Below are 54,356 nucleotides of genomic sequence, written 5' to 3'. Positions count from 1 at the left end.
TTTGGATGAAAGGTTTTATATAACATTTAACTACAACACTACCTTTAACTCTAAGCTTACACAGCATACTGGTTATATGAAGTTGAATTTTATGTGGTAGGGGTGGTAGAGAGTCTTGCAGCTTGATTGTTTGAGCCGCCAATCCTTACAAATTTATAAGCTTGTAGGGACGGCTAGAATGCTGGTAAAACACTGCCCTTGTAGGTTTGGAGAATAAAATCACGCACTTTTTGGGTTTGTAAAGTGGCTTTGAGCTTCTTGGTATTGTCATCATTACTATTCTCTTGACGGACTACAAGGACATTGGCATAAGGAGATAGGCCATCTTCTAATAAAATCGCATCATCTGTGAAAAGTCCTGCTTGCAGGGCATAGTTACCATTGATAACCGCTGCATCGTAGTCTTGAAACACACGCACCAAAAGCGCACCATCAACTGGCACAATCTTGAAATTCTTTGGGTTGTTGATAATCTCAGATTCTGTACTCTTGAGGTTGGTTACATCTTTAAGAGTGATAAGGCCGTTGTTATGCAATAAGATAAGTGAGCGCGCGAGATTTGTCGTATCGTTTGGAATAGCTATAGTAGCGTTGTGCGGCAGGCTGTCTGTGCTCTTGTGCTTCTTGGAATAAAGCCCTATAGGCTCTATGTGTATTTGGGCTATTGGTGTAAGGGTGTAGCCTCTGTCTTTGTTGATGGAATCTAAATACGGCTTGTGCTGGACAAAGTTTGCATCCAGACTCTTATCATGCAGGCTGATATTTGGCGTGACATAATCGCTAAATTCAACAATCTTAAGGCTTACTCCTTCTTTTTGCAAATCCTCTTTGATAAATTCTAGAATCTGAGCATGCGGGATAGGTGTAGCGCCTATAACAATTTCAGATTTTGTTTGCGTTTTTTCTTTTTTCTCTCCGCAGGCACTTAAGCCCAGTGCGACAATCGCGCTTAAAGCAAGCAATCCTAAACTTTCCAATGCTTTCATACATACTCCTTTTATTTCTAACTCGCGGAAGTGGAATGCGCTTCACGCGGATTCCAAGATGAGATCAAATCTTAACTTTGAGATTGACTGGCAAAATCTCGCCCTTGTATTTTTGCAAAATAAACTCTGCAATCTCATCACTCATAAGCACTTCTTTGAGTTTTTGGATACGTTCATCATTTTCTAGTTCTTTGCGCGTTACAAAGACATTGACATACTCAGATTTTGAGTCTTCGTGGAAAAACGCACTTTTGATACTAAAGCCTGCTTGTAATGCGTAGTTTGCATTGATCACAGCCGCATCGACATTTGGTAGCAAACTTGGTAAGCCCGCAGCCTCTACTGGTCTAAAGCGTAGATTTTTGGGGTTTTTTACAATGTCGTATTCAATCGTGCTTGCAAGATTCTTAGGGTCTTTTAATTCAATCACACCAAAATCATGGAGTAAAATGAGCGCTCGCGCGAGATTTGAGCTATCACCTGGTAAGGCAATATCTGCACCCTCTGGAATCTCATCCACACTCTTGTATTTTTTAGAATAAAAGCCAAGCGGCACGACATAAATTGGCTCTAGCGCGACAAGATTAAAGCCTCTTTGTGCATTTTGCGCCTCCATAAAGGGCTTATGCTGATAAAGGTTGGCATCATTACTGCCATCATTTAGCGCAATATCGGGCGTTGTGTAGTCTGTGAAAACCTGCACCTTCATCTCCACACCTTTTTGCGCTAAAAGTGGCTTGGCAAATTCTAAAATCTCACTTGCTGGCACAGGTGTCGCACCTACTACAAGTAATGGCATTTTGCTAGAATCTGTGGATTCTAAACTTTTGTTTTTCTCTTCTCCGCAGGCACTTAAGCCCAGCGCGATAATCGCGCTTAAAAGCCCAAAGCCTAGTTTTTGTAGAATTTTCATTTTTGCTCCTTTTTGAAAGTGAAATTTAACGATTTGCACGCAGGATTTTCACGATAAAGTCCCCGCTGCTTTGGATAAGCTGGACTAAAATCATCGTCACAATCACTGCATATAGCAACACATCGGGTTTAAAAGACTGGAATCCTATGCGATAAGCCAAATCTCCTAATCCACCACCGCCTACAATTCCTGCCATTGCAGAATACCCAACAAGGCTAATAGAGGTTATCACAATGGCATTTGCAAGGGCTGGCTTGCATTCACAAAGCATCATTTTGATAATCGTAAAATTGCTTGCTCCCATACTCTGTGTAGCTTCAATCAAATCCTTTGGCACTTCAAGTAATGCCCCCTCAAAAAGGCGCGCGATAAAAGGAATGGCTGCGATGCTAAGCGCGATAATGGCAGCTGTAGAGCCTGTGCTCATACCAATAAGCGCGCCAGAAAAAGGCAGTAGCACGAGGATTAGCACCATAAAAGGAAAAGAGCGCACCATATTTACAATCCATCCAAGGATTTTATTAAAAAGTGGTGCGGGCTTGATAGAATCTTGGCGCGTGATAGTAAGTAAAACCCCAAGTGGCAAGCCAAAAAGTACTGCAAAAATGACTGAGAACTGCACCATATAAAGCGTTTCAAGCAAACCTTTTGAAAGCAAATAGCCCAAATCATTGCCAAATACAGAATGCAAAATCGCTTCAAACTCCCTATCTGCGGAGCGCAAAAAATCTTTTATCATTGTTTAGTCCTTCTTTTGCTTGGTATGTAGATTGCGTATGGCTTGAGAGTTTTTGGTGAGATTGAGAGATTCTAAGGCAAGAGATTCTATTCTCACGCCTTGAGATTGTAGCCACTCAAGGCTTTTACTGATAGAATCTGTATCTGTTTGTAAAAACTTGATTACCAAATGTCCTATGTCTTGTTTGTTAAATTCTTCAATACTACCGCTTAAAATATTCACATCTACGCCAAATTTCCTAATCATTTGACTAATAAGCGGACTTTGTGCATTAGGTCCTGTAAAAATCACACGATAGGTATTCTCGCTCACACCAATATGCGCGATAAGCTTATTCTCATCAAGTGGCAAAAACGAAATAAGCTCCCTTGTGATGGCTTGCTTTGGATTGGCAAACACTTCTTCGACCTTCCCACGCTCCACAATCTCGCCATTACTAATCACGCAAACTTTATTGCAAATCTGTTGCACCACCTCAATTTGATGCGTGATAAGCACGATTGTAAGAGAAAGCTTTGCTTGGATATCTTTAAGTAGCGAAAGGATTGAGCGCGTGGTTTTAGTATCAAGCGCACTTGTAGCTTCATCACAAAGCAATACTTTTGGATGGTTGGCTAATGCTCTGGCAATGGCTACGCGTTGCTTTTGCCCGCCACTTAGCTGGCTTGGATAAAAATGCGCCTTTTCACTCAAGCCCACAAGTTCTAAAAGTTCATTTACGCGCGCTTTTATTTTCTCTTTCTTCCATTTGGCAATCTCAAGTGCAAAGGCGACATTCCCAAACACATCGCGCGCACTTAGGAGGTTAAAATGCTGAAAAATCATGCCTATCTTTTGTCGTTGCTTTTGGAGCTGCTTTTGAGAAAGTGCAAGCATATCGATTCCATCAATTTCTACATGCCCACTGCTTGGCTCTTCAAGGCGATTGATAAGCCTAATAAGTGTGCTTTTCCCCGCACCAGAATAGCCGATAATCCCCATAATATCGCCTTCTTGCACTTCCAAATCAATGCCTTTGATCGCACAAAAGCCATTAGGATAGGTTTTGCTTACTTGTTGTAGTGAGATAATGGGAAACTCCTTAAGTGATTTTGGGTCGATAGCTTTGGATTAGCAACTCTGTGGGCTTGTGATTGCAGACAATGGCGGGATTCTAGTCAAAAGGTTTGGAAAATACAATACGGGTCTGATGTGCTTTTTAAGCAATTCTGGGTTAGAATCCGCGGATTTAAACTGCTAAGAAGGGGTGCTAATGGAATTTGGGGTTGTCTTTGGTGGGGCGAGTTATGAACATGAGATAAGTATTGTCAGTGCGATTGCACTACAAAAAGTATTGGGAGATGGTACTTGTTTCATATTCTTAGATGGTGAGCATCGCTTTTACCTGATAGATCCCAAGAATATGAAGGCATCATTCTTCGCGAAAGGTTTGTATAAGGATGTAGAACTCACTCTTGGTATTGGTGGGTTTTATCAATCAAAAGGGTTTTTTCAAAAAAAGCAGATTCTTAAAATCCACACAATCTATAACCTCATACATGGTGCTCAGGGTGAAGATGGGACTTTGAGCGCACTTTTTGATTTCTACAAGATACATTACATTGGACCACGGATGGAGGCTTGTGTCTTAAGCTTTGACAAGGCTTTGACCAAGATTTATGCCAAAAAGCGCGGAGTGAAAGTCTTGGACTATCAGATTCTGAGCTTGTATAGCCGGGATTCGCTTGCGATAGAATTTCCTATCATCTGCAAGCCTGCAAGACTTGGCAGCTCTATTGGTGTGAGTGTAGTTACACAATCTCAAGATCTTGATTATGCGCTAGATTGTGCTCTTGAATACGATTCTAAGGTGCTTGTAGAGCCATTTTTAGGAGATATGAAAGAGTACAACCTTGCTGGCTGTAAGGTTGGAGATGAGTGGCTCTTCTCAATCGTGGAGGAGCCGCAGAAAAGAGGCGATGAGATTTTGGATTTTGGTAACAAATATTTGGATTTTTCACGCACTAGCTATCTTCATAAAGCCCAAATTTCTCCTGAGCTGGAATCTGCATTGCAAGAAAACTTCAAAATGATTTATGAGGATATGTTTGAAGGTGCGATTGTGCGCTGTGATTTCTTTGTCCAATCTCAGGGTGAGATATATCTTAATGAGATCAATCCTATTCCTGGTTCTGGAGCCAACTATCTGTTTGAGGACTTTATTTCTATCTTAAAAACTCTTGCACAAAACCTTCCGACGAAAAAACCAATAAGACCCAGCTATCGCTATATAGAGCAAATCTCACGTGCTAAAGGCAAGTAGAATATGGCCCAAAAGCTTATCTTGTATAAAGATGTGCAGTTCCCATTACATTATGAATTTCTCAATCTCAATATTTCTCATCCGCAAGGTGTGATTTGCTTCTTACATGGATGGGGAAGCAACAAAGAGCTTATGAAGCTTTCTTTTGGACAAAGCTTTAGAGATTTTATTCATCTGTATGTAGATATGCCCGGCTTTGGGGGAAGTGCTTGTGATAGAAGCCTTAGCACAAATGATTATGCGGAGATTCTTAGGCTATTTTTTGGCGCACTGAAAAATACAAATAAGATTTTGGATTCAATAGAGTGGATTATGCTAGGGCATAGCTTTGGGGGCAAAGTAGCGACACTTTTGGCGGACAAAAGACTTATTTTGCTAAGTTCTGCTGGGATTCTTGAAAAGAAGTCATTGCGAGTTAGATGCAAAATTGCTCTGGCTAAAGTTTTTAAAAAACTTGGTTTGAGCGCAAATATTTTGCGTTCAAAGGATGCATCGGGATTGAATAATGGTATGTATGAGACATTCAAAAATGTCGTAAATGAGGACTTTAGAAAACATTTTGCAGCATGTAATGCGCAGGCATTTATCTTTTGGGGAGAGCAAGATAGTGCTACTACACTACAAAGCGGCAAAGAAATCGCTGCGCTTATGAAAAGAAGTTATTTCTTTGTAATGCAGGGTGATCATTATTTTTTTATGAAGCAAGCAAAAATCATAGAGGAGGAATTTATGAAAAACATCCAAACGAAATGTTTTTTGGTCTTTGGCAAGGTGCAAGGTGTGGGATATAGAAAATATGCTAAATACAAAGCAGATGAGCTAGGAATCTTTGGCAGTGCGCAGAATCTTGATGATGGCAGTGTGGAAATCTATGCCCAAGCAGAGCAAGATGCACTCACAAAATACAAGATGTTTCTTGAAATAGGCCCACACAAAGCTAGGGTAGAGAATGTCAAAGAAAAAAACTTGCAAGATGGTATGAGAATCTTTCAAGATTTTGTGATTATAAAGTGAGCGTGAAATGGACCAAGAATTGATTGGCTTGATTGGTAATTTTTTGCTGAATCTCGAATTTGCATACTACCTTATCACTTTGTTGCAGTGGTATAACTATAGTTTTTATCGAGTTATCTTTATGCACCATAAGTTTATGTGGCATATTTGGTATTTTGTATTGCCTTTATGTGTTTTTTTTGCACTACATACAATGCATTTGGAACAGTATTGCATTCTCCTTGCGATTGTGTTTTTTATCGCTCTTGTATTGTGGAGGAGCAAGCAGGATAAACCTTTGAGATTCACAAAAAGAGTACAAAGGTTTTTTGGTCTTTGTGTTATTTTTGGGTTCTTGGATATATTTTTAAGCATCGCCTTTAAGGTTGATAATCTTTTGCTCCATGCTTTTACATTGGTGTTTGCTGTATTGGTCTCTAATATCTATGAAGCAACATTGATGAAGCAATACACAAAAATCGCTCAAGATAAACTCCAGATTATGACCAGACTGCGGATTATAACTATCACTGCAAGTTTTGGTAAAACGAGCATCAAAAACTATCTCACACAGATTCTCAGCAAGCATTTTCATGTCTATGCTACCCCCAGAAGTGTGAATACATTGCGTGGTATTGTGGCTGATATCAATGAGAATCTTGATTATTCCACTGAGATTTATATCACTGAGGCTGGAGCAAGACTAAAGGGTGATATTGATGAGATTGTGCAGTTTCTGCATCCCCAGTATGTTGTCATTGGCGAGATTGGCGAGCAGCATATAGAGTATTTCAAAAATATCCAAAACATCACAAATACGAAGTTTGAGATTCTCAATTCACTGCGTTTAAAAAGGGCTTTTGTCTTTAAAGAGAATGCCTTGCCACAAGACCTAGAGCCTGAGAAAAAATCTTGCATGCGTTTTTATCCTATGGAGTATAGAAATATCCAAGCTACATTAGATGGCACAAATTTTTCGCTGAAAATCAATGACAAATGGCAGGATTTTGAAACAAAGATTCTGGGTGAGTTTAATGTCTATAACATTGCTGTGGCTGTGAGTGTGGCGCTGGAATTTGGCATGAAGGTAGAAGAGATTGTGCAAGCTGTCAATAGACTTGAGCAGGTCCCACACAGACTACAAAAAATCACAGCAAACCAAAAACTGATTTTGGATGACAGCTTTAATGGGAATCTCAAGGGCATGCTTGAGGCTATCCGTCTTGCTTCGCTGTATGATGGACGCAAGGTTATTGTGACACCGGGCATTGTAGAAGGAAGCGATGAGGCAAACAAGCAGCTTGCAAAGAGAATCGATGAAGTCTTTGATATTGCTATTATCACGGGTGCGCTTAATGCTAGGGTTTTCCGCGAAAATATCAAGAATGCACAAAAGATATTTTTGCAAACCAAAGATTCTCTAGAAAGTATGCTGAAAGCTTGCACTCTCTCTGATGACCTTGTGTTGTTTAGCAATGATGCACCAAGCTTTATCTAAACCTATGAGAGGTAGTAATGGATAGAATCTATTCTCCTTGGCGCAGTGGCTATTTTGATTCGAAAATGTGTGGATGTGTATTTTGCGAGATTTCACAAAATGCACAAGATGATGAAAAAAATCGTGTTATATACCGAGATGGAGTTTGCTTTGGCGTGATGAATCTCTATCCTTATACACCGGGGCATTTTATGCTTATCCCACACAAGCATTGTGATTGTCCAAGTCTCTTAGACACAAAAGAATGGCAGCATATCCATATGCTGAGCCAGAAAGCCTTTGATGTTTTGTATGAATATGGTGCTAGCGGCATAAACATGGGCATGAATATCAAACAAGCAGGTGGTGCTGGCTTGCCAGAGCATATCCATTTGCATTTTGTTCCACGCTATTTAGGTGATACAAATTTCCTTACAAGCATCGCTGATGCGCGCACATACGGAATAGATTTTGATAGTGTATTTTTGAAGATAAAAACACTTTGCACAAAGCATTTTACGAGAGGATAGAGATATGAATCGACTTCTTTTTGTGGCAATTTTTATGCTGACTTGCTGTGTAGCTAATGAAAAATATATAAATATGCTCTTTAGCAACAACTATACAGATGTGCGTAGAGCTGTCTCTCTTGGTATAGATGTGGAAACTCGCTTGCGCGGAAGCACGCCACTATATGATGCCGCCAGAAAAGGAAACCTTGATGTTGTCGGCTTGCTTATCCAGCGCGGAGCAGATGTCAATGCAGTATCTCATGGCGAGACTGCACTGCTCAAAGTCGTGGCACTTGGAAATGTCAAAATGGCACGCGAACTTATCAAAAAAGGTGCAGAAGTAAATGTGAAAGATGAGCATTTGGGCAATACACCATTGCATTATGCTGTGATGAAAAAAAATCAACCAATGATTGACCTCTTATTGGCAAATGGGGCTGATATGTATGCGGCAAATCATCGTGGAGAAACTCCTGCGCAAACTGTGTTGGCCAAACAAAACATGCCAGCTGTTAGCATCGAAAATGATGATGTGGTTTTGAACGCAAGCTCCTTTAATCTTGCAAAAGGAAGTGTAGGGATTAGCATCACAAACAAAACGGATCAGTTTATTGTGGTAACACACTTGGCACTTTATGTTGATGGTGACCTTATCACAGAATCTAATACTAACAAAAAGCTAGCCCCACAAGTAAGCGCTATGACAGGCAGTCTCACGATCCCAAAAGAAACCTATGAAGGTGCCAAGATCAAAAAATCTGGCAAGGCAAATGTCAAATATGGCTTTGCTGTGGAATATAGTGTCGATGGAGATATGAGAAGTTTGTATAAGAGTACAAAAGCACAATTTAAACTCTGGTAAGGACTTAATTTATACCTCAAGCTTATAGCCTACTCCCCGAACAGAGATTATATATCGTGGATTTTTGGGATTTTCTTCTATTTTAGAACGAAGCCTACCAATAATGACATCAATACTTTTATTTGAGCTCTCTGGATTGATAGATTCTGATTCTATAGCTATGGCTTCGCGCGAGAAAACATGTCCTTTTTTGCTAATAAGCAATGTGAGGATTTCATATTCTGCACGGGTAAGATCTAGCCTTTTGTCTTTGAAGAATATCTCTCGGCTGTGCTTGTCGATTCTAAATACGTTATTTTGTTCTCTGCCTAGTTCTTTTGGATTTCTCTTGCTGTAACGACGCAAAAGAGAGTGGATTCTGGCAACCAACTCTTTTGGATCATAAGGTTTTGGCAAGTAATCATCAGCACCGTATTCTTCTAGAGCTTTGACTTTATCATTAACATCGCCTCTAGCAGATGAAATTATGATAGGGATATTTTTCTGTTTTGTTATCCGTTTGCAAACTTCCAAACCATCGAGATTTGGCAAGGTCAAATCTAAAAGCAAGACATCAAAATGCTTGGCATTTACAGCACTCATACCTGTGTAGGGCTCATCATAATTTGTAACATTCATATTGTGCTTTTTGAGGTAATCACTTAGGATTTCGGCTAACTCAACATCATCTTCTATCATCAATACTTCTAGTGTTTGATTTTCTTCCATAAGATACTCCTTGATTAGAGATTGCCAATATTATAGAAAAAGTAATTTAGAACTCATTTAAAAGTATAAATTTTGCGGCTATGCAATAAGCTTGAGCACTTCGTCTTTTGAGATAATTTGCTCATCATATTTGACCACTATGATTTCTTCTGTGATGTTGATATACCACTCAATTACACCTTCTCTATCATTTAAAGATGAGAAATTTTCTAAATTGTAAGAACGCATTGGCAGATAAAGGTTTTTGTCGTGGATGGGATTGTCTAACTTCCAAACCATAAGCAAAATCCAAAATGCACATATACCTACAATACTTATAGATAAAACATACAATCCCAAATATTCATACATTATCCCCCCACACATTGCTCCAAATGCTGAGCCAACAAATCCTAGTGTCGTAAAGAAGCCAAGCACTGCGCCTTTTTGGTGTGCTTTGGGATAGCGGCTTGCGAGTGTTTGCATAATGGGCTCATGAATGGAAAATCCTACAAAAAATACGAATGCCCCGAATACAAAAAATATAAGATTTTGTACATATATTGCATAAGCAAACAAAACATAGGCCAATGCAAACATTACCACTCCAACTAACAATACTTGTTTGTAGTAGCCTTTTTTCTGCGCAAGAATTGATGCGGGAGCAAGCGCTAGAAGCCCTAAAATAGATCCAGGAGCATAAATTTTCCAAAGTTGTGATTCTTCTAGGCTAAAAACTTGCTCTAATACTATGCCCATAACCACAAAACTCAAAATCATGAAAAATTTCTGCAAAAACACGCTGCAATTAAGAATCTGTAAATTCTTGTTTGCAAAAACTACGCCAAGGCGATTTTCTTGGTAGGAATATTTGACTTTTGGACTTGATTTGGCCTTAAAAATGAGAATAAGCAATGCAATAAAATTCAATCCTGCAGTCAAGAAAAAAATAGAATTTAGCCCCATATTTGCCGCAAATATGGGTCCTAAAATCATCGCGAAAATAAAGCTTATAAAAATACCCACACCCATAATGGCCATGGCTTTAGTACGTTCTTCTTCACACACTAAATCAGCAATTTGCGCGCTTATAATCCCACTAATTGCCCCTGCGCCTTGTATAAAACGACCGATGATAAGCATGCTAATAGAAGTGGAAAATGCACAGATCAATGAACCTATGATAAAAATTATAAGCCCGACTATAATGACGGCCTTTCTATCACTCTTGTCACTCCAAATTCCAAAAGGAGTCTGAAAAACAATCTGTGTAATAGCATATCCTCCAGCAGCTACTCCAGCTAGAAATACACTTGTCTGGAAGCTAGAAGCGTAAAGTCCAATAGCTGGCAAAGCAATAAAAAGCCCAAAAAATCGGAATGACGAAACCAAAGTAAGAACAAATATATCCCTAAACATTCAAGTCCTTGTGGTCTTAAAAAATATGGTGTTGTTTTAGTCTGCTTGGATGGATTCTTCGTCTTCGTAGATTCTGATTGAAAGGATTTTATCGCCTTGTTTGAGGGAATCTAAGGTTTTAAGGCTTTCTCGTTTGTTTGGCTGTATGCGGCCAAAAACTGTATGCTCTCCATTGAGATGGGGTTGCTCAGCAAAGCAGATAAAAAATTGGCTTCCACCTGTATCGCGTCCAGCATGTGCCATTGAAAGTGTGCCTTTTTGGTGCTTGTGTGGATTATCTTGGAGCTCACATTTGATTCTATATCCTGGGCCACCTGTGCCATTGCCTATAGGACAGCCACCTTGTGCTACAAATCCAGCAATAACACGATGGAAGTTTAATCCATCATAAAATCCGTTCTCTGCAAGGGTGGCGAAGTTTGTTACAGTCTGTGGTGCATCTTGTGGAAACAATTTGATGAGTATTTTTCCTTTAGAAGTTGTAATCAATGCATAGTTGAATCTTGATAGCTCATCTTCTTTGATCTCAAAGGTCTTTAGATTCTCCATAAATCTCCTTGGATTGCTTTAGGTAGTGTAAAAGGCCGGTATTTTACCGATATAACAAATTATTTAAGCTTAAGAGTCTGTAAGAGGAAAAAATGCCAAAATTTGGTGGTCGTATTCTTATCATGCTGCTATTGTGTGCAAGTATGTGGGGTGATGTAGCTTTAGAGGAAGTGGATTCAGCTTCTATAGAGAAATTTATAAATCAGCCTGCTAAGACATCCATCCAACAAAGTTTGGACTCTTTATTTACTTCCAATATAAGAAAACCTGTTGATCCTGAAAAATACAAAAACTCCAGCAAGCAAGCCTTTTATGAAAATTTCCTTGCAAGCCAATATATGCTTTCCGAAAAATTGCCCAATTGGATTTATGCAAATGCGATTATTGAGGTGTATTTCAATGATGGGTCACAAAGACTAGGTTTTGGCACTCTATTACAAAATGGGTTTTTCCTTACTGCTTCGCATATTGTCTATGACAAGAAACTTACTCCAAAAGCTGTGTTTGCGAGAATGCAAGATTCCAGCATGCGGTTTATTATTTGCACACACAAACTCCATCTCAAAGCTGTTGATGTCATGGAGGGTTTAGCGCTTCTAGAGACTATTGCCTACACCGATGATTATTGCCAACAAAGAGAGAAAAGCTATTATCACGACAGGATAGAAAAGCGATATTTTGTTGATGTGTTTGCAGCGCCAAATCGCATAAATACCCCTTCCAAGGGAGAGACGCGATTTATCTCCAATAAAGAATCTCTACAAAAAGTGTTTTATGCATATGTGGATGAAGACTATTACTTCGTGCCAAAAAACATAGAATTGCCAACAAAGCAAGCAGATTTTGATGATCGGGCACATTATGGTGTGCATGGAGCAGAAATGCGCACAAAAAAAGATGAAGTGCTTCTTTATGACAGCTTTGCTTATGGGCGAGCATTTTTTGACAACAAAGGTGGGTTTTTAGGGATTTTGAGCTCTCAAGACCTCAAACCCATATTTATAACCAAGCGTAAAATACAGCAATTCCTCTGTGTATTGCAATCCCACAAAGTGTTAGAAAATAAGGAATTTTCAAAGGCTTGCAAAATTATGCATTTTTAATTCAACGCTTCTGGGTTTCTTGGAACAATATTTTGTTTTGCAGGATATGGAGTTGCGTGCGTAGGAACTGCTCTTTAGCTGTTGGCGGATACATTTTATCCCACTCTTTAATTTGCTTGAGTTCCTCTTCTGGAATGGAGATATTATAAGTTCTGATCATATACAAATAACTTCTTGCAATATAGCCCAAAGAATAATGTGCTGGATAGAATCTCGCGTTTTTAAAATCCGTATAAACCTTGCAATTACCATACTGTGTGTAAGGTAAATCATCTGTTGATGTCGCATAAGAATAAGAGCTTCTGTCATTGTTTATTTCACTAATGACTGGAACGATATTTTGGATATCAGATTCCATGCGCACAAATCTTGCATCTTTTTGACATGCCTTGCGTCCGCCTTTATTCCAGCATCTCAATTTCTTGCCAAAAACAGCAGCTGGCATGATATGCTCCCAATCTATTGTTTGTGGCTTATGGTTTTTTCGTGGAGAATAGTATTTGCCGGGAATGAGTTTGAGGATAATCTTATTTTTTCTAGAGATAATCTCAAAAGGTGCTTGGCAATAAAAATCTTTATGGTAGCTTTGGTCTAATCTCGAGTAAAGTATTTTTAATTCTTTTTTGACACTTTGGAAACTAAGAGCATTAGCATATGCAAACAAAAGAGCTAATACACAATACTTCATTAAATAACCTAAATGAGTGACACAACCCTACACAATATTTTTTTAAACAACAATACGAACAACTTCATAAAATCTCTAATCCCACAGGACAATGATCACTTCCCATTACTTCAGGATAAATGCTAGCACTTCTTAATCGTGAATCCAATGTTTTCGAGCACAAGAAGTAATCAATCCGCCAACCTGTGTTTTTCTCTCGTGCTTTTCCCATATAACTCCACCAAGTATATGCACCTTCTTTGTCGGGATAAAAATAGCGAAAAGTATCTATAAAACCTGATTGTAAAAGCAAACTAAACTTCTCACGTTCCTCATCTGTAAACCCAGCATTGCGACGGTTGGTTTTGGGGTTTTTTAAATCTATCTCTTTGTGCGCAACATTCAGATCGCCACAGATAACTACAGGTTTGCTCTTTTCTAAATCTTTAACAAAGATACGAAAGTCATTTTCCCACTCCATGCGATATTCTAAACGTTCTAACTCACGCTTTGAATTTGGTGTATAAACATTCACCAGAGAGAAATTCTCATATTCCGCGGTGATAATACGCCCTTCTGTATCATGGTGAGCTATCCCCATGTCATACATTACATTGAGAGGCTCTGTTTTGCTAAATATTGCTACTCCAGAGTATCCCTTTTTATGCGCGCTATTCCAGTATTGCTTATAGTTTGGGAAATCAAAAGTGGCCTGATCTGGTTGCATTTTGGATTCTTGGATACAAAACACATCCGCATCAATCCTGTCAAAAAACTCCATAAAGCCCTTATTCATACACGCCCGAAGCCCATTGACATTCCAAGAAACAAGTTTCATGCTTAAGATTCCACACCTAGAGAATCAAGACGCTTTTTAATCTCAAGCACAATCTCATAGCCGTGATTAAGAGCAGCAGCAATCGAACCACCGCTCTTTAATAAAATATCTCCAGCGATAAAAAGATTCTCAATCGAACTCTCATAATTATGCGAAATAGGCACACCAGCTTCATCAAGCTCTAGATTGCATTTTCCCAAAAAATCAATAGGTGCGGCTCCACCAATAGCATACACTACCCTATCAAAAGTCTCACTGCTCTTGTCTGTAAAATTGACTTTTACCTTTCCTTCATCATCCTCCAACCCTTCAATATCCACTCCCAAGCGAGCCTTAAGCTTTTGAGATTCTATAGAATCTTGCAGTTGCTTGAGGTTTATCTCATTCACTCTGCTAAATTCGTTTCTACGGTAATTTAGTGTCGTATCATTGCTTTGAGCAAGAAAATTTGCATACTCCACCGCGGAATTTCCTCCACCGACAACAAGCAGTTTTTCATGAGATTCTATGTTGTTCGCATTGTATTGGATTTTTTTACGGATAGACGATGGAATGAGATAACTGGGCTTATTTGGCTGACCCATTTTGCCAATAGCAATAACAACAAATCGCGATCTGTATTCTTCTCCTGCTGCAGTGCGTATCAGAAAAATACCATCAACTTTTTGTATAGATTCTATTTCATTTTTGAAACGTATGTTGATATGGTTGGATTCAATCAATTCACCAAACAAATCTAGTGTGCTTTCTTTTGTGCCATCAAAAAAAGAAATGTTCCCACTTAACTCGACTTGTTGCCCCTTATAGTCTTTATCTACGCGCTTTCCATCTTTATAAAATTGACGGATTGTAGTGAAATGACTCTCACCTTTTTCAAACACAATGACATTTTTTATTCCTAGACCCACACCCTCTATAGCCGAAGCTATTCCACCTGGACCACCACCAACAATGGCAATATCATAGACATCACTCATATTCTCTCCTTGTGTTGTGATTTATGTGCTGGCAAATGTTGTAAAAAATCCCGCTTATGGTTTTGATTGATCATTTTATTTAAATCATCAGGGGAATCAAAAAGCACACCCTCCATCATTTTATTTTCATCATCAAATTGCCCATTTCTAAGCCCCCAAAGAAATGCAAGCAATCCAAAAAACCCTAGAATCAACGAAACCGTAAGCATGAGTACTATAACTTCTGCGCCCAAACTCTTTCCTTAATGAGTCTTAAAATTGTGTGATTCTGCCAAAATGTCTTTGAAAGCAAGCTAAAAAATCAAATCCTCATCGGCATTTGATGAATTAGGTGGCTGGCTTGGTAACTTAGAAGTATTGGTATAAAGATATTCGCCATCATCTAAAGTTTTTTTAATCACCCCTTGGGGTGTGTGGAATTTTCTTTTGATTCCAGGTTCTATCTCTAAAAGCTTGCTAAAAAAATACGCACTGGCTGGAGGTGCTACTATACCGCCTGTTTCTGCTGGACCAATTGGGGTATTATCATCCCGACCATACCAGATAACTGTTTGGATACTAGGTGAAAATCCGCAAAACCAAGCATCAATATTTTGGTTGGAAGTTCCTGTCTTACCTGCAATTTCGATATTTTGCAAGCGCGCTCGGGATCCTGTACCACGATTAACGACATCACGCAAAATATCTATAATCAGAAATGCCTGTTTTGGCTGTGTATATTCATTGGATACAAGAGGGAATTCATAAACTTCACCATCCTGTGTCACAAGAGAATCTATCAGTCGGGGTGTGAGCATTGTGCCATAGTTTGAAAACAAAGAATACTCCCTTGCTGCATCAAGCGGAGAAAGGCTAAGACTCCCAAGAACAATGGACATATCTTTTGGAACATTCTGGAAGCCAAAATCAATAAGCCCGCGGTAAATAAAATCAAAACCAATCTGGTTTACCAGATTGATAGTCGCCAGATTCGCAGAATGTTGCAAGGCATAATGCAAACTCACAAGCCCACCATACGCCCCGACATTCTTAGGTATCCAAATATCTTCTTCCGTTTCCTTGTTGGCATTTTTTATATTCTTTATATTTTCTATATTTGATTCTATGCCAAAACGTCTTGGTGCATCTGTGATCTTCCACGCAGGAGAATAGCCTCTATCAAAAGCAAGCATATAGATAAAAGGCTTGATGCTTGAGCCAAATTGCCTCTTGGTTTGCGTGGCACGATTAAACGGAGAGCGTTTGTAATCCACCCCTCCAACTAAGGCTAGAATCTTGCCGGTTTGCGATTCTGTAATCACAATCGCCCCATTGAGCTCTCCAGCCTTTTTTGGATATGCAGGAGTAGTGTCAATTTCTAGTAATTCTTTGACGCCATCTGGGAGTTTTGAAGTGCTTTGTGTATGCACCAAATCCTGTTGTTGATGTTCTTGTGAATCTTGGACAGATTCTCTTTGTTTGAAATAAGTTGGATATTTTTCTAGCAATCGTGCATTGATTTTACTGTAACCATAGCGCAAAGCTTCCTGTGCGATATTCTGGTAGTCTAGATCGATATTGAGTTTTATTTTGTATCCTGCTGTTTTTAAGTCTGGATACATCGGAGTTAGCTGTCGTACAACCTCATCGACGACATAGGGTGCAAGATTCTGAGTAAGACTTTCGTCATAAATTTCTGGAATCTCTTTTATTCCTAGATCATATTCTTCTTGTGAAATCCACCCGATATCAAGCATACGGGCCAAAATACTATTTGCTCTACCTAGAGAATAGTGCAAATTTTTTGTCGGATCATAAGTGCTAGGTGCTTTTGGTAAACCTACAAGCATGGATATTTCTTTCAGACTCAATTCATTGAGGTTTTTATGGAAATAGCCAAGTGCGGCTGTTTTGATTCCATAATAACCATGTCCTAAGAAAATGTAGTTCAAATAAATTTCTAAAATCTCTTCTTTGCTTAATTCTCGCTCAAGCAATACAGCAAACATTGCCTCTTTTATTTTCCGTTTTAGAGTTTTTTCTGAAGTGAGTATCACATTTTTAACTACTTGCTGGGTAAGCGTGCTACCACCTTCAAGCCAACGCATATTCAGAGCGTTTTTCAGCATCGCTCGCGATATAGTATCTGGATTGATCCCAACATGTTCAAAAAAGAGTGTATCCTCCACAGCCAAAAGTGCTTCAATCACACGTGGGGGAATTTCGCTGAAATGCGCATAAAGTCTGTATTGTTTATCAAAAAGATTTGCGACCAATCTCTCTTTTCTATCAAAAATCTGTGTGGTAATATCCATTTTATGCTGTTTGATGTTTGCGATCTCATCTCTGCTTTCCGAATAAACCTGATACAGATACAGAGATATCCCACAGAAAATACCTACAAGAGAAAAGAAAAAAAGATATTTCAAAATCCTCAATACAGAATCCAATAAAAGATCTTAGTGGGTTGATTTAGTAGAATGATTGTTTTTCAAAAAACTACCCGATAACTCTTGGATATGTTTTTGAGCTTTTTCTTCAATTTCTGTATATATTTTGTCAATTGACTGCATAACACCTTCGCTATCTCTTTCCATAGTACTAATTTTCTCTTTGATATAGGATTTTGGACATGCTGCTTTTGGGTCTTCTAATGTGCTAGCAAGAGCAATAGCTGAAGCATGAACACTTGCATGGAATGGATCGAGTTTTTTGTAACCTTCAGTTTCACTAAACAGTTCCTGGCCTCTCCCCTCAAAATACCATTTTCCCAAGCGACAATTCTTGTGATCTACCTTGTTAAAGGAGTCTTTGATACCAAAGATAAAACTATATAAGTTGTTTTTATAAACAGTATGATCGAGTTTGGCTAAAGTACAAAATATTCGAGAACTAAGACTCGAAGAGATTTCATTATTGATGAGACTTCCTGTTTTAAGATCATTCACCACACCATTAAGTGCTGATACAGCATCACGGACGGTGTTTGTGGCGTTATTTGTTTCTTCTGTGCCACTTTGAATATCATTTGCTTCCTGTTGCATAGATTTTACGACTACAGCAATTTCTTTTGTAGCTTTTTGGGTTTTTTCAGCAAGTTTGCGCACTTCATCAGCTACAACTGCAAAACCTCTACCATGCTCACCTGCACGCGCTGCTTCAATTGCAGCATTAAGTGCAAGCAAGTTTGTTTGTTCCGCAATATCATCGATAAGAGAAACGACATTTGTGATTTCATTGCTTCGTTGTGTAAGAGAATCTACAAGTTGCGTAGAGACCTGCATTTTTTCATAAAGTGTTTCGATTTTCTGCAGTGCGTCATCGCTCATATTCATACCCTGCTCTGCACGCTCAATCGCTTCAGTCGAATGCTCTACAACCTCAGCCGATTGTTCAAGCACAGCCTGTAATGCACTCTGCGTGCTTGTAATGCCTGTCGTCATAGATTGGTTATAAACATCAAATACATCAAAACCGCCTCTCTTGTCACTGCGTAAATCTAATGGAAGAATCGAATAGTAGACTATATCTCCCACACGCAAAGACTTTGTAGTGTATTCTCCTGAAGGCAGCGCAATGTCTTGAGAACTAGTATGAAGTTTTTGGATAATAGAATCAATATTTGGTGTCATTTCAGCCATTTGGTTTCTAAAAACCACAGAAGTACCCTGAATCCCCACAATGATTTCTTTTTGTGTAAAACCTAAAGCTTGTTTCTGCGATTCTAACTCTGCTTTCAGCTGGGATATTTCATGCTCGTATTGTTGTACGAGTTTTTTTAAATTTTTATTCGAACCAAACATTGAGAGCCTTTTGTGTGAAATTAGGGTTAGGAGGGCAAAATTATAATACAAAAATACGCAACCGTGATTTTCAAAAACGATAAAAATTTATATATTACTTAATGGCTTAAAATTAGCACTTGTCCGTTTAGTTTGGTATAATCGCGGGCTTAGATCTAACAGATATATTTTGTAAAATTTGAAACCAAGGAGCAATCTGTTATGTTAGTAAGCAACACACGATTAGAAACCTTAGAAGGGATTCTGGATCGCTTAAGAGTCGATATTAAACTCAATGGTTTGAAAAATTCCAAACAAAGGGAAGAAATTCTTACTGTTCTTTATAAAAGCGGAACACATCTAAGCCCTGAGGAAATCACCCATAAAATCCGTGCTCATGACAAAAACGCAAGCATCTCATCCGTATATAGAATACTAAGTTTCTTAGAAAAAAATGGCTTTATTACAGCACTCGAGACAGACAAAAGTGGCAGGAGATATGAGATTGCAGCAAAGGAACATCACGACCACATTATTTGCATTCACTGTGGCGATATTATTGAATTTGTGAATCCTGAAATTGAACAGATGCAAATAAGCATCACCAAAGAACTTGGTGCTAAACTCATCAGCCATGATATGAGGCTTTTTGTAAAGTGTTCAAAATGTCAGGGCTTATAGACAGAGCCGTATATCTAAGATCTTGGATTCTTACAAGTGTGTATAAATCCAAGCTTTGATGTATTGCTTCTCTATCTTCTTTTAAACCTCGGAACGTCGTAGGTCATCAGGAATCTTATTTGAAGTGCCTTTTGAAATATGAGTAACAGAATCTAAGTTCTAGATAATGGATGGATGAGATTATTAGTTTTTGGGTCTTGCTTCATTAACGCGGAGATTACGCCCTTGGAATTCTTTATCATTCAAAGCTTCTATGGCTTTAAGCGCACCTGCATCCTCCATTTCTACGAAACCGAAGCCTTTTGGCCTACCACTTTCGTGATCATTAATAAGTTTCACTGAAAAAACCTCGCCAAATTGTGAGAAAAGCTCTTTTACGTTTTCTTTTGATACAGAATACACTAGATTGCCTACATAAATTGTTTTCAAAACCTACTCCCTTTTGTGTTTTTTCAAACTTTAGCTTACCTGAACAAAGAATATTTACTTTTTTTGTTCAAGTAAGCTAAAGTGCGGAAATTCTATTTATAAAAAACTTAATAGTAGCTTATTCGTTACGTAGAACCGATAAGGCGTCAACATGCGTCGCTTTGTATGCAGGATAATATGAGGAGAGGCATACGATAAAACTGGCGCCCAAAATAACCAAAATAAAATCAAGCAAACCTAAATCAAGTGGCAAGGTATTGGTCCCATACACATCTGCTGGCAATGAAATGATAGGAAAAGTACTCAAAAAAAATTGAGCGATAAAATTTAATACAACTCCCAACACTATCCCACTTCCACCAATGACAATTCCTAATGTGAAAAAACTTTGCTTGATTTCTTTTTTGCTCACACCCATTGAAAGCATGAGCGCTATTTCTCGCCTACGCGTCATTACGACCATCAAAAGTGAGCTGATGATATTCAACGAAGCCATAAGGATAATAAGCATAAGCACAATAAAAAGCGCTCTTTTTTCCAACTCCATAGCCGAGAAAAAGTTACCATTTTGCTGCCACCATCCCTCTACACCAACCTCTGCATTAGTATTTTCTCTCAAAAATGCTTTGATCAAATCTATATCTTTAAATGGCTCTTTTGTGTAGATATGGATTCCATCATAGATTCCAGCATTGAGATTTCTTATTTTTTGTAATGCATTGAGATTTGTATAAATATATGCTTCATTATAAGCCTTTAAGCCAGAATCAAAGACTTCAAATATTTCAAATTTCTTGGATTTAGGAAATAATCCAAGTGCGCTTGGCTCAAATTGTGTGAAATAAAAACTCAGCAAGTCTTTAGATTCCACAAAATAGCGCGAGCTTAACTCCTTGCCAATCAATATAGAAAAATCCTGCGATTTAAAACTACTGATTTTATGAGAATCCAAAGAACCATCGTGGTTCTCAAAAGCCTTTCTGACGACCTCATTAAGTGCGACTTCAGATTCTATATCAACACCTATCATAATTGCTGCATTTATATCATTTCCTGCACGAGACAAAGCATTACAGCGAAGATAAGGACTAAAGATAAATTGTGGAAAATGTGTCTTCAATATTTGCAAAAGCTGTTGGTCTATGCCTTTCTTGCTCATTGCATACACACTTATTGGGTAGTTCATGACAAAAAGCTTACGTTCAAACTCTTTTGTCATACCATTCATAATCGCCATTGCCACACACAATACCATTACTCCAATCCCTACGCCAAAAAAAGCCAAGAGCGCAGTAATAGTGATGAAAGGTTGGCTCTTATCAAAGCGCAAATACTTTGGCAAAAGATAAAGAGCCAGTTTAGCCATTAAGCGAGTAATCCTTTTTTTGGCCCACTTTTGCCATGACAAAGCTTGTATTTCTTACCACTGCCACAAGGGCAAAGTTCATTGCGTGAGATTTTTGGTTTCTTGAATTTTTCACTGAGCGCATCCTTATTAAAGGAAATATTCTCCTCTTTGAGATTCTCTAAGACTTTTCGGGTAGCTTGTCTTTCTTGCTCTTCTTCATGGGCCTTTAATCGAATAACATGGAGGGTTTTTGTTGTTTCAATTTTAAGATTCTCGACAAATTCTAAAAATAGGTTGTAACTCTCTTTTTTATACTCTACAAGTGGATCCTTTTGGTTATAACCACGCAGACCTATGCCCGTCTTAAGATTATCCATCATATAAAGATGCTCACGCCAAGAGTTATCTAACACTTGCAGATAAATAATACGTTCAATTTCATTGCGTTGAGAATTATCTACAAGAGACATTTTTGCCTCATAAGACTGGGTGATTTGCTCAAAAAGTGCGGTTTTTAATTCTGTATACTCAAGATTTTCAATATTTTGAATCTCTAATCCAAAATCCTCAAGTACAATCGCCTTAAGATTTGCAAGATCAAAATTTGCAGAATCTTCGTTTGGAAAAATCTGTGCGCGTTCTAAAATGTAAGCAATCGTGCTTTCTCTGTTTTGGATAATTTTCTCACTCATATCAAATTCCTGATTCAACAGATCATCACGTAATTTATATATTGCTTTGCGCTGTTCGTTAGAAACATCATCATATTCCAACAAATGCTTGCGAGACTCAAAATGGAGATTTTCTACTTTCTTTTGTGCATTTTCAACCGATCGAGTCACAAGAGCAGATTCTATGTATTCGCCATTTTTTAGCCCTAAGCGCTCCATAACATTCTTTAGTTTATCGCTCCCAAAAATACGCAAAAGAGAATCTTCCAAACTCAGATAAAATTGACTTATTCCAGGGTCACCTTGTCTGCCTGCACGTCCGCGCAGCTGATTGTCAATCCTCCTGCTTTCATGCCTCTCTGTACCTATGATATACAATCCACCAAGAGCACGCACTTCATCATCAATCTTTATATCCACGCCACGTCCTGCCATGTTAGTGGCAATTGTTACCGCACCTTTTTTACCAGCATCTTTAATGATTTCTGCTTCTTTAGCATGTTGTTTGGCATTTAGCACAGTATGTGGAATTCTGGCTTTTTTAAGGAGTTCATGAAGTACTTCGCTTTTTTCAATACTTGCAGTACCTACTAGCACAGGCTGGGTTGTCTTATAAAGTTCAGTGATTTTACCAACCACCGCATTGAACTTTTCCTCCTCGCTTTTATAAATCAGATCATTCAAATCCCGACGCTTTACCGGCAAATTGGTAGGGATTGATACAACATCAAGATTATAGATTTGCAAAAATTCAGTTGCTTCAGTTTGCGCTGTGCCTGTCATACCTGCGAGTTTGTCATACAGTCGGAAATAATTTTGGAAAGTGATATCTGCGAGAGTTTGGGATTCCTCTTTGATAGCGACATTCTCTTTTGCTTCTATAGCTTGGTGTAGTCCTTCGCTAAAGCGTCGCCCTTCGCTTAGTCTCCCTGTGAATTCATCTACAATCACCACTTCACCATCATTTACTACATAATCCTTGTCTTTTAAGAAAAGATAATTCGCCTTCAATGCCTGGTCAAGATGATGAGAGAGTGCAGCATTCTGGATACTATAGAGATTATCGACTTTAAAAAAAAGTTCTGCGTTCTTGATCCCCTCTTCTGTAAGCAAAATCACGCGGTTTTTTTCATCGATACTAAAGTCAGAATCTGGCTTTAACTTTTGCGCTACAGAATTTGCTAGCTGGTAGTTTTGTAATGTCCGATTGATTGGAGCAGAAATAATTAGTGGTGTGCGCGCTTCATCAATCAAAATAGAATCGACTTCATCCACAATCGCAAAATAATGATGTTTTTGTACCTTTTGTGCAAGGTCGTATTTCATGTTGTCACGCAGATAGTCAAATCCAAACTCATTATTTGTGCCATAAATGACATTCGCGCTATAAGCCTGCAATTTACGTTCATCATCGCGCAAATCCGAAGTGATGACCCCAACACTTAAACCCAGAAAATTATAAAGCGGTGCAAGCTCGCTACAATCGCGATTGGCAAGATAGTCATTGACTGTTATCACATGCACGCTTTTCCCGCTTAATGCATTAAGGCATGCTGCAAGTGTAGCCACAAGCGTTTTTCCTTCACCTGTGCGCATTTCAGCGATTTTACCTTCATGCAAAGCCATACCCCCAATAAGCTGCACATCAAAATGCCTCATGCCTAAAACCCTTTTGCTTGCCTCTCTAGTGATTGCAAAGCTCTCATTTAATACAGAATCAAGATTCTTCCCCTTATCCTGCACCGCTTTTTTTAGTGAATCAAATTTCTCTTTCAATTCCTGGTCACTTAAAGATTGCAAATCAGATTCTAAAGCATTAATTGCACGAACGCGTTTAGAATAGACTTTAAGCATTTTGGAATTTTTGGAACCTAGAATTTTATTGATCACTTTTTTTATCATACCTGACCTCATAAACCTCGTAATTTTTAAATTTCTCTTATCTCCACGCGTAATGGATAGCCATCTTTTCTGGCAAACTCTAGTGTAAGCTTGACTTTTAATTCTGCTACATCATAAGGATAGATCCCACACACCCCCGATCCTTGGGTATGTATTTTAAGCATGATATTTCTTGCTTCGGTAAGATTCTTATCAAAGATTTTCATTAATATATCTACAACAAATTCCATTGTCGTCCAATTATCATTGATCAGTATAACTTCGCATAATTTTGGTTCTTCCAAAAGTACGTCTGTGGTAGTGTGTGTCCTGCTATGTGCCATATATCGTCCTTAGTATTTATTCAGAGAGATTTTTTGCAGTTTTCTAGAATCCAAAACTCCAACAGAATTCTTTCGAGACTGAATTTATCATGAAGTGCGTGTAAAACTTTGTGTACCAAACTTACAGGGAGGCATTTTATCGCAAAGTTTCAATATTTAGTGATGAAAGCGCTTATTGATTGCGTTGTATGTACCTATAAACCTCCGCAAGATGATGCAAATTTAAATTAAGTATTGTTTGGTTAGAATTGCCACTCCCAAAATTTTCATACAAAAAGTACCAAGAGTAATTTTTTTGTATTTTTTAAGACACATTAAACACATCAAGAAAGGTTATTCTTATGGAACAAACACTCTCAATTATCAAACCAGATGCAGTCAAGAAAAACATAGTAGGCAAAATCATCGATCGTTTTGAAAATAATGGCTTACGAATCGCAGCAGCAAAAAAACTCCAACTTTCTGTGCAAGATGCACAAAATTTTTATGCTATCCATAAAGACAGACCTTTCTTCAAGGATTTGGTAACTTTTATGGTAAGTGGTCCTATAGTCGCGATGGTGTTAGAAGGAGAAAATGCAGTACTTAAGAATCGCGATCTTATGGGTGCTACAAATCCGAAAGAAGCCAAACATGGGACAATCCGTGCAGACTTTGCAGAAAGCATTGATGCAAATGCCGTGCATGGAAGTGATAGTCTAGAAAATGCAAAAAATGAAATTGCATTTTTCTTTTCTCATAGGGAAATCTGCTAAAACTCCATGAAAATCGCATTCAAAAAAATCACTACGCCAAAAAGTTTCCAATTACAAAAAGAAGGGTTACATTTGGATGGGACTCTCAGCAGAGTAGATTCTAAAATCATTAAATTAGATGGACATTTGGATGGTGAGCTAGAATTAATTTGCGATAGAAGTGGAGAGAAATTTACCAAAAAATTTAGTGAATCTTTGGTTTTGTATATTTCAGATGGAATCTGGCATATGCAAAACCAAAATATGCTTGGTAGCTTTGATGTTATTGAGTTTTTTGATGGTTTTATTGACTTAGATTCCATCTTGCACAGCGAGATAGAATCCATAAGAACCGACTACCATATAAAAGGAGAATAAAATGGCTGTTCCAAAGAGACGAGTAAGTAAAACACGCGCGCTTAAACGCAAGACACATTACAAGATAAAGCTTGCTACACCTGTCAAAGATAAAGATGGTAGCTGGAAAGTACCTCATCGTATTAACAAATTTAGTGGTCTGTACAAATAGATTCACTCACCTAGAAAATTTCGCAAAGATACAAAGTCTATTTTCAAGGATACATAAGGCCAATATCCAAAGGTTTTGAAGCAATAAGCTGGTTTGATACAAATCAAATGATTCTGTCACTGGCTTACCGATACAATTCTTAAGAATCAATCAGGAAGGTGCTAATGCAGAAAATCGCAATTGATGTTATGGGTGCTGACAATGGGGTGAAGCCTATTGTCTTGGGTGTTATCAATGCGCTTAAAAATAAAGATTTTCAAGCTATTATCGTAGGAGATAAAGAACAAATCCTTCCACTTATCCCGACAGAACTTCAAGAACGCATAGAGATTGTACATTGCACGGACTACATCAAAATGGAGGAAAGTGCTTCAAGTGCCACCAAACGTCAAAGCTCTTCAATTTATGTAGCTACTGAACTTGTAAAAAATGCTCTAGCAGATGCACTAGTATCTCCCGGACATAGTGGAGCTACTATGAGTTTAGCTACCTTACGACTTGGCAGAATCAAAGGAGTCTCTCGTCCAGCAATTTGTACCACGATGCCTACTATCAACAAAAACCCAAGTATGATTCTCGATGCAGGGGCAAACACTGACTGCAAGCCTGAATATTTGGTTGATTTTGCAATCATGGGATATGAGTATGCAAAAAGCGTTATGGGTTACTCTTCTGTGCGCGTAGGCTTGCTTAGCAATGGTGAGGAAAGCACAAAAGGCAACGAGCTCACAAAGGCAACTTTTGAGCTTTTGCAACAGTATGATTTTTTTAAAGGCAATGTTGAGGGGCGTGATATTTTCAATGGAAGCACTGATGTGATAGTCTGCGATGGTTTTAGCGGGAATCTCGTCTTAAAGGGAAGTGAAGGTGTAGCAAGCGCAATTTCTACCATTATCAAAAACGAAGTGCAATCAAGCTTTATCGCTAAAATTGGAGCATTTCTAATGAAGAGCGTATTTACTAGACTCAAGAAGAAAATCGATCATAATGAATACGGAGGTGCTCCTTTGCTTGGTGTGAAAAAAGTCGTAATTATAAGTCATGGTAGCTCTAACGCGCGCGCTATTGAATGTGCTATATATCAAGCACTAAACGCTTTAGATTCTCAAATTTGTTCAAAGCTTGAGATTGCATTTAAAAACAAGACATAAATACATTACTTGAGGATTGGAAAAATGAACAAGAAAGTTTTTGCATCTTTAGTATCCATAGCCTCTTATGTCCCTAACAACTGCATAAGCAATACGGATTTTGAAAAGATACTTGATACAAGCGATGAATGGATAAGCAAACGCACAGGTATCAAAACACGCTATTTTGCAGATCACACACAAAATACAAGTGATCTTGCATATGAAGCAGGTATAGAAGCAATAAAACGCGCTAAACTTGAGCCTTGCGACATTGATGCTGTGATTGTCGCTACGCTTAGCCCTGATTATTTCACTATGCCATCTACTGCTTGCTTGGTATCTCATAAACTTGGCATTGAGGATAAACCTGCATTTGATATTAGCAGCGCATGCAGTGGCTTCATCTACTTGCTTGGTCTGGCAAAATCCCTCATAGAATCCCACACCTACCAAAATATACTTATCATAGGCGCAGAAAAAATAAGCTCTGTACTCGATTTTAATGACAGAAGCACTTGTGTGCTTTTTGGTGATGGTGCTGGAGCTGCAGTTATAAGTAGCACAAATGATAGAAACAAAGCAATTGTTGATGTGCATTTGGGAGCAAATGGCAGATATGCGGATTTGCTTGCTACACCTAAAAATACACAATCCAATCAGACATTACAAAACCTCCTTAAGAAATCTATGCAATCTCTACCACAAATGCAGTGCTTACAAATGAAAGGCAATGAAATATTTAAACTTGCGGTTAAAACCCTCGCAAATGATGTAAAGAATATTTTGCAGCACAATGATTTCACACCAAAAGATATAACCTATTTCATTCCACATCAAGCAAATCTTCGCATTATAAATGCTGTAGGCGATATGCTGGAATTTGATTCCAAGCAAATTATTATCACTGTCCAAAAATACGGCAATACCTCTGCAGCATCTATCCCTATGGCAATTGATGAAATACATAAAGAAAACAAACTCAAAAACGGGGATTTATTACTGCTAGATGCCTTTGGTGGCGGACTTACATGGGGATCAGCGTTGGTGTATTTTAATGGCAACTAGTTTAGAGTTATCCTGCAGATTCCAAAGTCAATCCATAGGTGTCGTCATCCCAATCTACAATGTAGCTCCTTACTTAAGAGAATGTCTTGATTCTGTAATCAATCAGACTTATAAGAATCTGCATGTAGTTTTAGTCAATGATGGCAGCACTGATGGAAGTTTAGAAATAGCAAAAGAATATGTTTTAAAAGATTCTCGCTTTGTCCTCTTAGATAAAGAAAATGGTGGGCTCTCTCATGCTAGAAATCTTGGGATTGATTACTTTGCCTTGAAGCTTCCATTAGGGGGGGGGGCAAATACACTCTTTTAGCTAACCCAAATCCACAAAATCCCTACAAAATCAAATCTTTCTACACTTCTCAATCACTTGACGCAATAGATTATGCAGACTTTGTAGATTTGCTAAATTCCAAAAACTCTAAAGAGTCTTTAGGATTTCTTGTTCCGCATATTGACTACATTATGTTTCTAGACCCTGATGATTATTGGAGGGAAGATTGTGTGGAATTATGTCTCAAAGCCTTTGCAGATTCTAAAGCTCAAGGCAAGCAAGCAGAAATTGTGTGGTTTGATAATGATGTGTTTTATGAAAATCCCGCATACCGTACTACAGGTCTTAATGCATTTGAGAAATTTTTAGAAATTACTCAAGACACAATCATTACTCCCAAAATTTGGGCAGAGACTTGTATTAAGCTAGACATGCCAATGGCATTTGCAACTTGCGGAATGATTGATTTTAGTTTCCTTACATCTATTGGTATCTATTTTCTTAACGGAGCGACACATGAGGATTTGAGCTTTGGAGTTATATTGTTTATGCATGCTACTCACATTGCTATATTAAATAAAAAACTTTATGTCTATCGCATACGAGATGATAGTACAACAATTTTCAGAAAAACTTCAAACATCAGCGTACCACCATTCTTACAAGATTTGGAGGAGGTATTTCATAGCGCACATACGGCAAGAAAATATAATATACAGGAAAGCGCATTTCATATGACTTTTGAGATAATCTCTATGTTAGATAAACCCCAACACAAACAGGCGAGAGATTTTTTTCTCAAAAATATTTGCTGCTGGTCTCTAAGTATCTTTTGCTTTGATAAAGACCCGCATAATATCAAGCAAAAGCTTCCTAAGCTCAAGCCTTATGTTAAAGACTTGCATCTTGGCAGGCTTAATTGCTTAAAACATCTTGTGATTTCTTATCCAAAATTAGGATTTGTCTATGCATGGACTCAGAAGCTAAAGTATGGAGGAGGCAAAAAATGGCTTGAGAAGCTCTAGTTTCAAAAGCTAAAGTATAGAAGAGGCAAAAAATGGCTTGATAATTTGTAACTTGCTATAATCCATAGAACCCCAATATAAAGGATGCAAATGCAAGCACAAACACAAAAAGTCCCAGCTGCTCTTACAATAGCAGGAAGTGATTGCAGCGGCGGTGCTGGGGGACAGGCTGATTTAAAGACTTTTGGTGCACACAATGTTTTTGGTATGAGTATCGTGCTGAGTGTTGTTGCTGAAAATACCGCGCGCGTCATATCTTGCCATAACATCCCACCATCTTATATCTCTGAGCAATTCCAAGCTGTCTTTGAGGACATTCCCCCAAATGCTTGTAAAGTAGGCATGCTTGGCTCGCATGAAATCATCAGATGTGTAGCGGACAATCTCACATTACATAAGCCAAAAAATCTTGTCATTGATCCGGTTATGTTTGCAAAGAATGGATTTGCTCTTATGCCTGAATCTATCAGGGAATATTTCCGAAAAGAGATTTTGCACTTTGCTGATGTGCTTACGCCAAACATTCCTGAGGCAAGTGCTCTGTGCGGCTTTAGTATCACAAGCTTAGAGGATATGAAAGAAGCTGCAAGGATTTTGCATGGTATGGGGGCTAAAAGCGTTTTGTTAAAAGGCGGGCATAGTGTCCAAAACTGCGATGATGTGTTTTATGATGGGAGAGAATTCTTTATCTTGGATGCGCCAAAAATCCATACAAAAAACACACATGGTACAGGCTGCACACTCAGCTCTGCTATTGCCGCAAATCTCGCACTGGGTAATAGCTTGCTAGATTCCATCAAATCAGCTAAAGACTATGTATTCCATGCGATTTTGTATTCTCTTGAGCTTGGCAAGGGCAATGGACCAACAAACCATTTCTACAAAACAACCAAACAACAATAATCACAAATTCGTATGTCGTATAGCACCTTGTGCTGTGATTTTGTATTTATAACTCGTAAGCGATTCCAAGCCCATAGGCCCGCGTGCGTGTAATTTACTTGTAGAGATACCAACCTCTGCGCCAAAGCCAAACTCCCCACCATCACTAAAGCGTGTGGAGGCATTCGCATACACACACGCACTCTGCACATTGCGTAAAAATAATTCTTGCGCGCTTATATCATTTGTCACAATACAATCGCTATGCCCAGAACCAAAAGTATTGATATGTCTCATAGCCTCAAAAATATCATCTACAATTTTTAGATTCAATACATTCGCGCCCCATTCGCTGTCAAACTCAGGCAAACCCTTGGTTGGGATAATAGCACTCACTTCATCATCGCCTAAAAGCTTAGTGTTAGCTTTGGCAAATACCCCAAAAAGCTTTGGCAAGAAAGCTGCAGCTATTTCTCTATCAAGCAAAAGCGTCTCAATAGCATTGCAGGCCGCAGGATAGCTAGTCTTAGAATCCAGAGCAATGCGTATAGCAAAATCTGGATTGTAAGCCCTATGGATATACAAATGACAGATACCCTTATCGTGCTTGATAATAGGAATCCTAGAGTGCTCTTGGACAAATCTGATAAGCCCCTCTCCCCCACGTGGAATAAGCAAATCAATAAATTTATCTTGAGAGAGGAATTTCTTCACATCATCTTTGGTCTCAAGCATATTGATACATTCTCGCGGCAAATTATGTGAATCCAAAGCTTTGTGCAAGCAGCTAAGAATCGCTTTATTAGAATGCAAGGCTTCTGTGCCGCCTTTGAGCACGCAGACATTGCCACTTTTGAAACACAAAGCACTTACATCGCTTGTGACATTTGGACGAGACTCATAAATCACACCCACCACACCAAGTGGCACACTTACTTTCTGTATTTTTATACCACTTGGCATTTCCCAACCATCTAAGATTCTATTCAAAGGGTCTTTGAGATTTGCAATCTGCTGGATTGATTGCGCCATGTTAGTGATTTTTCGCTCATCTAATGCCAGACGCTTTAGCAATGACTCTTGTAATGCAGTGTGTGCTTGTGCTAAATCATTTTTATTTGCCTCTAAAATAGCGGGCAAATCTTGGATAAGGTTTTGTGCCATAGATTGCAAGATAGTATTACGCTGTGTACTTGTAAGATTCCCAAGCTCCACGGTGGCCTCTTTTGCTTTTTGTAAAATCTGTTCTAATTGCATTGTCACCCTCAGTTATACATCAGCGCGCTCTTTTGCCAATGCTTCAACTTCATTGATAAAAACTTCTAAAATCTCATCTTCTTTGTACTTGCCTATCATCTCGCCGCCTTTGATAATCATCCCTTCCTTATCGCCAAAAGCTATGGCGATATCTGCATGCTTTGCTTCGCCTAATGCATTGACAACGCAGCCCATTACGCTTACTTGCAATGGTGTTTTGATATGCGCAATCCTTTTCTCTACTTCCTTGACGGCTTTGACTAAATCAGCTTCTATCCTCCCACAAGTAGGACATGATATCAGCGTAACGCCTTGCTTCTGTCTTCCACTATATTTGAGAATCATACGCGCAAGATTAATTTCTTCTTCTAACTCGCCTGTTATAGAACAGCGCATAGTATCTCCAATGCCTTCCATCAGCAATCCACCAAGAGCCATTGCAGACTTTATGCTCGAGTGCATAAGCGTGCCAGCTTCTGTGACACCTAAATGGAATGGGTACACAACCTTTGGTCGTAGCATTCTGTAAGCTTGCATTGTGCGCCCAACATCGCTTGCTTTAAGAGATACTTTGATTCTCTGGAAACCAAAATCCTCCAAGAGCTTGATGTTATAAAGCGCAGATTCCACCATACCTTGAGGCGTGGGGCCGTATTTACGCTCGAATTTCTTCTCCAAGCTTCCACCATTGACACCTATACGAATGGGAATATTACGCGCATTACAGGCATCTGCTACTGCTTTGATTTTATCTTTACTGCCAATGTTTCCGGGGTTTATACGGATACAATCCACAGATTCCGCAGCGATGAGTGCGAAACGATAGCGGAAGTGAATATCTGCTACAAGCGGCAGAGGGGAGATTTTTTTGAGTTCTTTTAATGAGTATGCATCACTTTCATCACTTACTGCGACACGGACAATATCTGCTCCTGCTAAGGCTAATCTATCAATCTGGGCTTTTGTCGCCGCAATATCATGTGTCTTGCTAAAAGTCATGCTCTGCACTGAAATAGGCGCATCACCGCCAATAGCCACATTTCCTATATGAATTTGTTTGGTTTTGTATCTTTGTTGCATATTTAAGAGGATCCTCTAAAGAGTGATTAAGTCCGCGGATTGTAGCACAAAAGAGCTGTGGGGAATTGTTTTTGCTGGTATACTGTTTTGCCTCAAGGAGATACCATGCAAGCACAAGAGATTGATACACATATATTCAAAGAGTTTTTGCAATACGATTTAACAAGCGGAAGTTTATGGGAGATTGTAGAGATTTTTGAGCGCCACAGGAAAGAATTTCGCACTCAAGTCGCCCAATACAACCAAGATATACAAAATGCAAAGACCGAACTCAAAGTCTTACGAGAAAAAATCACACAAAGCAAAAAAATCTTACAAGACCTCACACAAAAGCTAGCACAATTAACAAATGCAAATCCTAAGGCAGATACAAAGACTACACTCTCGACAAAATCCAAAGAAAACACCCAACAAGATTCTTCACCAAGAACCAAAAAACCCTCAAAAAAGCAGGTCGATAACCAAGAGATTCTTAAGTCCAGGATTTTAGCGCTTGAGCTAGAAAACAAGCGCCTTAAGGTTGAACTGAGAGATCTAAAGCAAGAAGTTGAAATAGAAAAGCGCGAAACTAGCGCACCAAAAACCAAAAAAGCTAAATAATGCGTCTTTTCGTCAGCGCACTCGAACCAAGTGCAAACATACACTTACGCTCCTTAGCCTTGCAACTCAATGCGGTTGCACAAAGAAATGACACAATTTATGAGATTGTCGGGATCTTTGATAGGGAAGTCTTTAAAGATTGTGATTGTATCAATGCACAGGCAGCATATAATCTCAGTGATTTTGCAGCTATGGGATTTATTGACGTGATAAAAAAAGTCTTTTTCTACAAACGCATAAATCAAGAGATGATACAAGTGGCATCTGCCTGCCAAAAAGCCCTTTTGATTGATAGCTCAAGTTTTCATATACCTTTGGCAAAAGGACTTGCTCAGCTAAAACATAAACCAGAAGTTATTTATTACATCTTGCCGCAAGTTTGGGCGTGGAAAAGCTGGCGAGCAAAACTACTTGAGAGAATCTGCGATCGATTGTGTGCGACTTTGCCTTTTGAGCTAAACTTGTATCCAAATGCAATGAAGCAGCAAAAAATACACTATGTCGGGCATCCACTTTTAGACGAGCTAGGCATTACCAACGCGCAATCTCCTAACACAGAATCTTTTACTACAAAGCCCCTAGTACAAAGAGCAAATGGTGGTATAGTCTTTATGCCAGGTAGTCGCAAAGGAGAGATAAAACGTATGTTCCCACTTTTTGCAATGCTTGCAAAAGAATTCCAAGGTATACAAAAAATCCTCGTTCTGCCTGAGCATTTTAGAACTCTTAACCAAAATGCCTTAAAAACTATCTATGGCGCAGATATAGAATCTTTTCAAATAAGTTTTGATGCCACTCATGAATTAACAAGCTGTAGATTTGCCTTTATTTGTTCAGGGACTGCTACATTGCAAGCTGCACTCTTACAAACGCCCTTTGTCTTAGTCTATCGTATGCGAAAGCTTGAATTCTATATCGCAAGAGCGTTTGTGCGGCTCAATGTGATTGGTCTGGCCAATATTTTGTATCAAGCATCAAATTTAGAGGTTCCGGGCAGGGGAGAATCTAGATTGCATGAAGAACTTATACAAGATGACCTCAGTGTAGAAAACCTCCTCCAAGCTTACAAACGCTTTGATTTTGTAGCTTACAAGCAAAAAAGTGCTCGCCTCATAAGCTATCTCAAACACGGTAGCTCACAAAATATCGCAGAAATCCTTGCACGCTCTTAGAGATTTTTTAAGTGCGGGCGTTTGTGAGTGTTATGGCAAACAGTACATTGACACCGTGCTTTTGCAAGCACTCATGTGCGCTACTTAGAGTTATGCCTGTGGTGATAATGTCATCAAAGAGTACTGCCTGCTCACCCTTGCCTTTGTAGACAAAATTTCTAGGATTTGCTTGTCGGAAGCGCAGGTCCTTTCCAGCATAGCTTACGTGATTAGTGGCTAAGAGTTTGCTGTATTGCGGGGTTAAAATACCCTGAGATTCTTTAGCAAATGCACGCGTAATAACTGCAGTATGTGAGTAAAAACCCCTCAAATGATCATCTAAGGGTATTGCCAAAATATTTTTTGGCATCTGCAAATGTTGGAATTTTCCAAAAAAATACCGCGCACATTTTTGCGCTAGGCGATGGAAGATTCTAGAGCCCAAAACATCATATTTTGCATCAAGCAGATAAGCAATCTCTTGGTAAGAATAGAAACTATAGACTTTAAGGTTTGATTGGGTAAGACGCAAACTAGGCAGTATGGCTATGCAATCTAGGCACTTTTGACAGATTATATGAAAGCTTAGAGATTCGCACAACAAACATTTCATGCTTTATAAAAAAGCTTACCAATAGAGCTGGTAATACATTCTGTGATAGTAGGAATAGGCAAACTCGCATCGATTCTTACCATGTCTACACCAAGCAAGCTAGCATAGCGTGCTAGTCGCTCCTGAATCTCAAGCATATATCCAAACCCTCGTTTTTCGATGTTGTCATTTGCTTTCGCACTTAGTCTTGCCTCAAGATTCTTTTTATCGAGCTCAAGCAAGATACACAAATGTGGCTTCAAAGCGCGCATAGCAAGCTGATTGCACGCAAGCAATAATTTTTCATCAATATCCTTTGCATATGCCATGCCAGAGAGCAAACTTCTATCGGTAATGACAAGTTTATGGGAATCTAAGTGGGGCTTAAGCACCTCTGCATAATGTTGCGCCCTATCACTTAAAAACAAAAAAAACTCCGCGACAGAATCTATCGTATCATTTAGTACAATACCTCGGATTTTAGCACCCAATGCGCTTGCACCGGGCTCTTTGCTAAAGATCGCGTGGGGATAATAAGCCATAAGATTAGTAATCTGCGTGCTTTTGCCACAAGTATCAATGCCTTCTATAGCCACATAAAAACCGCTATGAGATTTTTTAAACTCCATAAAAAACCTTATTTGAGTGATTGGATATATTCGCTCACACCTTCTGGCACAAGATGAGAAAACCTGCCATTATGCTCTATGATTGATCGCACGACAGAAGAGCTGATAAAAGCATGTTGTAAAAGTGGCATAAAATAGATGGTCTCAAGCTTAGAATCCAAAGAGGTGTTTATATACCCCATTTGTAATTCATATTCAAAATCACTCACTGCTCTAAGTCCTCGTATGAGGATATTTGAGGCTTTTTGTTTGGCAAAATCTGCGAGCAAACAATCAAAACCCTCGATTCTGACACGCTCTATATCTTTGGTCGCAATTTCTAGCATTTGTATGCGAGATTGGAGGGAAAACATTGGATTTTTTGCATGATTTTGTGCCACAGCCACAATCACGAGTTCGAAAATACCAACTGAACGTCTGATAATGTCTAAATGTCCATTAGTTATAGGATCAAATGTCCCCGGATAGATGGCAACTCTTTGCATAGTAAAATCCTGCAATGTTTTTAGGCTCATTCTATGACAAAAGCCCTTAAGAACTCCATATATGATCTACAACCACACATCCTTCATATTTCAAGTGCTTGGCAAATACAGGTACACACAGAGGATCATGTAACACATATTTTGGCATGCATACTATTTTGTCTGGATTCTCTATCAAGTACGCTGCCCACCAACTAAAACTAGAATTTGCGATGATAGCATGCTTACAACTTCTCATAAGCTCCATCTCCTCGCATGCATGACCTTCGGTATTGCCCTCTATAAATTCAAAACGCATATTTTCTAAGAAAACAGAATCAAGATGCGAAAGAAACATTTGCTTGCACCAAGCAATGTCATTACTAAAGATAAAAATAGTTGGATAGGAGAGTATGCCATGTATCTGATACAAAGCGTTATTATAGTAAGTGCTTCCAAGCTCTATGTAATTCCGAAGCTGCAAATAATCCCCACGTCTTACATGCAAAAACACAGAATCTGGAGTGGCCAGGATTTTATACTTTAACTCTTGGTTGCGCTGTGATAATGGCCTTTTGAGCTTAAATTCTTCTTTGAGCTGTGTGCTTACTGACTTGACAAAAAGATAGTTTTGGAAATATCCAAGAATATATGTGTTGTTATAAAAGCTAAATTTTGTATCACACAAAAAAGCTAAGCTCCGTTGATAAAAAACATCATCATAAGGAGATTCTATAAAATACCAACGCATGATCCACTTATGTAAAAAGACATATCTTCTCTTAAAAAATCGCGGACAACACATAAAAAGTCTCACAAACAAAATATGAAAAAACTTGGATGGAGTGAATTTGGAGGCAAACCTCTCTAAAAAGAGTGTCGTATCAACACAGAAATACCGGAGTTCAAAATCTCGTACATGAGACACAGAAGTTGTATTATCCCCCCCCCCCTATTTGCTTATCATAGGCGTTTGTATCAAATCTCACCGTATACCCTTGCTGCTGTAGAAACTTCCCAAAGGCATAGATAAACATTTGGTTTCCTAGTCCTCCGACCAGACGAACAATAACATTCTTATTTTTCATCGCCCTAACCTCTCAGAAAGCAAGCTCTTATGCAGTCATTAAGACAATCGAAAACTTTTTCTGTGGAAAGGAGTGATACCAAACTCATTAATGGCTTCTTTATGTTTGGCCGTGCCATAGCCTTTATTGCTAGCAAAATCATATTGTGGATACATTTTATGGAGCTGCAGCATTTGAGAATCTTTGGCGACTTTAGCGATGATTGAAGCAGCAGCTATCAAGAGATTCTTTTCATCACCTTTTATTAAAGTATGAAGGTTGGAATACTTTTTGTCTATTCCAAAAGTCGTATTACCATCAAACAAAAATTGCTCTATGTTCAAACGCAAATCTAAGAAGTGCCTAAGTATTGATTCTAAAGCCTCTTTCATACACACACTTATACCGAATGTATCAATATCTTGCGCTGATTTTTCTATAAGGTAAAAATATAATCTCTTTTCTTTTGTAAGTTCTTGCAAAGTCGCATCTAACACAAAGCGTTGTTTTGTACTCAGCTTTTTGCTGTCTTTGATACCTAGACTGCTAAGCATATTTTCCTCGCCTAAAACCCCGCATACAAATAAACTCCCGCATAAACACCCTCTACCAGCTTCATCGATACCACATACCATTTGTCTTTACAAGCGCAAGTTTATATGCTAGAACTTGCTTTCTTCTCGTCTTTGGAGATGCTCCCAATACGCATCGACATCTTTTTGTAATTGCGTAATAATGTGCTCATTTTCTGGCTTAAAGAGATGCTTAAATCGTCCTTGTGCCCCTAGATAATCACGCACAGGTATTACATTCTTAGGGCGATAAGTAATGTGCAGTTCTGTGCCATTGATAATTTCATAGAGAGGAAAAATAAGAGAATCCACTGCTAAATCACTTATTTCCACAGTTTTGTTAGATTCAAAACGCCACTCTGTCGTGCAAGCACTAAGAGCATTAATAAAAGTCGGTCCTTCTGTATCAATAGCGCGTTTAATTTTTTTATTCATATCTTTCCATTTATTAGGGGCTACCTGTGCGACATAAGGAGAGCCATGTGCTGCCATAATAGGGAGTAAATCTTTCTTTTTTTCTTTCTTACCATAGCTTATACTCCCTGCAGGTGTAGTAGAAGTGCTAGAACCAAGGGGCGTAGAGCCACTTCTTTGACCACCGGTATTGGCATAGACTTCATTATCCAAACAGATATAAGTCATATCGTGTCCTCTCTCAAAACAGCCGCTAATCCATTGGAATCCGATATCGTAAGTCGCCCCATCGCCACCAAAGGCGACAAATTTTGGCTTTTCACCTGTATATCTGCCCTTGCGTGCAAGGGCTTTATACATAGATTCTGCTCCAGCAACCGCAGTAGAACCATTTTCAAACCCAATGTGAATCCACGGCACATCCCAGCTTGTATGTGGATATACCGCACTGGAAACTTCAAGGCAGCCTGTTGAGTTTCCAAGAATAATAGGTCCATCAACAGCACTAAGCACCTCACGCACAATCATTCCGTGTGCACAGCCCGGACAAAGTAAATGTGCTCCCTCAAATTTTTTTGATGATTTTTGGAATTCTTTTAAATTTCTAACTTCCTTTACCATTGTATTCTCCTTTAAAAAAAGCTCATTTTAGGACCACGTAATCCTAGCATTTGCTGAAGTGGGTGAGTAAGCTTACCTGCCTTTGCATCTGCATCAAGCTCTATAAGAATACTCTCTAAATGAGCTTGAGTTAAATCGCGTCCACCAAGCCCATAAATGTAATTTGACATAAGAGGATAGGCTCTAATTGAAAGTGCTGCGGCTGAAAACTCATTAAAAAGCATACCAAGTGTACCAGCAGGCAAGCTTCTATCAAGACATGCAACTGCTTTAAGATTCTTTAACGCTTCCCCTACTTCCTGGAATGGAAAAGGACGCAAAGAACGGATAGAAATTACACCCGCTTTTATGCCTTTGTCTTCACGCATTTTTTTTGCTGCAACACGAGCAGATTCTACACTTGTACCAAGTGCGACAATAGCTACTTCCGCATCTTCAAGATAATAGGTCTCTACAAGGCTATATTTGCGTCCACTGAGTTTCTCAAACTCTTTAAATACTTCAGCAATAACATTCTGCGAATCCATAATACCTTTATGTAGCTGTGCTTTGTGCTCAAAATGCCAATCTTCCTCTGTTTGTGCACCATAGGTTATAGGATTTGAAAAATCCAACATAGGATTATGCGAAACATAATCTCCAATAAATTTGTATGCCACCTCATCACTAAAAGGTCTCACAGATTGAGCTGTATGAGAGCAAATAAAACCATCTTGATTCACAATCACAGGCACTCTTACACGCAAATCCTCAGCAATCTTAAAAGCCATAAGATTAAAATCATAAGCCTCTTGGGGATTGTAGGTGCAAAGATTTATCCAGCCTGTATCGCGGCTAAGATACATATCAGAATGATCGCCATTGACATTTAAAGGTGCAGCCAATGAGCGATTGACAAGGTTTAACACGATAGGCAAACGCATACCTGAAGCTTGGTATAGCACTTCTACCATAAGAGCAAATCCTTGCGAACTCGTCGCTGTAGCTACTCTTCCACCTGCTGCAGCTGCGCCTACGCACGCACTCATTGCAGCGTGCTCAGATTCCACCATCACAAACTCACCATCAACATAGCCATTACTCACAAAACTACCATAACTCTGCACTATAGGCGTTGAAGGGGTGATAGGATAAGCTGCCACAACATCAATTTGTGCTTGACGCAGTGCCTGAGAAGCTGCCATATTGCCATCCCAAACCTCAACATCTCTTACTTCCATTGTCTTTGCCATTTTTCTCCTCCTATACTTCCCTCTTTTTGGGTTGTTTTTCAGGCCATTCTCTCAAGGCTTCTTCATTGTCCTTATGGTCATTAAACATAAGCAAAGACTTAGGGTTTGTAGGACACACATCTACACAAACACCACAACCCTTACAATGCACATAATCCACTCCAGAAAGTTTGTCATTACTTGTCAAAATAGCTGAATCAGGGCAGAAAACCCAGCAATTAAAGCAATTAATACAAACTTCACTATTATGCACAGGCTTTTCTACACGCCAATGTGCGACACTGTCGGTAAATGAGCTATCACCACTATACGTTCTCTCGCATTTATATAGCTCCATTACTCCATCCACACCCTTTTTAAAAGGGAAAAGCACAGAACCAATTTCAAATTCATTCCAATCTTTTAACTTATCCATGTAAGCCTCCTTTTGTGTTATTTGATTCTATTGAACCTCATCATAGGCTCTTTGTATCGCTATCTTGTTGGCTTCAATCACTTTTTGTGGAAGCTTTTTGCCAAGCACTTTTGAAAAAGATTCTAAAAAATATCCAATCTCAAGCATACCTGAGACTTTCATCAAAGCACCAAGCATAGGCGCATTTGGTACAGATTTACCAATTGAATCAAGTGAGATTTGTATGCAATCAAGTGTGTAGATATCCTTTGTAGCAAGTTCAGGTTTTTGGTCAATGAGCTCTTCTTTGCTTAGACGCGTGGTAATGATGTACTTCGTAGAGGGCTTATGATATAAGCAGATATTTGTGATAAACACTAAGCCAGGGTCAATCACTAGGACATAGTCAGGATTCATAAACTTCTCGTGATTTAAGATTGGCTCTGAATCTATCCTATTATAAGCCGTCATTGAAGCACCACGTTTTGCAGATCCATAAAACGCAAACGCCTGAACTTCCTTACCTGTTCCTGCAATCACATCAGCTAAACCTTTGGCACCAGTTACAGCACCTTGCCCAGCACGTGAATGCCATCTGATTTCTAGCATTCTCTCCTCCTTGTGTCTTAAGATGTTGAGACACAAAATTATAACGAGACTCTGTAGTATATAGAGCTAAGTTAATAAGTGCTTACTTGACTAGCTGCATAAACTCTGCCCGTGTTTTTGAATCACTTTTAAAAAGTCCTCTCAAAGCAGAGGTAATAATCTCAGGATTCTTACGCACACCACGCATACTCATGCATAAATGTCGCGCACGACACACTACAATCACCCCTTTTGGGTGCAATTCTTCTAATAAACATTGCGCAATCTGCTCAGTCAAACTCTCCTGGATTTGCAATCTCTGCGCATAAGCTTCCACTACGCGTACTAAAGAACTCAAACCTGCAATATATTTATCAGGGATATAGCCAATATCAATACTCCCAAAAAACGGAAGCAAATGGTGTTCGCACATTGAATAAAACTCAATTCCTTTTGCTATGACCATTTCATCACATACACCATCTTTAAATGTCGCACCCAAAAGCTCTTTTGGATTTTGCCTATAACCCCCTAGTAAGTTTGCAAAAGATTCCATAACGCGTTTTGGCGTCTCTTTAAGACCTTCTCGCCCAGAATCTTCACCAATCTCCCTACACAAAGACTGGAAAAAAAATTCAAAATACTTCAGGGAATCTTTCATTGCTGCACCTTTAAAAATGATGGGCTATATAAAAAGACATATGACTTCTATCATCAACACGATTCTTTTGTAGTCTCAATACATCGCCATAATAACCTATCAAAGGATTGTATTCCGCTTTTGTGGTGTCGATATAGGCTTCTATCTTGCCACCAATTGTTATATCTTTTCTGAATTCATAGCTCACATTCAAAGCCAAGCTCTGCTCTGCACTCCGTGTAGAATCTGTCTCTCTGCCTAGAATCTGCCAGGTCAAATCCCTATAAGTTGCACCAAGATAAACAAAGCCTGTGAGGGCATTTTGGCTTACAATATCATTGAGTGCTTGTCCGCCTTCATAAACTGTATTTGTCCAAATGTCAAGCCACAATGTATTTCCATAAGTTCCTATAAATGCATTTGCATTGCCAAAATTTTTATAAACCCCAACACCAAAAGAAAAATTATAAATCCCAAAAGACTGCTCTAGGAAAATTGATGCTGTATTTTTCTCAATAACTCCCCAGTCCCTAGCACTCAAATTATTTGAAGTCTGCCCGACAAATTCCCTAAAAACCCGTGGAAAAATTGCATTTGCTTTTGTAATCAAACGCAAATTGTCTTGGATAAGTTTTGTATCATAAGTAAGCCCAATGCCAGGAGCTATATACATAGTGGGTACAAAATAATGAAAAACTGTAAGCTGAAAACTTGCAAAATCCATATCCATTCCTATGGCATATGTTTGAAGATTCTTAGAATCTGCACCATGTATAAGAAAAAAATCATTAAACAAATTCCTGTAGGCAAATGCTATGCGATTAGACCAAAAACCCCACAACTTGAACATACTAAATTTGACATAAGCTTCTGCACCTTGGTTGTATCCACTAAAATACTGTCCTACATTTCCAGCCTCATAGCGCCCTATTTTGAAATAAAAATGCTCATTTTCATACTGCAAATACGCGTTATGAATCATGTAATTTTGTATCTTTTGTTCATCCCGAGATACGCCAAAATATGCACTAACAACCGGTGAGCCAATAACTGGATTTTCTGCCTGCATATCATTAGCAGTAGAATCAAAAACAATCCCACCAATAGCTCCACCAAGCTTTATGCTGAGATTTTCCGCAAGATTTGCAGCGATATTAAGCTGGCTATAAAGCGTGGCAAAGCTCTCTGTTGGTGCCCTACCCTCTTGTATACCAAGCATTTGGTTATTAAATCCCCATTTTGAAAAGCTCTCAGAACTGCTGCTTACTTCATATTCAAAGCCTTGTAGAAACCCTACACTTCCTAGTAAAAGACATATTTTTTTTATGTTTACGCCTCCTAGAAGAATTTAGATATCTATGCTTTGGACCTTGATGCTGTGTGTATGCGCCCATGCATAAATTTGGCGCAGTTGCTCTGTATTGTCCTGTTGGTTTGGGCTATTGTGCGTATAAATCGGGGGTAAAATCCTAAGCATCCCCTTGTAATCAATCTTTGCTTGTATCAAAACAAGAGAAGCGTCTCTGTCTCTTAATGGATACACAAAACAAGCATTTTGTATATATAAACCAGCCTTGCGTAGTTCATAAAACAACACTGTGCATTCTCTAGCATCATAGCACAGCAAGAGATTCCCTCTAGGTTTCAGCAAACGCTTTACAGATGCTAAAAGCGCAGCAAGCGGCATAGAATCTTGGATACGAGCGAGATTCTTACGATCGTTTGGACTTTTGAGAATATGAGGATTGTAAAAAGGCGGATTTGTGATAATCGTATCAAAAAGTACACTGCTCTTAAAATCAAAAATACTCATATTATGCACCAATGCATTTTTAGCAAAGCTTGTATTAGCGGCATTTCTGCGCGCAAGCAGACTTGCCTTAGGATCGATTTCTAACATCTGAAGTTCTAAAGTCTGTTCTCTTGCGCACAAAAGCCCCAAGATTCCACAGCCTGCACCAATATCCAAAAGCCGTGTTTTTGGCTTGAGAAACCCCCTTGCAAAATAAGCTAGGATGAGGCTATCAGTGTTGTAGCAGTAGCCATCGCTCAACTGGTAGAGATTTAAGCACGTATTAGCCATACACTCATATCCACACTGTGTTTATGTGTATGCAAGATTCTAAAATCATGCATACCATCTGTAAGAGAATCAAATCCAGCAAACCTCTTATTGATAAACTTTTTGGAATCGGGAAGAAAATTTGGCGCGATATGCAACAAAAGCATGTCAATCTGGGGCAATAAAGACTGTAAAAGTGGCAATCCACCTTCAATGATACTAAAGCCAGAATCTAATGCCAACTCCTCTATCCCATGGCACACTCTTATGCGAGAGGGCGTAATATTTGGATTAAGTGCTGTATCAATATTTTCTCGCGTCAATATTTTGACTTGGGGCAAATGCGAATTATCAAATGGAGAAGTAGCAAACCTACAATCAAGCTTTGGCAAATCATGCAAAAAAGTACGTCCAGAAACGATAATACAATCGCTCACGCTCCGTTGGTTATGCGTGAAAATCTGCGTATCAAAATGCGTTATACGCCCACTGAGATAATCCCCATCCAATCGCATTGCAAGTTTAAACAGTCTAAATGCCCCATTTTGTTTGTAACATAAAAAAGGCAGAAGCAATGCTTTGGCCCTATCCTCACAAAGCCCATAGCATACTTTAATGTCTGCTTGCTGCAAACGACTTCCACCACCTTGTGCTTGCTTATTGGTCTCGCGACAGGCGATAAACACATACTCAGGATGCAAAATCTCTAGCAGATTCGCACAAGGTGGTGTCTTACCAGAATGATTACAAGGTTCTAAACTCACATAAACCCGACAATCAGAAAATAAATGCTTTGTATGGGTACAGAGAAATTTATGCAAAGCCAAGCTTTGGGATTCTAAAGGCAGCGTGAGCAAAGAATCAAGCTCTTGGAGCAAGCTGTATTCTTTCTTGAGTGTAAAAAACTCCTTTGCAGCATTTGCAAAGGCATAAACTTCCGCATGCGGACCACCTGCTTTTTTGTGGATTCCAAAACTCAGTATTTGGTATTTGGGAGAGAACACTGCTGCACCCACGCTAGGATTAGGCAAGCACAGTGTTTGATACTCCCATGCATAATCTATCAATCTCTCCATAATAGTGCGATCTAGCACGCTATACATGATCAAATCTCTTTAGAATCTAAAAATAGTTTTGGCTTTTTTAATATTCTCAAATGGAATAAATTCGATTCTATATTGCTGCAAATATTCTGTGCAAAGTAGCAATGCACCAACCTCGCCATTGACATTACTAGCGAGCAAAAGACCTTGTAAATGTATATTTTGCCTGCTAGTAATCTCTATCTCCTCTCCAATACTATAGACAAAATGCTGGGGTTTTTTGAGAACACGCTCTAATCCCGGAGAACTCACTTCCAAAAAATATTTTTCTTGCGATACAAGCTCCACATCAAGCAAAGGAGATAATGTTTTGCTAAATAATTCACAATCTTGCAGACTTATAGAATCCCTTTTAGGCAAAGCATCTAATTGCTGAGATTGTATGGATTTTGCATTTTGCAAATCTGCAAAATACTCTAGTGACTGTGATGGCAACTCTTTGCTCAAAAAAATGCGCAAAATGGCATGCTCATTCTCTTTTGCCCAAAACATATCATAAAGCACATATCCCATAGATATAGCAAGTGTGCTTACTTTATTTTCAAGCTCTAACACAGTTTTCCTCAGCTATTTGGTAATCTGTTTAAAAATGGCTTCAAGATTGCTCTGCGCACGCAATCCATCATCAAAGCAAAAAGACAAATCCGGGCATTTAAACCACGAAGTAGCACTGAGCGTGTATTCTTTGAGTATCGGGGTGGCTTTCTTTAGCTGAGAGAGAATATGTGAGCGCTCTTCTTGTGGGATAGCGCTGGATTCTATGAAAACCTTTGCATGTTGCTTGCCTCTAGAACATTCGATATGGGTGATACTCAAGCAATTGAGCTTTGGATTGCTTAGGTTACTTAAAGCTAGGGCTAATATCTCCTCTAAGAAAGCTTGGGTTTTTTGAATCTTAATATCTTTCATTGCAAAGCCTTTGTGTAGTCTAATAGTGTTTCTATGCGTTTTATGCATTCATCTTTTCCGAGTATGTATATCGCTTCAGCCACACCTATACCACCGCTTTTACCTAAGATTGCTAAGCGTAAAAGCGGCATAAGCTGTCCTAGTTTGATTCCATAAGATTGCGCAAAAGCCTGCAAAAACACCTGGATTTCTTGTAAATCCACTGCATGAGATTCTTGGAGTGTATTGGTTAAGAGATTACAAACATTCTGCAAAATCTCTACACCATTACAATCAAGCTTTACCAAAAGTTTCTTGTCATAAGCCCCAGGTGCTAACACCACATCATGATAGTTTTGTGCTAATTCCTTGATAGTCTTGCTTCTTTCTTTGATTTGCTCAAAAAGCACTTGGGTCTGAGGAGATTCTTCTGGCTGCTTTATGCCAAACTCGCTTATAAGCGTTTGCAATCTTTTATTATCAGCCTGCTTTATATAGTGATGATTGAGCCATAGAAGCTTTTCTGGATTGTAGCTTGAGGGCGAAGTATTCAAATCATTGGGATGGAATACCTCTAAGAGCTTCTGTATGCTAAACACTTCCTCATCACCATAGCTCCAGCCAAGCCGCACCAAAAAATTCAGCAAAGCTTCAGGCAAATAGCCCAAATCTTTGTAGTCCATAACGCCCATTGCTCCATCGCGTTTGCTAAGCTTCTTGCCTTGAGGATTTAAAATCATTGGCACATGGAAGAATCTAGGAATAGCAAAGCCTAAGGCATGGTATATAATGAGCTGCTTTGGGGTATTACTCAAGTGATCATCGCCACGTATGACATCACTAACCCCCATAAGCGCATCATCAACTGCCACTACAAAATTATATGTAGGACTGCCATCACTACGCGCTATCACAAAATCATCAAGCTCTTTTGCTTGTATATTAATCCTTCCCTTCACGCCATCAATAAACTCTATGTTTCCATCTAATGGGGCTTTGATACGCACAACAGGTAGCCTATCACGCGGTGGCGTGCCACTAAAGTCTCTGTAGCGATTGTCATACTTCCATTTACATCCATCTGCCTCAGCCTTTAGACGTTCGTTCTCTAGCTCCTCTTTGCTCATGTAGCAATAATATGCTTTGTTTTCCTCAAGAAGTTGTTTGATATAAGTTCCATACAACTGAAATCTCTGGCTTTGGTAGATAATCTCTCTATCATATTCTAATCCCACCCATTGAAAAGATTCTACAATCGCCTGCGCTGCATCTTGAGAATTTCTAGCAAAATCCGTATCTTCAATACGTAGCAAAAACTCCCCGCCCATTTTACGCGCATACAGATAATTAAAAAGCGCTGTCCTTAACCCTCCTATATGCAAATAGCCAGTCGGCGAAGGTGCGAAACGCGTAACAACCTTTTGTCTGCCACTGCTTTGATTATCCATATCTCTCTCCTAAAAACGCTTTGGTACATACAAATTTTTAAGATTTCTCAAGGTAGCGCTCGCATTACACAAAAGCAAATCCGCTAGAATCAATGCTAGCTGCGATTGTGCTACTATACTTCCACGCACAGCGATACATGGATCGTGCCTGCCTTTTATCACAGCTTTTACTCCCCTGCCCTGTATATCTTGCGTATCTTGCGCTATAAAAATACTTGGCGTTGGTTTAAAATGCACACGCACGCAAATCTCCTCACCCGTGCTGATACCTCCAAGCATACCTCCACTATGATTTGAGAGAAATCCTTGAGTATCCATACAATCATTATGTGCGCTTCCTAGCATACCGCTCGCTCTCACACCCTCGCCAATTTCCACGGCTTTCACGCCATTAAGCCCTAGCATAAGTGCGCCAATTTGGGAATCCAGCTTTCCATAAAGTGGCTCGCCTAACCCAATAGGTACGCCAAACGCTTTCAGTAATGCCACCCCACCTACACTATCACCCTTGGCCCGAGCTGCTTTGATTACTTCTTTCTGTGCTTGTTCAAGTGATGTATCAAGGGCAAATATTTGAGAATCTAGAGCCTGAGCGCACTCTTGATTACTAAAATCAGTGCGCGAGGAAACCACCCCGCCTATACCTAAAATACCCCCACCTACACTTATCCCAAACTCTTTTAGTAAAAGCTTTGCAATCGCTCCGCTTGCAACCCTTACAGCACTCTCTCTTGCAGAGCTTCTGCCTCCACCACGATAATCGCGAATCCCGTATTTTTGGAAATATGTAAAATCCGCATGTCCGGGACGAAAAATATCTTTAATCTCCTCATAATCCGCGCTTTTATTGGCAGTATTTCTTATGAACAATGCAATGCAAGCACCTGTACTCTTACCTTCAAATACACCACTAAGAATCTCAACACTATCAGCTTCCCTTCTGGGTGTAGCATACACTCCCCCACCTTGTCTTAAGCGCATCTCTTGCGCGATAAACTCTTCATCTATCACAAGTCCAGCAGGGACTCCATCAATCACACAGCCGATACCTACACCATGAGATTCGCCAAAAGTCTGCACTCTTAAGCGCATACCAAAACTATTCACTACTGTTCCTTAGACTTTAATCTATGTAGTCTTGCTTTTTGTGATTCTAGAATTTCATAGGCAATCTTTGCACATTTTTGCTGTGCATTTTTTTTAGAGCTTCCAATGCAGCGGGCATATTCTTTGTTGTCAATAACAATAGCAATCTCAAAAAGCTTCTGGTGGTCAGGTCCGCTTTCAGAAACAAGCTCATATGTTGGAATCTCACTAAATAGCGATTGTGTAAGTTCTTGCAATAAAGTTTTGTAGTCATTTGTAAGACTAAGATCGATTGTTTTGTAGCAAGATTCTAAAACTCTGTAGGTGATTTCTGCAGCCTTTGTGATGCCTGATTCCAAATAGATAGCACCAATGATTGCCTCAAAAGCATTTGAGAGGATGGAGGATTTTGTACGCCCTGCATTATATTCTTCACTCTGAGAGATAAAAATATACTTGCCTAAATCAAGCTCTAAAGCTAGTTTCATAAAACCCTGCTCATTAACAATACTCGCACGAAGCTTAGAGAGATCGCCTTCGTTGGCATTTTTGAATTTTTTAAACAAATACTCTCCAATCAGCAGATCCAACACTGCATCGCCTAAAAATTCTAAGCGTTCATTATTGTATCTAGCCTTACAACTACGATGAGTAAGAGCTTGGATCAAAAGGTGTTTGTCTAAGAACGTATATTGCAGATGGGATTCTAAAGCATGTAGGTTCTGGTAATTTCTGGAATCTAGATTCATTTATAACTCCATGTAATTGCTTGGATTTGGTTTAGGTCATTATCGTAAAAGTTTGAGCAGCAGAGCATTGTAGCAAATTTGCTTTTAAACTTGACATTGGCAGATTCCATTCAGGTTGGCAAATCCCTAGAAACACTCTATTCCAAAATTGATTTTGGAATCCAAAATGGCTAAGATTGTAGCTCTTGACTTACCTAAAGGATGAATTTGCACTACCACAAACTCCGCCATTTAAATCTTGCTCATAGTCCAGATGCCGATGATTTGTTTATGTATTACGCTATCAAGTTTGGCTGGGTTGATACGCAAAATCTCAGGTTCCACGCACAAACTCAAGATATCCAAACACTCAATCTTGCGACACTTCGTAGTGAATTTGATATCAGCGCAATATCCTTTGCGCTCTATCCATTTGTGGCACATAACTATGCGCTTTTGCGCACTGCTATGAGCTTTGGTGAGGGGTATGGACCAAAGCTCATTAAAAAACAGGGCAAAACACTAAAAAACAACTTCAAAGTCGCGCTAAGCGGCGAGCACACAACAAATGCTCTTATATTTAGGCTTGTCTATCCAGATGCCCGTATTGTGTATAAAAATTTCTTGGATATAGAATCTAGCGTACTAAATGGGGAAGTTGATGCAGGTGTGCTTATCCATGAATCAATTCTAGAGTTTGACAAACACCTTGTAATCGAGGCTGAAATATGGGATATTTGGAGTGATTTGAACAAAGAAAATCTTCCCTTGCCACTGGGTGGTATGGTAATCTCGCGCTCACTACCTCTAAATACAGCATGCACATGTGAAGATATTCTCAGTAAAGCAGTAAAAGTGGCACTCAATAATAAATCTCTGCTTTGTGCGATGCTTTTAGAACGCAATCTTGTGCGTGTAGATTCCCAAAAGCTTGATACTTATCTTAATCTGTATGCAAACGAGCACTCTTATATGCTCAGTACGCTACAAAAAAAGGCCATAAACAAGCTATTCTCACTTGGGTTTGATGCAAAATTTTATCCGCAAAAGCTTGATTGTGAGGACTTTTTGCTTCCGCAAGAATATATGTCGCAGCGCTACTCATAAAGCTATGGTTTCGAAATTTCTCTACAATCTCAAAGGTATCGCACGGATACTAATCCCTAATATACTCACCCAAGCAAGTTTAGAATCCCAAATCCAGCAGATTTTCACACGATTTTCTCCAAATATCCTAGATTCTATGAAAGCAAGGCTAAGGTATTACCACAAAATATCCTCACCTTTTAGCCTAGCTCCCAGCATACAATCTCATGACGCTAAACTCCCACAAATAACAGATCTCAAGCATATTTTTAACAAGCACACCAAAGCAAGATATTTCAGCGCATACTTCTATGACATGTATGAATTTACGCGCTATTTTGATTCAAGGCTCTGGCTTGCGCACGAGTTTGGTGATGTGAATTATTATCTGAGCCTGCCTGCTATTACAAAATCCCGTCCGATAGCACAACACCCACAATCCCAAAACTCTATACTTTTTAAGCTCGATAAAAACAGGCATTTCCATTTTATCAACGACAAGATTCCCTACGAAGCAAAGCGCGATATTCTCTTTTGGCGTGGCGCAGCCTACCAAGCAAACAGACAAGAATTTTTAAAGAGATTTTTTAGCGCAAAGTTTTGTGATATAGCACACACAGGCAGCAAAAGTATCTTGCATCAGTTCCGTAAAAACAGAGCAAGCATCCAAGAACACTTAGGCTATAAGTTTTTGCTGAGTTTGGAAGGCAATGATGTCGCTAGCAATCTCAAGTGGATTTTAAGCTCAAACTCCGTATGTCTGACCCCAAAGCTCAATTTTGAAACATGGTTTATGGAGGGAATCTTACAAGCAGGGGTACATTACATAGAGATTGCACCAAATTATGACGATTTAGAAACTACGATTGCATACTACAAAGCCCACCCACACAAAGCAAAAGAGATAATCTCTAATGCGCATAATTTCATCTCACAATTTTGCAATCCAGCAATCGAGCATGCACTCTGCCTGCTTGTCTTAAGAAAATATTTTTACCTCAGCAGACAGATTGCTATAAGCACAGAAGAGAAGGAATTTATGTTTGCATAAGAGATTTATGTTACGGAAACTTTTATAGAGATTTAAAAAGATTTTAGATTGAATCCAACTCTTTTAAAGAGTTTATTTTTTAAGGAGAACAGTATGGCACTTAGAGTGTATTATGATGCAGATTGTGATTTGGCTTTGATCAAGCGAAAGAAGGTCGCCATCATCGGGTTTGGCTCTCAAGGACACGCACACGCAGAGAATCTGCGAGATTCTGGCGTTGATGTCATCATAGGGCTTTATAAAAACGGCTCAAGCTGGGGAAAAGCTGAGGTAAAGGGCTTTAAGGTCGTAGAAGTGAGTGAGGCTACAAAACTTGCAGATATTGTGATGATTCTTATACCTGATGAGTTGCAAGCTGATGTGTTTGAATCTGATATTGCCCCGTATTTAAGCGAAGATAAGATTATTGCTTTTGGGCATGGCTTTAATGTGCATTTTGGACAGATAAAAGCTCCACAAGGCGTGGGTGTGATTATGATCGCTCCTAAAGCCCCAGGCCATACTGTAAGAAGCGAGTTTGTGCGTGGTGGAGGCATACCAGATCTCATCGCAGTAGAGCAAGACACAAGCAAAGGCGATGCGAAGTCTATCGCTCTCAGCTATGCATGTGCGATTGGTGGGGGACGAAGCGGTATCATAGAAACAACCTTCAAAGATGAAACAGAAACAGATCTCTTTGGCGAGCAGGCTGTGCTTTGTGGTGGGGTAAGCAGTCTTGTAAAGGCTGGGTTTGAAACATTGGTTGAGGCAGGCTATCCCGAAGAAATGGCGTATTTTGAATGCTTACATGAACTCAAGTTGATTGTAGATCTTATGTATGAAGGCGGACTAGCCAATATGCGCTACTCCATTTCTAACACTGCAGAATACGGCGATATGATAAGCGGACCTCGCGTAATAAATGAGCAGTCCAAAAAAGCAATGAAAGAGATTCTTAGCGACATACAAGGTGGAAGATTTGCTAAAGATTTTATTCTGGAGCGCAAGGGTGGATATGCCAGAATGAATGCTGAGCGTAAAAATCTTGCAAACCATCCCATAGAAAAAGTCGGACAAAGACTACGAGAAATGATGCCTTGGATTGGTGCAAATAAGCTCGTAGATAAGAGCAAAAACTAATGCAAGACATCAAACAGCTATCCACCACAAACAGAATCCGCTCTATTATTGCTGCAAGCAGCGGGAATTTGGTGGAATGGTTTGACTTTTATATCTATGCTTTTAGTGCTGTGTATTTTGCACACAACTTCTCAGATTCTACAAATCCTACCATCCAGCAAATCAGCGCATTTGGAATATTTGCACTAGGTTTCTTGATGCGACCTGTTGGCAGCTATGTTTTTGGCTCATTGGCAGACAAGATAGGCAGGAAGTCATCTATGGTATTTTCAGTGATTCTTATGGCGGTTGGTTCCTTCATGATAGCAGCCCTTCCTAGCCGAGAATCAATTGGCGATCTTGCGATTGTATTGCTACTGGTTGCCAGATTGATTCAGGGTTTGAGTGTGGGTGGAGAATATGGAATTGCTGCGACTTATCTCAGCGAACTCGCAACAGAAGGCAAAAGAGGATTTTACTCATCATTCCAGTATGTGACACTCATAGGCGGACAACTGCTAGCTGTAGCAAGCATTAGCATTATGCTTTTGATCTTTAGCGATGAGGAAATGCATGAATATGCTTGGCGGATTTTGTTTGTGGTTGGAGGATTTTTAGCCCTTGGATCGCTGCTTATACGAAGTATTATGAGTGAGAGCGCTCATGAGCTTCATAAACACGAAGATAGAGGCACATTCAAGGCGCTGCTTGCTTCGTGGAAATCATTTTTGTTTGTAGTAGGTATCACAGCAGGTGGATCACTAGCGTTTTATACAATCACAACATACATAAAAACCTTTATGGTCAATACTGCTGGGATTGACAAAACACTTTCTAACAACATTATGCTCGTGGCTTTGTTTGTACTCATGCTTATGCAGCCACTTTTCGGATATTTGGGAGATAAGGTTGGGCACAAGAGATTCTTGCTTATATTTTCAGTCAGTGCATTTGTGGGAATCTATCCCTTGTTTATGCTTCTTAAGCAAGCTCCTAATACTTATGTCATCTTTCTTATTGTCCTTGCACTTTTTGTGATTCTGAGTTTTTATACTTCTGTAGCTGGAATCTTTAAGGCAAAGCTTTTTCCAGAGCATGTAAGAGCTCTTGGCACAGGCTTTGGATATGCCATACCAAATGCCATCTTTGGGGGCTCTGCTCCCTATGTTGCGTTACAGTTTAAAAATGCAGGATATGAAAATCACTTTTTTATTTATATAGCAGTTATGATGTGTATTGTATTTATCGTTGGCTGCTTATTGCCAAAAAGAGGACAGCTAAACTAATTCTTGCTTAGAGTGCTTGATATTAAGGATAAGCACTCCATCGCCAAATTAACATGACTTTAAGCTTTACTTAAGCAAACCATCAGGCAAGTGTTTATACACTTCAAAAATCCAAATATCCAAATCCGTATTATTGCTTCTCTTTCAAGGACAAAGCCATGCAAAAAAATGAGATTCTCAAAACATTCAATCGCACAAAGGATAAACTCATAGTAGCTGGCAATGGACCTTCACTTGGAAATATTGATTACACAAGAATGCCTGAGGATTATGATGTCTTTCGATGTAATCAATTCTATTTTGAAGACAAATATTTTTTGGGCAAAAAAGTCAAGGCATTTTTTGCAACAGCAGCTATGTTTTACTACCAATATTACACATACAAACATTTGCTAAGAAATGGTGATTACCAGATAGAGCATATTATCTCTAGCAATGCTTCTTTTGTTCTTGAGCCATTACTAGGAAAATGTTTCCATGAATTATTCCCTCTTGCTATTTGCGGTGTAGATATTATGAGGCAGCACAAAATAATAAAAGATTTTGTAATGGAGCAATGGATCTATAACGACAAATTTATCACCAGCGGATTTTATGCCTGTGCTATTGGTGCGATTCTCGGATATAAAGAAATTTATATAGCAGGTATTGACTTTTATGAAGACAACAAAACCTATGTGTTTGATAATTCTGTCAAGAAAAATTTATACACAATTATTCCGGAGTTTGACAATTCTGATATAGCAAACTGGCATAGCAAAGAATGCGATATATCTCTGCTTGAGTTACTTATCTCATTGGGTGTCAAGTTTTATTCTCTCGTGCCAAATTCTGCAATAAGCAATATTGTATCCCTTGCACCGCAAACACAATCAACTTTAGATTCAAACATTCTCAAGACAAAACCATCAGAAACAATCAAGGATATTTGCATACCTGCTAGCAAAGTCTTTCCTCACTACTACAAAACATTGCTACAAAAAATAGATCAAAATGCCCTCAAACATCTGGAAAAAACTGATGAGATTCCTAGATATATCGCCTTACATCCTAGAAATAATTTTTATATCAAACTCATGAGTGACTTACTCTCACTACCAAGACACGTAAAAACTTACATAAAAAGAAAGTTATCTACCCCCCCCCCACCACCTCAAGAAAAAATATGGTTATAAAAAATAACCCAATAGGGGAGATTCTAAACTTTTTTAGATCTCACGCAATTATTAATTTATATTCCTAAGGACAAAGCCATGCAAAAAAATGAGATTCTCAAAACATTCAATCGCACAAAGGATAAACTCATAGTAGCTGGCAATGGACCTTCACTTGGAAATATTGATTACACAAGAATGCCTGAGGATTATGATGTCTTTCGATGTAATCAATTCTATTTTGAAGACAAATATTTTTTGGGCAAAAAAGTCAAGGCATTTTTTGC

60 protein-coding genes and 2 pseudogenes are annotated in these 54,356 nt (G+C 39.0%); 24 read left to right on the top strand and 38 right to left on the bottom strand.

What is annotated here, in order from left to right; translation table 11 throughout:
* Positions 1–173: 173 nt before the first annotated feature.
* The 4 genes from CCY97_RS05240 to CCY97_RS05225 all read right to left on the bottom strand — a co-directional run bounded on the left by CCY97_RS05240 (position 174) and on the right by CCY97_RS05225 (position 3,709).
* Positions 174–986 (bottom strand): MetQ/NlpA family ABC transporter substrate-binding protein, encoded by an 813-nt coding sequence (locus CCY97_RS05240; RefSeq protein WP_112064432.1) that lies wholly within the window; start codon positions 984–986, stop codon positions 174–176.
* 64 nt (positions 987–1,050) lie between these two features.
* A complete protein-coding gene (locus tag CCY97_RS05235) occupies positions 1,051–1,899 on the bottom strand; it encodes a MetQ/NlpA family ABC transporter substrate-binding protein (protein ID WP_112064431.1) in 849 nt (282 codons plus the stop codon).
* A gap of 25 nt (positions 1,900–1,924) precedes the next feature.
* A complete protein-coding gene (locus CCY97_RS05230) occupies positions 1,925–2,524 on the bottom strand; it encodes a methionine ABC transporter permease (protein WP_258457018.1) in 600 nt (199 codons plus the stop codon).
* A gap of 117 nt (positions 2,525–2,641) precedes the next feature.
* A complete protein-coding gene (locus CCY97_RS05225) occupies positions 2,642–3,709 on the bottom strand; it encodes an ATP-binding cassette domain-containing protein (RefSeq protein ID WP_112064430.1) in 1,068 nt (355 codons plus the stop codon).
* A 181-nt stretch (positions 3,710–3,890) separates the two neighbouring features.
* Here CCY97_RS05225 and CCY97_RS05220 point away from each other — a divergent pair, with 181 nt between their 5' ends.
* The 6 genes and pseudogenes from CCY97_RS05220 (at position 3,891) to CCY97_RS05200 (ending at position 8,784) form a co-directional block, all read left to right on the top strand.
* Complete coding sequence (locus CCY97_RS05220; protein ID WP_112064429.1) at positions 3,891–4,940, top strand: D-alanine--D-alanine ligase; 1,050 nt, start codon at positions 3,891–3,893, stop codon at positions 4,938–4,940.
* A gap of 3 nt (positions 4,941–4,943) precedes the next feature.
* Positions 4,944–5,663: pseudogene (locus CCY97_RS05215) on the top strand (alpha/beta hydrolase); the annotation flags it as partial.
* Positions 5,637–5,954, top strand: coding sequence for an acylphosphatase (locus tag CCY97_RS08395; RefSeq protein WP_346435143.1), 318 nt, complete (start codon positions 5,637–5,639; stop codon positions 5,952–5,954). The pseudogene CCY97_RS05215 and the gene CCY97_RS08395, both read left to right, overlap by 27 nt.
* A gap of 7 nt (positions 5,955–5,961) precedes the next feature.
* Positions 5,962–7,431: a UDP-N-acetylmuramoyl-tripeptide--D-alanyl-D-alanine ligase gene (gene murF / locus CCY97_RS05210; protein ID WP_112064427.1), complete on the top strand. Its 1,470-nt coding sequence runs from the start codon at positions 5,962–5,964 to the stop codon at positions 7,429–7,431.
* Positions 7,432–7,448: 17 nt separating this feature from the next.
* Positions 7,449–7,940 (top strand): HIT domain-containing protein, encoded by a 492-nt coding sequence (locus tag CCY97_RS05205; RefSeq protein WP_112064426.1) that lies wholly within the window; start codon positions 7,449–7,451, stop codon positions 7,938–7,940.
* Between the two features lie 4 nt (positions 7,941–7,944).
* Complete coding sequence (locus CCY97_RS05200) at positions 7,945–8,784, top strand: ankyrin repeat domain-containing protein (protein WP_112064425.1); 840 nt, start codon at positions 7,945–7,947, stop codon at positions 8,782–8,784.
* A gap of 9 nt (positions 8,785–8,793) precedes the next feature.
* Here CCY97_RS05200 and CCY97_RS05195 read toward each other — a convergent pair whose 3' ends face one another.
* The 3 genes from CCY97_RS05195 to CCY97_RS05185 form a co-directional block, all read right to left on the bottom strand.
* On the bottom strand, positions 8,794–9,492 hold the full coding sequence (locus tag CCY97_RS05195) for a response regulator transcription factor (RefSeq protein ID WP_220091889.1): 699 nt from the start codon (positions 9,490–9,492) through the stop codon (positions 8,794–8,796).
* A gap of 78 nt (positions 9,493–9,570) precedes the next feature.
* Positions 9,571–10,890: an MFS transporter gene (locus tag CCY97_RS05190; protein WP_112064424.1), complete on the bottom strand. Its 1,320-nt coding sequence runs from the start codon at positions 10,888–10,890 to the stop codon at positions 9,571–9,573.
* A gap of 36 nt (positions 10,891–10,926) precedes the next feature.
* On the bottom strand, positions 10,927–11,439 hold the full coding sequence (locus CCY97_RS05185) for a peptidylprolyl isomerase (protein ID WP_112064423.1): 513 nt from the start codon (positions 11,437–11,439) through the stop codon (positions 10,927–10,929).
* A 92-nt stretch (positions 11,440–11,531) separates the two neighbouring features.
* Between CCY97_RS05185 and CCY97_RS05180 the strand changes: the two genes are divergently transcribed.
* Positions 11,532–12,542, top strand: a complete 1,011-nt coding sequence (locus CCY97_RS05180) for a hypothetical protein (protein ID WP_112064422.1) — start codon at positions 11,532–11,534, stop codon at positions 12,540–12,542.
* 1 nt (position 12,543) lies between these two features.
* Here the strand turns inward: CCY97_RS05180 and CCY97_RS05175 are convergent, their stop codons facing one another.
* The 6 genes from CCY97_RS05175 to CCY97_RS08560 all read right to left on the bottom strand — a co-directional run bounded on the left by CCY97_RS05175 (position 12,544) and on the right by CCY97_RS08560 (position 18,806).
* Positions 12,544–13,230, bottom strand: coding sequence for an endonuclease (locus CCY97_RS05175; RefSeq protein WP_112064421.1), 687 nt, complete (start codon positions 13,228–13,230; stop codon positions 12,544–12,546).
* A gap of 64 nt (positions 13,231–13,294) precedes the next feature.
* Positions 13,295–14,047 carry an exodeoxyribonuclease III gene (locus tag CCY97_RS05170; RefSeq protein WP_112064420.1) on the bottom strand — a complete coding sequence of 251 codons (753 nt, stop codon included), beginning with the start codon at positions 14,045–14,047 and terminating at the stop codon, positions 13,295–13,297.
* Positions 14,048–14,049: 2 nt separating this feature from the next.
* Positions 14,050–15,024, bottom strand: coding sequence for an NAD(P)-binding domain-containing protein (locus CCY97_RS05165; RefSeq protein ID WP_112064419.1), 975 nt, complete (start codon positions 15,022–15,024; stop codon positions 14,050–14,052).
* Positions 15,021–15,257 (bottom strand): cbb3-type cytochrome oxidase assembly protein CcoS, encoded by a 237-nt coding sequence (gene ccoS, locus CCY97_RS05160; protein ID WP_112064418.1) that lies wholly within the window; start codon positions 15,255–15,257, stop codon positions 15,021–15,023. Before ccoS ends, CCY97_RS05165 begins: the two co-directional genes overlap by 4 nt.
* A 60-nt stretch (positions 15,258–15,317) precedes the next feature.
* Positions 15,318–17,432 carry a PBP1A family penicillin-binding protein gene (locus CCY97_RS05155; protein WP_258457012.1) on the bottom strand — a complete coding sequence of 705 codons (2,115 nt, stop codon included), beginning with the start codon at positions 17,430–17,432 and terminating at the stop codon, positions 15,318–15,320.
* A 30-nt stretch (positions 17,433–17,462) separates the two neighbouring features.
* On the bottom strand, positions 17,463–18,806 hold the full coding sequence (locus tag CCY97_RS08560; RefSeq protein ID WP_112064417.1) for a methyl-accepting chemotaxis protein: 1,344 nt from the start codon (positions 18,804–18,806) through the stop codon (positions 17,463–17,465).
* A 201-nt stretch (positions 18,807–19,007) separates the two neighbouring features.
* Here CCY97_RS08560 and CCY97_RS05145 point away from each other — a divergent pair, with 201 nt between their 5' ends.
* The gene (locus tag CCY97_RS05145; RefSeq protein WP_112064416.1) at positions 19,008–19,466 is read left to right on the top strand and encodes a Fur family transcriptional regulator; all 459 of its coding nucleotides are present in this window, start codon (positions 19,008–19,010) and stop codon (positions 19,464–19,466) included.
* Between the two features lie 183 nt (positions 19,467–19,649).
* Here CCY97_RS05145 and CCY97_RS05140 read toward each other — a convergent pair whose 3' ends face one another.
* The 4 genes from CCY97_RS05140 to CCY97_RS05125 all read right to left on the bottom strand — a co-directional run bounded on the left by CCY97_RS05140 (position 19,650) and on the right by CCY97_RS05125 (position 24,139).
* Positions 19,650–19,895 carry an RNA-binding protein gene (locus CCY97_RS05140; RefSeq protein ID WP_112064415.1) on the bottom strand — a complete coding sequence of 82 codons (246 nt, stop codon included), beginning with the start codon at positions 19,893–19,895 and terminating at the stop codon, positions 19,650–19,652.
* A 118-nt stretch (positions 19,896–20,013) separates the two neighbouring features.
* Positions 20,014–21,261, bottom strand: coding sequence for an ABC transporter permease (locus tag CCY97_RS05135; RefSeq protein ID WP_112064414.1), 1,248 nt, complete (start codon positions 21,259–21,261; stop codon positions 20,014–20,016).
* Positions 21,261–23,816: a preprotein translocase subunit SecA gene (gene secA / locus CCY97_RS05130; RefSeq protein ID WP_112064413.1), complete on the bottom strand. Its 2,556-nt coding sequence runs from the start codon at positions 23,814–23,816 to the stop codon at positions 21,261–21,263. The genes CCY97_RS05135 and secA overlap by 1 nt, the downstream gene beginning before the upstream one ends.
* Before the next feature lie 26 nt (positions 23,817–23,842).
* The gene (locus CCY97_RS05125) at positions 23,843–24,139 is read right to left on the bottom strand and encodes an ATP-dependent Clp protease adaptor ClpS (protein WP_112064412.1); all 297 of its coding nucleotides are present in this window, start codon (positions 24,137–24,139) and stop codon (positions 23,843–23,845) included.
* A 341-nt stretch (positions 24,140–24,480) separates the two neighbouring features.
* Here CCY97_RS05125 and ndk point away from each other — a divergent pair, with 341 nt between their 5' ends.
* From ndk to thiD, 8 genes and pseudogenes are all read left to right on the top strand, one after another.
* Complete coding sequence (gene ndk / locus CCY97_RS05120) at positions 24,481–24,894, top strand: nucleoside-diphosphate kinase (RefSeq protein WP_112064411.1); 414 nt, start codon at positions 24,481–24,483, stop codon at positions 24,892–24,894.
* 6 nt (positions 24,895–24,900) lie between these two features.
* The gene (locus CCY97_RS05115) at positions 24,901–25,251 is read left to right on the top strand and encodes a hypothetical protein (RefSeq protein WP_112064410.1); all 351 of its coding nucleotides are present in this window, start codon (positions 24,901–24,903) and stop codon (positions 25,249–25,251) included.
* A gap of 1 nt (position 25,252) precedes the next feature.
* Positions 25,253–25,402, top strand: a complete 150-nt coding sequence (gene rpmF, locus CCY97_RS05110) for a 50S ribosomal protein L32 (RefSeq protein WP_112064409.1) — start codon at positions 25,253–25,255, stop codon at positions 25,400–25,402.
* Between the two features lie 164 nt (positions 25,403–25,566).
* Entirely contained in the window at positions 25,567–26,553 is a 987-nt protein-coding gene (plsX, locus tag CCY97_RS05105) for a phosphate acyltransferase PlsX (protein WP_112064408.1), read from the top strand.
* A gap of 24 nt (positions 26,554–26,577) precedes the next feature.
* On the top strand, positions 26,578–27,600 hold the full coding sequence (locus tag CCY97_RS05100; RefSeq protein WP_112064407.1) for a beta-ketoacyl-ACP synthase III: 1,023 nt from the start codon (positions 26,578–26,580) through the stop codon (positions 27,598–27,600).
* Positions 27,590–27,868 (top strand): annotated as a pseudogene (locus CCY97_RS05095) (glycosyltransferase family A protein); the annotation flags it as partial. The gene CCY97_RS05100 and the pseudogene CCY97_RS05095, both read left to right, overlap by 11 nt.
* 131 nt (positions 27,869–27,999) lie before the next feature.
* Positions 28,000–28,896 carry a hypothetical protein gene (locus CCY97_RS05090; RefSeq protein WP_146744506.1) on the top strand — a complete coding sequence of 299 codons (897 nt, stop codon included), beginning with the start codon at positions 28,000–28,002 and terminating at the stop codon, positions 28,894–28,896.
* A 90-nt stretch (positions 28,897–28,986) separates the two neighbouring features.
* The gene (thiD, locus tag CCY97_RS05085) at positions 28,987–29,799 is read left to right on the top strand and encodes a bifunctional hydroxymethylpyrimidine kinase/phosphomethylpyrimidine kinase (protein ID WP_112064404.1); all 813 of its coding nucleotides are present in this window, start codon (positions 28,987–28,989) and stop codon (positions 29,797–29,799) included.
* Here the strand turns inward: thiD and CCY97_RS05080 are convergent, their stop codons facing one another.
* Positions 29,800–31,035, bottom strand: a complete 1,236-nt coding sequence (locus tag CCY97_RS05080; protein WP_112064403.1) for a glutamate-5-semialdehyde dehydrogenase — start codon at positions 31,033–31,035, stop codon at positions 29,800–29,802. It abuts the gene before it with no gap.
* A gap of 12 nt (positions 31,036–31,047) precedes the next feature.
* Positions 31,048–32,115, bottom strand: coding sequence for a flavodoxin-dependent (E)-4-hydroxy-3-methylbut-2-enyl-diphosphate synthase (gene ispG, locus CCY97_RS05075; RefSeq protein WP_112064402.1), 1,068 nt, complete (start codon positions 32,113–32,115; stop codon positions 31,048–31,050).
* A 105-nt stretch (positions 32,116–32,220) separates the two neighbouring features.
* On the opposite strand from ispG, the gene CCY97_RS05070 reads away from it, so the two are divergent.
* Positions 32,221–32,715, top strand: a complete 495-nt coding sequence (locus CCY97_RS05070; protein ID WP_112064401.1) for a hypothetical protein — start codon at positions 32,221–32,223, stop codon at positions 32,713–32,715.
* A complete protein-coding gene (gene lpxB / locus CCY97_RS05065; RefSeq protein WP_181562835.1) occupies positions 32,712–33,887 on the top strand; it encodes a lipid-A-disaccharide synthase in 1,176 nt (391 codons plus the stop codon). The genes CCY97_RS05070 and lpxB overlap by 4 nt, the downstream gene beginning before the upstream one ends.
* A 7-nt stretch (positions 33,888–33,894) precedes the next feature.
* Here the strand turns inward: lpxB and CCY97_RS05060 are convergent, their stop codons facing one another.
* The 19 genes from CCY97_RS05060 to rnc form a co-directional block, all read right to left on the bottom strand.
* Positions 33,895–34,479, bottom strand: coding sequence for a ComF family protein (locus tag CCY97_RS05060; protein WP_146744505.1), 585 nt, complete (start codon positions 34,477–34,479; stop codon positions 33,895–33,897).
* Complete coding sequence (gene tmk, locus CCY97_RS05055; protein WP_112064398.1) at positions 34,476–35,087, bottom strand: dTMP kinase; 612 nt, start codon at positions 35,085–35,087, stop codon at positions 34,476–34,478. Before tmk ends, CCY97_RS05060 begins: the two co-directional genes overlap by 4 nt.
* An 8-nt stretch (positions 35,088–35,095) precedes the next feature.
* The gene (gene coaD, locus CCY97_RS05050) at positions 35,096–35,572 is read right to left on the bottom strand and encodes a pantetheine-phosphate adenylyltransferase (protein WP_112064435.1); all 477 of its coding nucleotides are present in this window, start codon (positions 35,570–35,572) and stop codon (positions 35,096–35,098) included.
* A gap of 46 nt (positions 35,573–35,618) precedes the next feature.
* The gene (locus CCY97_RS05045) at positions 35,619–36,302 is read right to left on the bottom strand and encodes an alpha-1,2-fucosyltransferase (RefSeq protein WP_181562833.1); all 684 of its coding nucleotides are present in this window, start codon (positions 36,300–36,302) and stop codon (positions 35,619–35,621) included.
* 187 nt (positions 36,303–36,489) lie between these two features.
* Entirely contained in the window at positions 36,490–36,639 is a 150-nt protein-coding gene (locus tag CCY97_RS08260; RefSeq protein WP_181562832.1) for a hypothetical protein, read from the bottom strand.
* A gap of 38 nt (positions 36,640–36,677) precedes the next feature.
* Complete coding sequence (locus CCY97_RS05040; protein ID WP_112064396.1) at positions 36,678–37,253, bottom strand: ribonuclease HII; 576 nt, start codon at positions 37,251–37,253, stop codon at positions 36,678–36,680.
* A gap of 27 nt (positions 37,254–37,280) precedes the next feature.
* Entirely contained in the window at positions 37,281–38,225 is a 945-nt protein-coding gene (locus CCY97_RS05035; RefSeq protein ID WP_112064395.1) for a thiamine pyrophosphate-dependent enzyme, read from the bottom strand.
* Between the two features lie 11 nt (positions 38,226–38,236).
* The gene (locus CCY97_RS05030) at positions 38,237–39,457 is read right to left on the bottom strand and encodes a 2-oxoacid:ferredoxin oxidoreductase subunit alpha (protein WP_112064394.1); all 1,221 of its coding nucleotides are present in this window, start codon (positions 39,455–39,457) and stop codon (positions 38,237–38,239) included.
* 10 nt (positions 39,458–39,467) lie between these two features.
* Complete coding sequence (locus tag CCY97_RS05025; protein ID WP_112064393.1) at positions 39,468–39,872, bottom strand: 4Fe-4S dicluster-binding protein; 405 nt, start codon at positions 39,870–39,872, stop codon at positions 39,468–39,470.
* 27 nt (positions 39,873–39,899) lie between these two features.
* Positions 39,900–40,460, bottom strand: a complete 561-nt coding sequence (locus CCY97_RS05020; protein WP_112064392.1) for a pyruvate flavodoxin oxidoreductase subunit gamma — start codon at positions 40,458–40,460, stop codon at positions 39,900–39,902.
* 82 nt (positions 40,461–40,542) lie between these two features.
* Positions 40,543–41,100: a GTP cyclohydrolase I FolE gene (gene folE / locus CCY97_RS05015; RefSeq protein WP_112064391.1), complete on the bottom strand. Its 558-nt coding sequence runs from the start codon at positions 41,098–41,100 to the stop codon at positions 40,543–40,545.
* 10 nt (positions 41,101–41,110) lie between these two features.
* The gene (locus CCY97_RS05010) at positions 41,111–42,397 is read right to left on the bottom strand and encodes an outer membrane family protein (protein ID WP_258457016.1); all 1,287 of its coding nucleotides are present in this window, start codon (positions 42,395–42,397) and stop codon (positions 41,111–41,113) included.
* 30 nt (positions 42,398–42,427) lie between these two features.
* Complete coding sequence (locus CCY97_RS05005) at positions 42,428–43,162, bottom strand: methyltransferase (RefSeq protein ID WP_112064389.1); 735 nt, start codon at positions 43,160–43,162, stop codon at positions 42,428–42,430.
* Positions 43,144–44,244, bottom strand: coding sequence for a bifunctional diaminohydroxyphosphoribosylaminopyrimidine deaminase/5-amino-6-(5-phosphoribosylamino)uracil reductase RibD (gene ribD, locus CCY97_RS05000; RefSeq protein WP_112064388.1), 1,101 nt, complete (start codon positions 44,242–44,244; stop codon positions 43,144–43,146). The genes CCY97_RS05005 and ribD overlap by 19 nt, the downstream gene beginning before the upstream one ends.
* A 12-nt stretch (positions 44,245–44,256) precedes the next feature.
* Entirely contained in the window at positions 44,257–44,799 is a 543-nt protein-coding gene (locus tag CCY97_RS04995; RefSeq protein WP_258457005.1) for a ribosome maturation factor, read from the bottom strand.
* A 12-nt stretch (positions 44,800–44,811) separates the two neighbouring features.
* Positions 44,812–45,153 (bottom strand): 30S ribosome-binding factor RbfA, encoded by a 342-nt coding sequence (rbfA, locus tag CCY97_RS04990; RefSeq protein WP_112064387.1) that lies wholly within the window; start codon positions 45,151–45,153, stop codon positions 44,812–44,814.
* The gene (gltX, locus tag CCY97_RS04985) at positions 45,150–46,580 is read right to left on the bottom strand and encodes a glutamate--tRNA ligase (protein WP_112064386.1); all 1,431 of its coding nucleotides are present in this window, start codon (positions 46,578–46,580) and stop codon (positions 45,150–45,152) included. Before gltX ends, rbfA begins: the two co-directional genes overlap by 4 nt.
* A 9-nt stretch (positions 46,581–46,589) precedes the next feature.
* On the bottom strand, positions 46,590–47,687 hold the full coding sequence (gene aroC, locus CCY97_RS04980; protein WP_112064385.1) for a chorismate synthase: 1,098 nt from the start codon (positions 47,685–47,687) through the stop codon (positions 46,590–46,592).
* Positions 47,687–48,415, bottom strand: coding sequence for a ribonuclease III (gene rnc / locus CCY97_RS04975; protein ID WP_112064384.1), 729 nt, complete (start codon positions 48,413–48,415; stop codon positions 47,687–47,689). The genes aroC and rnc overlap by 1 nt, the downstream gene beginning before the upstream one ends.
* Positions 48,416–48,622: 207 nt before the next feature.
* Here rnc and CCY97_RS04970 point away from each other — a divergent pair, with 207 nt between their 5' ends.
* The 6 genes from CCY97_RS04970 to CCY97_RS04945 all read left to right on the top strand — a co-directional run.
* Positions 48,623–49,501, top strand: coding sequence for an MqnA/MqnD/SBP family protein (locus CCY97_RS04970; protein WP_258457004.1), 879 nt, complete (start codon positions 48,623–48,625; stop codon positions 49,499–49,501).
* 4 nt (positions 49,502–49,505) lie between these two features.
* Positions 49,506–50,531 (top strand): glycosyl transferase family 90, encoded by a 1,026-nt coding sequence (locus tag CCY97_RS04965; RefSeq protein WP_112064382.1) that lies wholly within the window; start codon positions 49,506–49,508, stop codon positions 50,529–50,531.
* Between the two features lie 93 nt (positions 50,532–50,624).
* Positions 50,625–51,650 carry a ketol-acid reductoisomerase gene (gene ilvC, locus CCY97_RS04960; protein ID WP_112064381.1) on the top strand — a complete coding sequence of 342 codons (1,026 nt, stop codon included), beginning with the start codon at positions 50,625–50,627 and terminating at the stop codon, positions 51,648–51,650.
* An 8-nt stretch (positions 51,651–51,658) separates the two neighbouring features.
* The gene (locus CCY97_RS04955; RefSeq protein ID WP_112064433.1) at positions 51,659–52,915 is read left to right on the top strand and encodes an MFS transporter; all 1,257 of its coding nucleotides are present in this window, start codon (positions 51,659–51,661) and stop codon (positions 52,913–52,915) included.
* Positions 52,916–53,073: 158 nt separating this feature from the next.
* A complete protein-coding gene (locus tag CCY97_RS04950; protein ID WP_112064380.1) occupies positions 53,074–54,090 on the top strand; it encodes an alpha-2,3-sialyltransferase in 1,017 nt (338 codons plus the stop codon).
* Positions 54,091–54,168: 78 nt separating this feature from the next.
* Positions 54,169–54,356: alpha-2,3-sialyltransferase (locus CCY97_RS04945; protein ID WP_258457003.1), on the top strand; the 188-nt coding region annotated here is incomplete at its 3' end.

Source organism: Helicobacter sp. 10-6591 (assembly GCF_003288805.1).
Classification (GTDB): domain Bacteria; phylum Campylobacterota; class Campylobacteria; order Campylobacterales; family Helicobacteraceae; genus Helicobacter_F.
This window is presented reverse-complemented; position numbering and strand designations above follow the sequence as displayed.

What these genes read in the sequence shown, in the direction of transcription:
- CCY97_RS05240 (WP_112064432.1), bottom strand. Translation starts at nt 986, where the DNA reads ATGAAAGCATTGGAAAGTTTAGGATTGCTTGCTTTAAGCGCGATTGTC.
- CCY97_RS05235 (WP_112064431.1), bottom strand. Translation starts at nt 1,899, where the DNA reads ATGAAAATTCTACAAAAACTAGGCTTTGGGCTTTTAAGCGCGATTATC.
- CCY97_RS05230 (WP_258457018.1), bottom strand. Translation starts at nt 2,524, where the DNA reads ATGGTGCAGTTCTCAGTCATTTTTGCAGTACTTTTTGGCTTGCCACTT.
- CCY97_RS05220 (WP_112064429.1), top strand. Translation starts at nt 3,891, where the DNA reads ATGGAATTTGGGGTTGTCTTTGGTGGGGCGAGTTATGAACATGAGATA.
- CCY97_RS08395 (WP_346435143.1), top strand. Translation starts at nt 5,637, where the DNA reads ATGAAGCAAGCAAAAATCATAGAGGAGGAATTTATGAAAAACATCCAA.
- murF (WP_112064427.1), top strand. Translation starts at nt 5,962, where the DNA reads ATGGACCAAGAATTGATTGGCTTGATTGGTAATTTTTTGCTGAATCTC.
- CCY97_RS05205 (WP_112064426.1), top strand. Translation starts at nt 7,449, where the DNA reads ATGGATAGAATCTATTCTCCTTGGCGCAGTGGCTATTTTGATTCGAAA.
- CCY97_RS05200 (WP_112064425.1), top strand. Translation starts at nt 7,945, where the DNA reads ATGAATCGACTTCTTTTTGTGGCAATTTTTATGCTGACTTGCTGTGTA.
- CCY97_RS05195 (WP_220091889.1), bottom strand. Translation starts at nt 9,492, where the DNA reads ATGGAAGAAAATCAAACACTAGAAGTATTGATGATAGAAGATGATGTT.
- CCY97_RS05190 (WP_112064424.1), bottom strand. Translation starts at nt 10,890, where the DNA reads ATGTTTAGGGATATATTTGTTCTTACTTTGGTTTCGTCATTCCGATTT.
- CCY97_RS05185 (WP_112064423.1), bottom strand. Translation starts at nt 11,439, where the DNA reads ATGGAGAATCTAAAGACCTTTGAGATCAAAGAAGATGAGCTATCAAGA.
- CCY97_RS05180 (WP_112064422.1), top strand. Translation starts at nt 11,532, where the DNA reads ATGCCAAAATTTGGTGGTCGTATTCTTATCATGCTGCTATTGTGTGCA.
- CCY97_RS05175 (WP_112064421.1), bottom strand. Translation starts at nt 13,230, where the DNA reads ATGAAGTATTGTGTATTAGCTCTTTTGTTTGCATATGCTAATGCTCTT.
- CCY97_RS05170 (WP_112064420.1), bottom strand. Translation starts at nt 14,047, where the DNA reads ATGAAACTTGTTTCTTGGAATGTCAATGGGCTTCGGGCGTGTATGAAT.
- CCY97_RS05165 (WP_112064419.1), bottom strand. Translation starts at nt 15,024, where the DNA reads ATGAGTGATGTCTATGATATTGCCATTGTTGGTGGTGGTCCAGGTGGA.
- CCY97_RS08560 (WP_112064417.1), bottom strand. Translation starts at nt 18,806, where the DNA reads ATGTTTGGTTCGAATAAAAATTTAAAAAAACTCGTACAACAATACGAG.
- CCY97_RS05145 (WP_112064416.1), top strand. Translation starts at nt 19,008, where the DNA reads ATGTTAGTAAGCAACACACGATTAGAAACCTTAGAAGGGATTCTGGAT.
- CCY97_RS05135 (WP_112064414.1), bottom strand. Translation starts at nt 21,261, where the DNA reads ATGGCTAAACTGGCTCTTTATCTTTTGCCAAAGTATTTGCGCTTTGAT.
- secA (WP_112064413.1), bottom strand. Translation starts at nt 23,816, where the DNA reads ATGATAAAAAAAGTGATCAATAAAATTCTAGGTTCCAAAAATTCCAAA.
- CCY97_RS05125 (WP_112064412.1), bottom strand. Translation starts at nt 24,139, where the DNA reads ATGGCACATAGCAGGACACACACTACCACAGACGTACTTTTGGAAGAA.
- ndk (WP_112064411.1), top strand. Translation starts at nt 24,481, where the DNA reads ATGGAACAAACACTCTCAATTATCAAACCAGATGCAGTCAAGAAAAAC.
- CCY97_RS05115 (WP_112064410.1), top strand. Translation starts at nt 24,901, where the DNA reads ATGAAAATCGCATTCAAAAAAATCACTACGCCAAAAAGTTTCCAATTA.
- rpmF (WP_112064409.1), top strand. Translation starts at nt 25,253, where the DNA reads ATGGCTGTTCCAAAGAGACGAGTAAGTAAAACACGCGCGCTTAAACGC.
- plsX (WP_112064408.1), top strand. Translation starts at nt 25,567, where the DNA reads ATGCAGAAAATCGCAATTGATGTTATGGGTGCTGACAATGGGGTGAAG.
- CCY97_RS05100 (WP_112064407.1), top strand. Translation starts at nt 26,578, where the DNA reads ATGAACAAGAAAGTTTTTGCATCTTTAGTATCCATAGCCTCTTATGTC.
- thiD (WP_112064404.1), top strand. Translation starts at nt 28,987, where the DNA reads ATGCAAGCACAAACACAAAAAGTCCCAGCTGCTCTTACAATAGCAGGA.
- CCY97_RS05080 (WP_112064403.1), bottom strand. Translation starts at nt 31,035, where the DNA reads ATGCAATTAGAACAGATTTTACAAAAAGCAAAAGAGGCCACCGTGGAG.
- ispG (WP_112064402.1), bottom strand. Translation starts at nt 32,115, where the DNA reads ATGCAACAAAGATACAAAACCAAACAAATTCATATAGGAAATGTGGCT.
- CCY97_RS05070 (WP_112064401.1), top strand. Translation starts at nt 32,221, where the DNA reads ATGCAAGCACAAGAGATTGATACACATATATTCAAAGAGTTTTTGCAA.
- CCY97_RS05060 (WP_146744505.1), bottom strand. Translation starts at nt 34,479, where the DNA reads ATGAAATGTTTGTTGTGCGAATCTCTAAGCTTTCATATAATCTGTCAA.
- tmk (WP_112064398.1), bottom strand. Translation starts at nt 35,087, where the DNA reads ATGGAGTTTAAAAAATCTCATAGCGGTTTTTATGTGGCTATAGAAGGC.
- coaD (WP_112064435.1), bottom strand. Translation starts at nt 35,572, where the DNA reads ATGCAAAGAGTTGCCATCTATCCGGGGACATTTGATCCTATAACTAAT.
- CCY97_RS05045 (WP_181562833.1), bottom strand. Translation starts at nt 36,302, where the DNA reads ATGCGTTGGTATTTTATAGAATCTCCTTATGATGATGTTTTTTATCAA.
- CCY97_RS08260 (WP_181562832.1), bottom strand. Translation starts at nt 36,639, where the DNA reads ATGAAAAATAAGAATGTTATTGTTCGTCTGGTCGGAGGACTAGGAAAC.
- CCY97_RS05040 (WP_112064396.1), bottom strand. Translation starts at nt 37,253, where the DNA reads ATGGTATGTGGTATCGATGAAGCTGGTAGAGGGTGTTTATGCGGGAGT.
- CCY97_RS05035 (WP_112064395.1), bottom strand. Translation starts at nt 38,225, where the DNA reads ATGGTAAAGGAAGTTAGAAATTTAAAAGAATTCCAAAAATCATCAAAA.
- CCY97_RS05030 (WP_112064394.1), bottom strand. Translation starts at nt 39,457, where the DNA reads ATGGCAAAGACAATGGAAGTAAGAGATGTTGAGGTTTGGGATGGCAAT.
- CCY97_RS05025 (WP_112064393.1), bottom strand. Translation starts at nt 39,872, where the DNA reads ATGGATAAGTTAAAAGATTGGAATGAATTTGAAATTGGTTCTGTGCTT.
- CCY97_RS05020 (WP_112064392.1), bottom strand. Translation starts at nt 40,460, where the DNA reads ATGCTAGAAATCAGATGGCATTCACGTGCTGGGCAAGGTGCTGTAACT.
- folE (WP_112064391.1), bottom strand. Translation starts at nt 41,100, where the DNA reads ATGAAAGATTCCCTGAAGTATTTTGAATTTTTTTTCCAGTCTTTGTGT.
- CCY97_RS05005 (WP_112064389.1), bottom strand. Translation starts at nt 43,162, where the DNA reads ATGGCTAATACGTGCTTAAATCTCTACCAGTTGAGCGATGGCTACTGC.
- ribD (WP_112064388.1), bottom strand. Translation starts at nt 44,244, where the DNA reads ATGTATAGCGTGCTAGATCGCACTATTATGGAGAGATTGATAGATTAT.
- rbfA (WP_112064387.1), bottom strand. Translation starts at nt 45,153, where the DNA reads ATGAAAGATATTAAGATTCAAAAAACCCAAGCTTTCTTAGAGGAGATA.
- gltX (WP_112064386.1), bottom strand. Translation starts at nt 46,580, where the DNA reads ATGGATAATCAAAGCAGTGGCAGACAAAAGGTTGTTACGCGTTTCGCA.
- rnc (WP_112064384.1), bottom strand. Translation starts at nt 48,415, where the DNA reads ATGAATCTAGATTCCAGAAATTACCAGAACCTACATGCTTTAGAATCC.
- CCY97_RS04965 (WP_112064382.1), top strand. Translation starts at nt 49,506, where the DNA reads ATGGTTTCGAAATTTCTCTACAATCTCAAAGGTATCGCACGGATACTA.
- ilvC (WP_112064381.1), top strand. Translation starts at nt 50,625, where the DNA reads ATGGCACTTAGAGTGTATTATGATGCAGATTGTGATTTGGCTTTGATC.
- CCY97_RS04950 (WP_112064380.1), top strand. Translation starts at nt 53,074, where the DNA reads ATGCAAAAAAATGAGATTCTCAAAACATTCAATCGCACAAAGGATAAA.